This is a genomic window from Burkholderia sp. PR2, from assembly GCF_052372875.1.
GTDB classification, from domain to species: Bacteria; Pseudomonadota; Gammaproteobacteria; order Burkholderiales; family Burkholderiaceae; genus Burkholderia; species Burkholderia diffusa.
In genome coordinates this window covers 1,998,068-2,052,708 of the sequence record NZ_JBQRWH010000001.1, presented here as the reverse complement: position 1 = coordinate 2,052,708, position 54,641 = coordinate 1,998,068, and the positions used below count along the sequence as shown (strand labels likewise).

At 65.5% G+C, this 54,641-nt stretch carries 55 protein-coding genes and 4 pseudogenes (2 of these 59 running past the window's edge); 34 read left to right on the top strand and 25 right to left on the bottom strand.

Annotated elements, in window-relative coordinates; translation table 11 throughout:
• Positions 1-558: the end of an MFS transporter gene (locus ACT2FV_RS08990; protein WP_151048263.1), read on the top strand. The gene continues 735 nt to the left of window position 1, outside the view; the window shows 558 of its 1,293 coding nt (coding positions 736-1,293); its start codon lies off the left edge, out of view; its stop codon occupies positions 556-558.
• Positions 559-669: 111 nt separating this feature from the next.
• Here ACT2FV_RS08990 and ACT2FV_RS08985 read toward each other — a convergent pair whose 3' ends face one another.
• Complete coding sequence (locus tag ACT2FV_RS08985; protein WP_444503678.1) at positions 670-1,773, bottom strand: LacI family DNA-binding transcriptional regulator; 1,104 nt, start codon at positions 1,771-1,773, stop codon at positions 670-672.
• 102 nt (positions 1,774-1,875) lie between these two features.
• On the opposite strand from ACT2FV_RS08985, the gene ACT2FV_RS08980 reads away from it, so the two are divergent.
• A complete protein-coding gene (locus ACT2FV_RS08980; protein ID WP_059681075.1) occupies positions 1,876-2,712 on the top strand; it encodes an NAD-dependent epimerase/dehydratase family protein in 837 nt (278 codons plus the stop codon).
• Between the two features lie 28 nt (positions 2,713-2,740).
• On the opposite strand, the gene ACT2FV_RS08975 is transcribed toward ACT2FV_RS08980, so the two are convergent.
• Positions 2,741-3,061 (bottom strand): DUF1330 domain-containing protein, encoded by a 321-nt coding sequence (locus ACT2FV_RS08975; protein ID WP_444503677.1) that lies wholly within the window; start codon positions 3,059-3,061, stop codon positions 2,741-2,743.
• A gap of 262 nt (positions 3,062-3,323) precedes the next feature.
• The gene (locus tag ACT2FV_RS08970; RefSeq protein WP_151048259.1) at positions 3,324-3,785 is read right to left on the bottom strand and encodes a MerR family transcriptional regulator; all 462 of its coding nucleotides are present in this window, start codon (positions 3,783-3,785) and stop codon (positions 3,324-3,326) included.
• A gap of 82 nt (positions 3,786-3,867) precedes the next feature.
• On the opposite strand from ACT2FV_RS08970, the gene ACT2FV_RS08965 reads away from it, so the two are divergent.
• Positions 3,868-5,103: an NADH:flavin oxidoreductase/NADH oxidase family protein gene (locus tag ACT2FV_RS08965; protein WP_151048257.1), complete on the top strand. Its 1,236-nt coding sequence runs from the start codon at positions 3,868-3,870 to the stop codon at positions 5,101-5,103.
• Positions 5,104-5,139: 36 nt separating this feature from the next.
• Here the strand turns inward: ACT2FV_RS08965 and ACT2FV_RS08960 are convergent, their stop codons facing one another.
• On the bottom strand, positions 5,140-5,463 hold the full coding sequence (locus ACT2FV_RS08960; RefSeq protein ID WP_059601050.1) for a hypothetical protein: 324 nt from the start codon (positions 5,461-5,463) through the stop codon (positions 5,140-5,142).
• A 620-nt stretch (positions 5,464-6,083) separates the two neighbouring features.
• On the opposite strand from ACT2FV_RS08960, the gene ACT2FV_RS08955 reads away from it, so the two are divergent.
• Positions 6,084-6,716, top strand: coding sequence for a LysE family translocator (locus tag ACT2FV_RS08955; protein ID WP_151048255.1), 633 nt, complete (start codon positions 6,084-6,086; stop codon positions 6,714-6,716).
• Between the two features lie 79 nt (positions 6,717-6,795).
• Here ACT2FV_RS08955 and ACT2FV_RS08950 read toward each other — a convergent pair whose 3' ends face one another.
• Together ACT2FV_RS08950 and ACT2FV_RS08945 are read right to left on the bottom strand one after the other, a co-directional pair.
• Positions 6,796-8,424 carry an NADP-dependent glyceraldehyde-3-phosphate dehydrogenase gene (locus tag ACT2FV_RS08950; RefSeq protein ID WP_444503676.1) on the bottom strand — a complete coding sequence of 543 codons (1,629 nt, stop codon included), beginning with the start codon at positions 8,422-8,424 and terminating at the stop codon, positions 6,796-6,798.
• A gap of 489 nt (positions 8,425-8,913) precedes the next feature.
• The gene (locus ACT2FV_RS08945; RefSeq protein WP_151048253.1) at positions 8,914-9,864 is read right to left on the bottom strand and encodes a LysR family transcriptional regulator; all 951 of its coding nucleotides are present in this window, start codon (positions 9,862-9,864) and stop codon (positions 8,914-8,916) included.
• Positions 9,865-10,092: 228 nt separating this feature from the next.
• Between ACT2FV_RS08945 and ACT2FV_RS08940 the strand changes: the two genes are divergently transcribed.
• The gene (locus tag ACT2FV_RS08940) at positions 10,093-11,121 is read left to right on the top strand and encodes a DUF1338 domain-containing protein (RefSeq protein ID WP_444503675.1); all 1,029 of its coding nucleotides are present in this window, start codon (positions 10,093-10,095) and stop codon (positions 11,119-11,121) included.
• 78 nt (positions 11,122-11,199) lie between these two features.
• On the opposite strand, the gene ACT2FV_RS08935 is transcribed toward ACT2FV_RS08940, so the two are convergent.
• From ACT2FV_RS08935 to ACT2FV_RS08920, 4 genes are read right to left on the bottom strand one after another with little or no spacing between them, the layout of a single operon-like run.
• Positions 11,200-11,349, bottom strand: a complete 150-nt coding sequence (locus ACT2FV_RS08935; RefSeq protein ID WP_156429781.1) for a hypothetical protein — start codon at positions 11,347-11,349, stop codon at positions 11,200-11,202.
• On the bottom strand, positions 11,346-11,543 hold the full coding sequence (locus ACT2FV_RS08930) for a CsbD family protein (protein WP_059601059.1): 198 nt from the start codon (positions 11,541-11,543) through the stop codon (positions 11,346-11,348). The genes ACT2FV_RS08935 and ACT2FV_RS08930 overlap by 4 nt, the downstream gene beginning before the upstream one ends.
• A 53-nt stretch (positions 11,544-11,596) precedes the next feature.
• Positions 11,597-11,944 carry a BON domain-containing protein gene (locus tag ACT2FV_RS08925; protein WP_124620670.1) on the bottom strand — a complete coding sequence of 116 codons (348 nt, stop codon included), beginning with the start codon at positions 11,942-11,944 and terminating at the stop codon, positions 11,597-11,599.
• 56 nt (positions 11,945-12,000) lie between these two features.
• Complete coding sequence (locus ACT2FV_RS08920; RefSeq protein WP_162840554.1) at positions 12,001-12,165, bottom strand: hypothetical protein; 165 nt, start codon at positions 12,163-12,165, stop codon at positions 12,001-12,003.
• A gap of 386 nt (positions 12,166-12,551) precedes the next feature.
• Here ACT2FV_RS08920 and ACT2FV_RS08915 point away from each other — a divergent pair, with 386 nt between their 5' ends.
• From ACT2FV_RS08915 to ACT2FV_RS08900, 4 genes are all read left to right on the top strand, one after another.
• A complete protein-coding gene (locus tag ACT2FV_RS08915) occupies positions 12,552-14,096 on the top strand; it encodes a PAS domain S-box protein (protein ID WP_444503674.1) in 1,545 nt (514 codons plus the stop codon).
• 157 nt (positions 14,097-14,253) lie between these two features.
• Positions 14,254-14,445: a CsbD family protein gene (locus ACT2FV_RS08910; protein WP_059601065.1), complete on the top strand. Its 192-nt coding sequence runs from the start codon at positions 14,254-14,256 to the stop codon at positions 14,443-14,445.
• Between the two features lie 429 nt (positions 14,446-14,874).
• Entirely contained in the window at positions 14,875-16,026 is a 1,152-nt protein-coding gene (locus ACT2FV_RS08905) for a branched-chain amino acid ABC transporter substrate-binding protein (RefSeq protein ID WP_151048249.1), read from the top strand.
• A 193-nt stretch (positions 16,027-16,219) separates the two neighbouring features.
• Positions 16,220-17,392: an NAD(P)/FAD-dependent oxidoreductase gene (locus tag ACT2FV_RS08900; protein ID WP_151048247.1), complete on the top strand. Its 1,173-nt coding sequence runs from the start codon at positions 16,220-16,222 to the stop codon at positions 17,390-17,392.
• Positions 17,393-17,591: 199 nt separating this feature from the next.
• Here the strand turns inward: ACT2FV_RS08900 and ACT2FV_RS08895 are convergent.
• Positions 17,592-17,922: pseudogene (locus ACT2FV_RS08895) on the bottom strand (glutathione S-transferase); the annotation flags it as partial.
• A 363-nt stretch (positions 17,923-18,285) separates the two neighbouring features.
• On the opposite strand from ACT2FV_RS08895, the gene ACT2FV_RS08890 reads away from it, so the two are divergent.
• The 4 genes from ACT2FV_RS08890 to ACT2FV_RS08875 all read left to right on the top strand — a co-directional run bounded on the left by ACT2FV_RS08890 (position 18,286) and on the right by ACT2FV_RS08875 (position 22,359).
• The gene (locus ACT2FV_RS08890) at positions 18,286-19,545 is read left to right on the top strand and encodes an MFS transporter (protein ID WP_151048245.1); all 1,260 of its coding nucleotides are present in this window, start codon (positions 18,286-18,288) and stop codon (positions 19,543-19,545) included.
• A gap of 253 nt (positions 19,546-19,798) precedes the next feature.
• Positions 19,799-20,266 carry a RidA family protein gene (locus ACT2FV_RS08885; protein WP_151048243.1) on the top strand — a complete coding sequence of 156 codons (468 nt, stop codon included), beginning with the start codon at positions 19,799-19,801 and terminating at the stop codon, positions 20,264-20,266.
• 18 nt (positions 20,267-20,284) lie between these two features.
• A complete protein-coding gene (locus tag ACT2FV_RS08880) occupies positions 20,285-20,476 on the top strand; it encodes a hypothetical protein (RefSeq protein ID WP_151048241.1) in 192 nt (63 codons plus the stop codon).
• The gene (locus ACT2FV_RS08875) at positions 20,467-22,359 is read left to right on the top strand and encodes an SAM-dependent methyltransferase (RefSeq protein WP_444503673.1); all 1,893 of its coding nucleotides are present in this window, start codon (positions 20,467-20,469) and stop codon (positions 22,357-22,359) included. The genes ACT2FV_RS08880 and ACT2FV_RS08875 overlap by 10 nt, the downstream gene beginning before the upstream one ends.
• A gap of 156 nt (positions 22,360-22,515) precedes the next feature.
• On the opposite strand, the gene ACT2FV_RS08870 is transcribed toward ACT2FV_RS08875, so the two are convergent.
• The 6 genes and pseudogenes from ACT2FV_RS08870 to ACT2FV_RS08845 all read right to left on the bottom strand — a co-directional run bounded on the left by ACT2FV_RS08870 (position 22,516) and on the right by ACT2FV_RS08845 (position 26,810).
• On the bottom strand, positions 22,516-23,088 hold the full coding sequence (locus ACT2FV_RS08870) for a PAS and helix-turn-helix domain-containing protein (RefSeq protein ID WP_124620675.1): 573 nt from the start codon (positions 23,086-23,088) through the stop codon (positions 22,516-22,518).
• A gap of 35 nt (positions 23,089-23,123) precedes the next feature.
• The gene (locus tag ACT2FV_RS08865; protein WP_124620677.1) at positions 23,124-23,696 is read right to left on the bottom strand and encodes a DUF5943 domain-containing protein; all 573 of its coding nucleotides are present in this window, start codon (positions 23,694-23,696) and stop codon (positions 23,124-23,126) included.
• A gap of 25 nt (positions 23,697-23,721) precedes the next feature.
• Positions 23,722-24,693 (bottom strand): dipeptidase, encoded by a 972-nt coding sequence (locus tag ACT2FV_RS08860; protein ID WP_174909147.1) that lies wholly within the window; start codon positions 24,691-24,693, stop codon positions 23,722-23,724.
• Positions 24,694-24,749: 56 nt separating this feature from the next.
• The gene (locus ACT2FV_RS08855) at positions 24,750-26,096 is read right to left on the bottom strand and encodes an MFS transporter (RefSeq protein ID WP_444503672.1); all 1,347 of its coding nucleotides are present in this window, start codon (positions 26,094-26,096) and stop codon (positions 24,750-24,752) included.
• Positions 26,097-26,321: 225 nt separating this feature from the next.
• Positions 26,322-26,630: pseudogene (locus ACT2FV_RS08850) on the bottom strand (LuxR C-terminal-related transcriptional regulator); the annotation flags it as partial.
• Between the two features lie 15 nt (positions 26,631-26,645).
• A complete protein-coding gene (locus ACT2FV_RS08845) occupies positions 26,646-26,810 on the bottom strand; it encodes a hypothetical protein (RefSeq protein ID WP_444503671.1) in 165 nt (54 codons plus the stop codon).
• Between the two features lie 406 nt (positions 26,811-27,216).
• Between ACT2FV_RS08845 and ACT2FV_RS08840 the strand changes: the two genes are divergently transcribed.
• The 5 genes from ACT2FV_RS08840 (at position 27,217) to ACT2FV_RS08820 (ending at position 31,150) form a co-directional block, all read left to right on the top strand.
• On the top strand, positions 27,217-27,600 hold the full coding sequence (locus ACT2FV_RS08840; protein WP_444503670.1) for a DUF4902 domain-containing protein: 384 nt from the start codon (positions 27,217-27,219) through the stop codon (positions 27,598-27,600).
• Between the two features lie 395 nt (positions 27,601-27,995).
• On the top strand, positions 27,996-28,385 hold the full coding sequence (locus tag ACT2FV_RS08835; RefSeq protein WP_444503669.1) for an acyl-homoserine-lactone synthase: 390 nt from the start codon (positions 27,996-27,998) through the stop codon (positions 28,383-28,385).
• A gap of 141 nt (positions 28,386-28,526) precedes the next feature.
• On the top strand, positions 28,527-29,819 hold the full coding sequence (fabF, locus tag ACT2FV_RS08830; protein ID WP_082728914.1) for a beta-ketoacyl-ACP synthase II: 1,293 nt from the start codon (positions 28,527-28,529) through the stop codon (positions 29,817-29,819).
• A 172-nt stretch (positions 29,820-29,991) separates the two neighbouring features.
• Positions 29,992-30,900, top strand: coding sequence for a thiolase family protein (locus tag ACT2FV_RS08825; protein ID WP_444503668.1), 909 nt, complete (start codon positions 29,992-29,994; stop codon positions 30,898-30,900).
• 61 nt (positions 30,901-30,961) lie between these two features.
• Entirely contained in the window at positions 30,962-31,150 is a 189-nt protein-coding gene (locus ACT2FV_RS08820; protein ID WP_226115444.1) for a hypothetical protein, read from the top strand.
• A gap of 260 nt (positions 31,151-31,410) precedes the next feature.
• Here the strand turns inward: ACT2FV_RS08820 and ACT2FV_RS08815 are convergent, their stop codons facing one another.
• The 4 genes from ACT2FV_RS08815 to ACT2FV_RS08800 form a co-directional block, all read right to left on the bottom strand.
• On the bottom strand, positions 31,411-31,863 hold the full coding sequence (locus ACT2FV_RS08815; protein ID WP_444503667.1) for a GtrA family protein: 453 nt from the start codon (positions 31,861-31,863) through the stop codon (positions 31,411-31,413).
• On the bottom strand, positions 31,860-33,368 hold the full coding sequence (locus tag ACT2FV_RS08810) for an NAD(P)/FAD-dependent oxidoreductase (protein WP_444503666.1): 1,509 nt from the start codon (positions 33,366-33,368) through the stop codon (positions 31,860-31,862). The genes ACT2FV_RS08815 and ACT2FV_RS08810 overlap by 4 nt, the downstream gene beginning before the upstream one ends.
• A gap of 103 nt (positions 33,369-33,471) precedes the next feature.
• Positions 33,472-35,496: a hypothetical protein gene (locus ACT2FV_RS08805; protein ID WP_444503665.1), complete on the bottom strand. Its 2,025-nt coding sequence runs from the start codon at positions 35,494-35,496 to the stop codon at positions 33,472-33,474.
• Positions 35,497-36,344: 848 nt separating this feature from the next.
• Positions 36,345-36,563 carry a hypothetical protein gene (locus ACT2FV_RS08800; RefSeq protein ID WP_444503664.1) on the bottom strand — a complete coding sequence of 73 codons (219 nt, stop codon included), beginning with the start codon at positions 36,561-36,563 and terminating at the stop codon, positions 36,345-36,347.
• Between the two features lie 97 nt (positions 36,564-36,660).
• Between ACT2FV_RS08800 and ACT2FV_RS08795 the strand changes: the two genes are divergently transcribed.
• From ACT2FV_RS08795 to ACT2FV_RS08780, 4 genes are all read left to right on the top strand, one after another.
• Entirely contained in the window at positions 36,661-37,860 is a 1,200-nt protein-coding gene (locus ACT2FV_RS08795) for an aminotransferase-like domain-containing protein (RefSeq protein ID WP_444503663.1), read from the top strand.
• A gap of 13 nt (positions 37,861-37,873) precedes the next feature.
• On the top strand, positions 37,874-38,062 hold the full coding sequence (locus tag ACT2FV_RS08790; protein ID WP_444503662.1) for a hypothetical protein: 189 nt from the start codon (positions 37,874-37,876) through the stop codon (positions 38,060-38,062).
• Positions 38,063-38,148: 86 nt separating this feature from the next.
• Positions 38,149-38,757: a pyridoxamine 5'-phosphate oxidase family protein gene (locus ACT2FV_RS08785; RefSeq protein ID WP_444503661.1), complete on the top strand. Its 609-nt coding sequence runs from the start codon at positions 38,149-38,151 to the stop codon at positions 38,755-38,757.
• Between the two features lie 172 nt (positions 38,758-38,929).
• A complete protein-coding gene (locus tag ACT2FV_RS08780; protein ID WP_444503660.1) occupies positions 38,930-40,207 on the top strand; it encodes an epoxide hydrolase family protein in 1,278 nt (425 codons plus the stop codon).
• Between the two features lie 48 nt (positions 40,208-40,255).
• Here ACT2FV_RS08780 and ACT2FV_RS08775 read toward each other — a convergent pair whose 3' ends face one another.
• Positions 40,256-41,647: an aminotransferase-like domain-containing protein gene (locus ACT2FV_RS08775; protein ID WP_151048226.1), complete on the bottom strand. Its 1,392-nt coding sequence runs from the start codon at positions 41,645-41,647 to the stop codon at positions 40,256-40,258.
• A 161-nt stretch (positions 41,648-41,808) separates the two neighbouring features.
• Here ACT2FV_RS08775 and ACT2FV_RS08770 point away from each other — a divergent pair, with 161 nt between their 5' ends.
• The 8 genes from ACT2FV_RS08770 to ACT2FV_RS08735 all read left to right on the top strand — a co-directional run bounded on the left by ACT2FV_RS08770 (position 41,809) and on the right by ACT2FV_RS08735 (position 49,863).
• Positions 41,809-43,095 (top strand): hydroxymethylglutaryl-CoA reductase, degradative, encoded by a 1,287-nt coding sequence (locus ACT2FV_RS08770; RefSeq protein WP_444503659.1) that lies wholly within the window; start codon positions 41,809-41,811, stop codon positions 43,093-43,095.
• 73 nt (positions 43,096-43,168) lie between these two features.
• A complete protein-coding gene (locus tag ACT2FV_RS08765; RefSeq protein WP_444503658.1) occupies positions 43,169-43,666 on the top strand; it encodes a hypothetical protein in 498 nt (165 codons plus the stop codon).
• A complete protein-coding gene (locus ACT2FV_RS08760; RefSeq protein ID WP_124620720.1) occupies positions 43,666-45,045 on the top strand; it encodes a tripartite tricarboxylate transporter permease in 1,380 nt (459 codons plus the stop codon). The genes ACT2FV_RS08765 and ACT2FV_RS08760 overlap by 1 nt, the downstream gene beginning before the upstream one ends.
• Before the next feature lie 257 nt (positions 45,046-45,302).
• On the top strand, positions 45,303-46,346 hold the full coding sequence (locus tag ACT2FV_RS08755; protein WP_444503657.1) for an alpha/beta fold hydrolase: 1,044 nt from the start codon (positions 45,303-45,305) through the stop codon (positions 46,344-46,346).
• Positions 46,346-46,882, top strand: coding sequence for a cytochrome P460 family protein (locus ACT2FV_RS08750; protein ID WP_444503656.1), 537 nt, complete (start codon positions 46,346-46,348; stop codon positions 46,880-46,882). The genes ACT2FV_RS08755 and ACT2FV_RS08750 overlap by 1 nt, the downstream gene beginning before the upstream one ends.
• 273 nt (positions 46,883-47,155) lie before the next feature.
• Entirely contained in the window at positions 47,156-47,512 is a 357-nt protein-coding gene (locus ACT2FV_RS08745) for a DUF4148 domain-containing protein (protein WP_444503655.1), read from the top strand.
• 83 nt (positions 47,513-47,595) lie between these two features.
• Positions 47,596-48,387, top strand: a complete 792-nt coding sequence (locus ACT2FV_RS08740) for an alpha/beta fold hydrolase (protein WP_444503914.1) — start codon at positions 47,596-47,598, stop codon at positions 48,385-48,387.
• A 72-nt stretch (positions 48,388-48,459) separates the two neighbouring features.
• Positions 48,460-49,863 (top strand): amidase family protein, encoded by a 1,404-nt coding sequence (locus ACT2FV_RS08735; RefSeq protein ID WP_444503654.1) that lies wholly within the window; start codon positions 48,460-48,462, stop codon positions 49,861-49,863.
• A gap of 179 nt (positions 49,864-50,042) precedes the next feature.
• On the opposite strand, the gene ACT2FV_RS08730 is transcribed toward ACT2FV_RS08735, so the two are convergent.
• Positions 50,043-50,657, bottom strand: coding sequence for a LysE family translocator (locus ACT2FV_RS08730; RefSeq protein WP_444503653.1), 615 nt, complete (start codon positions 50,655-50,657; stop codon positions 50,043-50,045).
• Positions 50,658-50,883: 226 nt separating this feature from the next.
• On the opposite strand from ACT2FV_RS08730, the gene ACT2FV_RS08725 reads away from it, so the two are divergent.
• Positions 50,884-52,035, top strand: coding sequence for a porin (locus tag ACT2FV_RS08725; protein WP_124620732.1), 1,152 nt, complete (start codon positions 50,884-50,886; stop codon positions 52,033-52,035).
• 66 nt (positions 52,036-52,101) lie between these two features.
• Here ACT2FV_RS08725 and ACT2FV_RS08720 read toward each other — a convergent pair whose 3' ends face one another.
• Positions 52,102-53,121, bottom strand: coding sequence for a zinc-dependent alcohol dehydrogenase family protein (locus ACT2FV_RS08720; protein WP_059601157.1), 1,020 nt, complete (start codon positions 53,119-53,121; stop codon positions 52,102-52,104).
• A gap of 127 nt (positions 53,122-53,248) precedes the next feature.
• Between ACT2FV_RS08720 and ACT2FV_RS08715 the strand changes: the two genes are divergently transcribed.
• From ACT2FV_RS08715 to ACT2FV_RS08705, 3 genes and pseudogenes are all read left to right on the top strand, one after another.
• Positions 53,249-54,202, top strand: a complete 954-nt coding sequence (locus tag ACT2FV_RS08715; RefSeq protein WP_444503652.1) for a LysR family transcriptional regulator — start codon at positions 53,249-53,251, stop codon at positions 54,200-54,202.
• A gap of 11 nt (positions 54,203-54,213) precedes the next feature.
• Positions 54,214-54,309, top strand: a pseudogene (locus ACT2FV_RS08710) (SUMF1/EgtB/PvdO family nonheme iron enzyme); the annotation flags it as partial.
• Positions 54,299-54,460, top strand: a pseudogene (locus ACT2FV_RS08705) (antibiotic biosynthesis monooxygenase); the annotation flags it as partial. The pseudogenes ACT2FV_RS08710 and ACT2FV_RS08705, both read left to right, overlap by 11 nt.
• Positions 54,461-54,482: 22 nt before the next feature.
• Here ACT2FV_RS08705 and ACT2FV_RS08700 read toward each other — a convergent pair.
• On the bottom strand, positions 54,483-54,641 hold the end of the coding sequence (locus ACT2FV_RS08700) for a hypothetical protein (RefSeq protein WP_444503651.1). 708 nt of this gene lie beyond the right edge of the window; only the last 159 of its 867 coding nucleotides appear in the window; the start codon falls outside the window, past its right edge; it ends in the stop codon at positions 54,483-54,485.

The following is a 54,641-nucleotide window of genomic DNA, read 5'->3' as shown; positions in this document are numbered from 1 at the left end:
CTGACCGACCCCGTGTGGTGGTTCTACCTGTTCTGGCTGCCGAAGTGGCTCAACGAGTCGCGCGGGATGGACATGCAGCACATCGGCCTGCCGCTCGTGTGCATCTATGCGCTGACGACGGTCGGCAGCATCGGCGGTGGCTGGCTGTCGTCGATGCTGTTGCGCGCGGGCTGGAGCGTGAACGGCGCGCGCAAGACGGCGATGCTGATCTGCGCCTGCTGCGTGCTGCCGATCGCGTTCGTGTCGCAGGTGCAGAGCCTGTGGGGCGCGGTGCTGATCGTCGGCCTCGCGGCCGCCGCGCACCAGGGCTGGTCGGCGAACCTGTTCACGACGGCGTCCGACCTGTTCCCGCGCCGCGCGGTCGCGTCGGTTGTCGGCATCGGCGGGATGGCCGGTTCGATCGGCGGCGTGCTGTTCTCGGAAGTGATCGGCCAGGTGCTGCAACGCACGGGCCACTACTGGGTGCTGTTCGCGATCGGCGCGCTGGCCTACCTGCTCGCGCTGGCGGTCATGCACGTGCTCACGCCGAAGATGAAGCCAGCGAAGCTCGACGCTTGATCGCGTGCCGGCAAACGAACGCGCCGCCCGGAGGCGGCGCGTTTTTATTTGAGATGCACAGCGACGAAGTGACGACGAAGAGGCGGCAGGCGGCGGATGCGACTGCGCAATTCAACCGGCCGCGGCCGTCGACGCACGCATGATCAGTCGCGGCTCGAACGTCGAATAGCTGGCGTCGGTGCGCCCGGCGAGCGCGTCGATCAGTTTCTGCATCGCGAGCTCGCCCATGTTCTCGCTCTGGATGTCGATGGTGGTGAGCGCGGGTGCCGCGTATTCGCCGTACGGCACGTTGTCGACGCCGGCGACGGACACGTCCTGCGGCAGCCGGAACCCGAGCGACGCGGCTTCCTTCATGAAGCCGAGCGCGATCAGGTCGTTGTAGCAGATCACGGCTTGCGGACGGTTCGGGCCGAGCATCACGCGCGAGCATGCGCGCTCGCCGGCTTCGGCGGTCGGCGCATGCGCATCGTGCACGTCGAGCGTGAGCCCCGCTTCGGCGAGACAGTCGCGCGCGCCCTGGATCCGTTCGTCGTTGACGCGCGCGGGGCCGAAACCGAGGTACGCGATGCGCGTATGGCCGAGATTGAGCAGGTGGCGCGCGAGCATGTAGGTCGCGAGCCGGTTGTCGATGCCGACGCTCGGAATCGGCAGGCCGGGGCTGCGCCTGAGCAGCACGAGCGGCTTGTGCAGGTCGAGCATCCAGCCGGCCTGGTCGTCGGGCATCCGCGTGCTGACGATCAGCCCGTCGACGCGCTGCGCGAGCGCCTCGATCAGCGAGCGTTCGCGCGCCTGGTTCTCTTCGGTATCGACGAGCAGCAGCGTGTAGTCGTGCTGGAGCGCGACGCGGTTCGCGCCCTTGACGACGTTCGTGAAGTGCGGGTTGCTGATGTCGAGGATCACGAGGCCGATGGTGCGCGTGCGCCCGGTGATCATCGAGCGCGCGAGCGGGTTCGAACGGTAGCCGAGCCGCTCGATCGCTTCCTTCAGCCGCGCTTCGACGGTTGGCGAAAAGCGTTGCGTGCCGTTTACGTACTTGGATACCGTCGCGACCGACACACCGGCTTCCGCCGCCACGTCGCGGATCGTCGGGGAAACTTTTTTCATCGGAAGGGTAACGTTTTCGTTCGCTTGCACCGGATTGTGGCAGAAAAAGCCGGCGTCCGGCCACCGACCGATATCGGGAAAGTGCGGATAGCTGCGGGCAGATTCGACCATTGACGTTCGGCTTTTGTCCCGCGTATAGTTGGAAAACGTTTTCCGATTCCGTCGGATTCGGACGACGTCCAGGACACTTCAGAACAGATTCAAGGAGATTCGATGAACGCCACATCCACCGGCGCACGCAAGCCGTTCGGGCGCCTGCTGCTGACCGGCGCGGCCGGCAACCTTGGCCGTCAGGTGCGCGGCGCGCTGGCGAGCTGGGCCGACATCGTGCGCGTGAGCGACATTGCCGCGCTGGACGACGCGGCCCCGCACGAGGAAATCCGGGTCGTCGATCTGGCGGACCGGCCGGCGGTGATGGCGCTCGTCGACGGTGTCGACGCGATCGTCCACCTCGGCGGCATTTCGGTCGACGCGCCGTTCGACGATCTCGTCGATGCGAACATCACCGGCACGTACAACCTGTACGAAGCCGCGCGCAAGCATGGTGTGAAGCGCGTCGTGTTCGCGAGCTCGAACCATGCGATCGGTTTTCATCCGGTCACGGAAGTGCTCGACGCCGATTCGCCGCTGCGCCCCGACAGCCTGTATGGCGTGACGAAGTGCTTCGGCGAATCGCTGTCGCGCTACTACTTCGATCGCTTCGGGATCGAGACGGTGTGCCTGCGGATCGGTTCGTCGTTCGAAGTGCCGAAGAATCCGCGCATGCTCGTGACGTTCCTCAGCTATCGCGACTTCATCGAGCTGGTGCGCTGTTCGCTGCTGACGAACCGCGTCGGCCATGCGATCGTGTACGGCGCGTCGGACAACCCGGTGAAATGGTGGGACAACACGAAGGCCGGCTTCCTCGGCTTCCGCCCGCGCGACAGCTCCGAGCAGTTCGCCGGGTTGTTCCCGGTGACGGCGCCGACCGCCGACTACGACGATCCCGCGCAGCGGTTCCAGGGCGGCGGGTTCGTCGTGGGCGAGCCGATGGAGCGCAACGCGAAGTAAGGATCGCAGGCGCCGCCGGCGTCGCGGATCAGCGCAGGATGTCCGTCGCCTTGTGCCGTTCGTCCACGCCGTCGATCAGGATCAACGGGCCGCTCGCGTGCCGCGCGCGCAGCGGCTGGATCTGCCGGTAAGCATCCGATTCGTACCACGTGCGCGCTGTATCGAGATCGGGAAACGCGATCGCGATCAGGTCGCCGCGCCACACGCCTTCGCGCACGTCGGGCCGCGCGCCGTGAATCACGAAATGACCGTCGAACGGCGCGAGCGTGCCGTCGATGCGTTCGAGGTATTCGACGATGTCGTCGCACATTTCAACGTCGTGCAGGTGGGCGATGGCGTAGGCGGTCATGGCGGGCTCCGTGGCGTCGACGCGATGCGTCGATCGGTGAAGCCATGATCGGCGCGCGGGCGGCGCGCGTCGATTACCTGCGACGTAAGCACATTCATGTGGCCGTGCGCGATGCCGGCCGCGCGTGGGCCGCGCATACTGCATACCGCGTGTCGCGTGTCGCGTGTCGCGTGTCGCGTGTCGCGTGTCGCGTGTCGCGTGTCGCGTGTCGCGTGCCGCACACCGCGTGCGGCACGTCACGGACATCGGGCGCGCGACGCACTCACGCGTGCTTGCGGATCGGCCGCGGGTGCGGCACAGGTTCCGGCTCCGACTCGGCGGCTTCCTTGCACAGCTTGTCGAGCATGCGTTGCGCGGCGCCCGCGCAGTCCTCGCCGGCGGGCTTGTTCGCGATCTCGTCGATCAGCGCCTGCAGGTTGCGCCGGTTCTGCGCGAGCCGCTGTTCGAGCAGCGCGATTTCGTCGACCTTGTTCCGCAACGCCTGCAGCAGTTCGTCGCGCGGCCACGCGCCGAGATCGGGCGGCAGCACCGCGCGGATCTCGTCGAGCGCGAAGCCCGCGCGCTGCGCGCGGTCGATGATCGCGAGCCGCGTCAGCGCTTCCGGCCCGTATTCCCGATAGCCGTTCGCCTGCCGGCGCGCCGGCTCGAGCAAGCCGCTCGCTTCGTAGAACCGGATGCGCGATGCCGCGATGCCGCTGGTTCGCGCCAGTTCGCCGATCTTCATCTTTGTGCTCCAGGGGGGGGGGCTTGACCTTGAAGCTGACTTTAAAGTTATGGTTGGGCATCGTCAATCGAGGATGTTCACCATGAACCTGTTTGCGCCCCTCACACTGCCCAATGGCGCGGTGATCCCGAACCGGCTCGCCAAGGCCGCGATGGAAGAGAACATGGCCGATGCGGACCACGCGCCGTCCGACGCGTTGCTGCGCCTGTACCAGGCGTGGGCGGACGGCCGGGCGGGCCTGATCCTGACCGGCAACGTGATGGTGGACGGCCGCGCGATGACGGGGCCGAACGGCGTCGTGCTCGACAGCGACGCGCATCTCGACCGCTTTCGGCGGTGGGCGCAGGTCGCGCGCTCCGGCGGCGCGCACGTGTGGATGCAGATCAACCATCCGGGGCGCCAGATGCAGGCGGCGCTCGGCCAGACGACGCTCGCGCCGTCGGCCGTGCCGCTCGCGCTCGGCGCACTGTCGAAGCAGTTCCCGGTGCCGAAGGAGATGACGGAAGCCGACATCGTCGACGTGCGGCAGCGCTTCGTGCGCGCCGCGCAGCTCGCCGAGCAAAGCGGCTTCACCGGCGTGCAGATCCATGCGGCGCATGGTTATCTGCTGAGCCAGTTCCTGTCGCCGCTGACGAACCGCCGGCAGGACGCGTGGGGCGGCAGCATCGAGCACCGCGCGCGGCTGCTGCTCGACATCGTGCGCGACGTGCGCGCGACGGTGTCGCCGGCGTTCGTCGTGTCGGTCAAGCTGAATTCGGCCGACTTCCAGCGCGGCGGCTTCAGCGCGGACGATGCGAAGCGCGTCGTCGAACTGTTGAATCCGCTCGGCGTCGATCTCGTCGAGCTGTCGGGCGGCAGCTACGAAGTGCCGGCGATGCAGGGCGAGGCGCGCGACGGGCGCACGCTGGCCCGCGAAGCGTATTTCCTCGAATTCGCACGGGACATCACGGCCGTCGCGGCCATGCCGCTGATGGTCACGGGCGGAATCCGGCGCCGCGCGGTGGCCGAGCAGGTGGTCGCCAGCGGCGTGGCGATGGTCGGCATCGCGACCGCGCTGTCGATCGAGCCGAACCTGCCGCGCGACTGGCAGGCCGGCAAGGACAGCGCGCCGGCGCTGCAGCCGATCCGCTGGAAGAACAAGGCACTGGGTGCGCTGGCCAACATGGCCGTCGTGAAGTTCCAGCTCGCGAGGTTGAGTGTCGGGCGGCGCACGCACCCGGGCGTGTCGCCGCTGCGCGCGCTGGTGGCGCAGCAACTCGCCGCGCAGTGCCAGACGCGGCGTTACCGCAAGTGGATGGCCGGGCGGGCGGCGCGCTAGCCGCGAAGGCGCCGCGTTGGACTGCCCGATGCCCGCTCACACCGGATACGCATCGTCGACCTTCAGGTTCGCGAGCCGGAACAGCGTGCGCAGCGTCTGCGGATGAATGTCGCGGTGCGCGGCGAGCGACGTCAGCATGAAGTCGAGGACCTTCGCGTAGCGCAGCAGCACGAGGCAGCGCGCGAGATCCGCGTTGCCGCCGCGCATGCCTTCGGCGAAGTGGACCATCTGGGTCGACAGCGTGCGTGCCATCTCGAGTTCCATCTGCTGTTTTTCCGTCCACTCGGGCTGCGGCTGGTCGAGCAGTTTCGCGAGAAAGATCTGGAACGACGTATCGGATGAGTTGGGCAGCGCATCCATGAAGAGCCTCGTAACTTGCGTGGATCGTTCGGGCGTGTCCGATGGAGGGTCCCGATCCGGGTTCATGTCCGCGCCGATCGGTGGCGCGACTGTCATCCGACGGGAATGCACGTTCCGTACCAGCCCCGCGATCCAAGTGTTGAGCAATGTTGACGCCGGGCGCGGCAGCGGTCGTCGCGTCCCGCCGATACTGGCTTGCACGGAAAATCGAGAAGGGAATCCATACGCTGCGCGCGAGCGCGAGCGGCAGCGCGACAGGGGCCGGATGAATGAAATGCTTCAGCGATGTAACGTAACGCCGGGCTGAAACCGGCCGTGTGTTTCGGTCGACGAATCGGGGAATGTCGTGTCTCGCGCGTGCCGGTGCCGCTCCCGGCGTCGGCACGAGGTCGGGACGCTCTCGCGCGGCGAGCCGCGGCGTCACCCGCCTCACGATGAAAGCGCACGATGGATGCGCCGGATGTTTCATATCCGAGACGTCTCGTTCGCGGCCCGCCGGATGCATGCGCAACCTGTGGACGCGCGGCGCCCAACTGGCCCAGCGAATAACCGGACAACTGTCCATGGGCAGCCGCGTCGTGTTTGCGAACAATCATCGCATCATCTCCGCGAGGTTCGACATGAGCGCCCACGCCTTCTTCTCGGCGAATCTGCTGCTGGCCTACACGGCCTATTTCGTCGGTACGGTCAGCCCCGGCCCGAGCAATCTCGCGATCATGTCGGTCGCCGCGAACCACGGCCGCAAGGCGGCGCTCGCGTTCGCGCTCGGCGTCATCTCGGGCTCGATGTTCTGGGCGGCGGTGGCCGCGCTGGGCGTGTCGGCCGCGCTGCTCGCCTGGTCGCAGTTGCTGGTCGCGATCAAGCTGTTCGGCGGCGTGTACCTGCTGTGGCTCGCGTTCAAGTCGGGCCGCACCGCGTGGTCGGCCAAGGCGGCCGCCACGCCGAAGGCGACGGCCGATCGGAAGCTGTCGCGCTTCTACGCACGCGGCGCGATGCTGCATCTGACGAATCCGAAAGCGATCCTGGTGTGGGTGTCGATCGTCGCGCTGTCGTCGAACGGCGCGGGCGCGTCGCACGGCGCCGTCGTGCCGGGCTGCATCGCGATTGGATGCCTGGTGTTCGGCGGCTATGCGCTGGTGTTCTCGACGGACGGTGCACGCCGGCTGTACGTGCGCGGACGCCGCGCGATGGAAGCGTGTCTTGCCGTGGTGTTCGGCGTGGCGGGGATCCGGTTGCTGGCGTCGAACGTGTGAACGGACAACCCGCACGCGTCCAGCCAGACGAACGATCCGCCGCGCGAACACGCGGCGGATCGGCTTCGGCGCTTCAGATTCAGAAAATGAAGCCCGTGTTGATGAACTTCGAGTAGTGATCCGACACGATCGAATCGAGCAGCTGCTTGCTGCCGTCGGTCTGCTTCGCCGCGACCATCGAGCGGATCGAGAACGCACGCAGCGCGTCGGTCACCGACAGCGTGCCTTCCGCCGAATCCTTGCGCCCCGCGAACGGGAACACGTCCGGCCCGCGCTGGCACTGGCAGTTGATGTTCACGCGGCACACCTGGTTGACGAGCGGATCGACGAGCGCGCCGATCTGCGCCGGATCGGAACCGAAGATGCTGACCTGCTGGCCGTGCTCCGACGTCGTCACGTAGTCGAGCGCGGTTTCCACGTCGTCGAACGGCGCGACCGGAATGATCGGCCCGAACTGTTCCTCGCGATACAGCTTCATCCCTTCGGACACCGGATACACGACGGCCGGGTAGAACAGCGTCTTGCTGAATTCGCCGCCCGAATGGTTGACGACCTGCGCGCCCCTGGCCTTCGCGTCGTCGATCGCGTCGGTCATGTACGCGGTGCGATGCATGCCCGGCAGCGGCGTGATGCTGACGCCTTTTTCCCACGGCATGCCGATCTTCAGCTGCTCGAGCGCGGCGGTGAAGCGCTTCAGGAATTCGTCGACGATCGAACGATGCACGAGCAGCATCTTCAGCGCGGTACAGCGCTGGCCATTGAACGACAGCGCGCCGAGCAGGCACTCCTTCACGGTGAGATCGAGATCGGCGTCGGGCAGCACGATCGCCGCGTTCTTCGCATCGAGGCCGAGGATCGCGCGCAGGCGGTGCGACTTCGGATGCTGCTTCTTCAGGTGATCGGCGACCTTGCTCGAGCCGATCAGCGCGAGCACGTTGATCTTGCCCGACGCGAGCATGTGCGGCACGACCACCGCGCCCGGCGCGTAGATCGTATTGATCACGCCTTTCGGGAACGCGTCGCGGAACGCCTCGAGCAGCGGCTCGAACAGCAGCGTGCCGTACTGCGGCGGCTTGAACACCACGGTGTTGCCCATCAGCAGCGCGGGGATCAGCGTCGCGAAGGTCTCGTTCAGCGGATAGTTGTACGGCCCCATGCACAGCACGACGCCGAGCGGCGTGCGGCGGATCTGGCCGATCGTGCCTTCCGCGATCACGAAGCGCGAGTTCGCGTTGTCGAGCTCCTTCAGCGCGTCGATCGTCTGCGTCATGTACGTGACGGTGCGGTCGAACTCCTTCTGCGAATCGGCGAGGCTCTTGCCGATCTCCCACATGATCAGGTTCACGACCAGCTCGCGCTGCGCGACCATCCGCTTGATGAAGTCCTGCATGCACGCGATGCGCTGCTCGACCTTCATCGTCGGCCACTCGCCGCGGCCCGAGTCGTACGCGCGCACCGCGGCGTCGAGCGCCGCATCGCTTTCCGTCTCGCTCATCACCGGATAACTGCCGATCTCCGTCTGCGCGACGCTGCCGTCCGGCTGGCGCACGCACACGGGCGACAGCACGGTCTTGGTCGCGCCGTCCCACGGGCGCAACTCGCCGTCGACCAGCGACACGCGCTGGTGGATCGGCGCGGCGAGCCGGAACTCGGCGGGGATGTCTTGATAGGCGGGAAACAGCTGCTGCAGGGAGGCGGAATCGGGCATGACGGTCTCGTTTGACGGGGTGTCCGGGAAGGACGGGCGATGCGGAATCCTGAGCTGAACGATCCTCGAACCTGAATCGGCATCATGACGCGCGGACGAAGCGGCGTCACGCGGCGGCATGGCCGAAACGCGGACTGGAACCAGTTCCATTTAAAAGGAACGCCGAACCGATTGCAAGATTTGCCGAACGCGATCGCACGATACGTAAGCTATTTGAAGGAATGTGTCCGAATGGCGGGTATAAGTCGCCCGGCGCATGCGCAAACGTTTCACTTCGGCCGGATTGGGCGGATAATGGCCCGGCGCGGCGAAGCAAAAATTGCCCCGGAACCTGAGAGAAAACACACGCAGTGAAGAAATGAGAGAAGGTCCGCCGCGCTGCCGAAGCGAGGTCGGCTGCCCGGAGCGCCGGGTCGGGGTTGCCCGCCCGGCGCGCACCGGACTTTCGCAGCCGGCCACCCGCGTCGCCCGACCTCGCGATGCCTCGCGTTATTCGACGTCCTCGTCGTCTTCATCGTCCTCCATTTCGTTCTCGTCCCGCCCCGGCGCCGCATACGCGCTCGCCTGCTCCAGCAACCATGCACGAAACGACTCCAGCGGCTTGCTGTGACTGAGCTCCGTCGGATAAACGAGGTAGTACGCCGAATCGCCAACCGTGGCCGCGTCGCACGGCACGACGAGGCCGAGCTGCTGCAACTGCTCCTCGACGAAGAACTTCGGCACCAGCGCGATCCCGAGCCCGGCCGCGGCCGCGCTGATCAGCATCGTGTGCAACTCGTAGCGCACGCCCTGCATCGTGCGGATGTCCTCGATGCCGTGCGTCTCGAACCATTGCGCCCAGGCGCCGGGACGCGTGGTCGAGTGCAGCAGCGGATAGGCGAGCATATCCTCCACGCGTTCGACCGGCCCGTCGAGTAGCGCGGGCGAGCAGATCGGCACGACTTCCTCGCCGAACAGGTAATCGGACGACGTGCCGGGCCAGGTCGGCTTGCCGTAGTGGATCGCGGCTTCGAAGTGCGTGTCCTCGAACGAGAACAGGTCGGTGCGGCTGCCCATGTTCACGCGCACGTCCGGCGTGCGGTCATAGAAGCTCTTGATGCGCGGGATCAGCCAGTGCGACGCGAAGGTCGGCAGCACCGCGAGCTCCAGGTAGCCGCCGCCGCTGCCGTGCGCGATGATCGACAGCGTGTCGCGATCGAGCGCCTCCAGCGCGCGCCGCACCTGCGTGCCGTACAGTTTGCCGGCGCGCGTCAGCACGACGCGCTGTTTCACGCGCGCGAACAGCCGCACGCCGAGGCTTGCCTCGAGCGTCGCGATCTGCCGCGATACCGCGCTTTCGGTCAGGAACAGTTCCTTGGCCGCGTGCGTGAAGCTCTCGTGGCGCGCCGCGGCTTCGAAAGCCACGAGCGCACCCATGTTGGGGATCTTGAATTTGCGCATGATGCTCGTTTTGTCTGACGAACGGACCCGCCCGCGGCGGGCCGGAGGACGAGTGCGGAGACGGCCGATAATTCCAAAAACTCATCACGTCTCAATTTAATCTCGCTTTACGCCCCGCTGCAACCCTTTGAATAATGCATCCCACGCAAGGCCAGGCGCCCGCTGGGCGGCCGGCCAATCGAGTTGCCGGCACGCTTGCCGGCGGTCCCCCGAAACACGAGAATCCTGATGCGCAATCCGAATATCGAGAGCCTGCTGACGAAGCTGCTGGGACAGGCGAAGACCGACGCCCTGTTCGCGACCCTGAACATGCCGGCCATCCTCGACGAATGGGAAACCGACGTCGTCACGCGCGCGGAAATCGCGCAGGCGATGAACATGGCGCTGTTCGAAGGGCTGCTCGAACGTTCGGCGAACGGCCGCGCGTACACGGCCGATGCGATCGAAAACGGCGGCTCGGTCTACTTCGACCACGGCGCGCTGCGAACGGTGCGCTGGCCGCACACGGGCGCGCTGCCGCCGGGCGAAGCCGCGTTCACGCGCATCCTGCGTCCGCTCGGCTTCCGCCTGAACGGCCGTTATCCGCTCGACAAGCTCGGCATGACGGGCCGCGCGTATGCGCATGAAGACGCACCGGACGAGATTGCGCAGTTCTTCGTCAGCGAACTGCATCCGGAGCGCTTCTCCAGGGAATTTCAGCAGGCCGTGACGAACGTCGTGAGCTCGTCGCGCGATCCGCTGTCGCCGGCGTCCGTCGCGCTGCTGTGGGAGATCGAGCGCGAAGGCTGGCTCCCGCTCGACGCCGCGCATGCGCTGCTGCCGGAGATCGTCGGCGCATTCGCTCGCCAGCACGACCTGCCGAACGAACTCGACTACGAGACGCTGCTGCTCGAATCGGCCGAGATGGCGTGGATCGCGACCGAAGGCAATGCGTTCAACCATGCGACCGATCGCGTGGCCGACGTGTTCAAGCTATCCGACGACGAGAAGGCGAAGGGCCGGCCGATGAAGCCGGAAGTCGAGCGCTCGCGTTCGGGCCGCGTGTTCCAGACCGCCTATCGCGCGGACATCGTCGAGCGCGAATTCCGCACGCGCGACGGCGGGACCGTGAAACGCAACGTGCCGGGCTCGTTCTACGAGTTCATCACGCGCCGCCGCACGTTCGACCAGGCGGAGCGCCGCTGGGTGACGGACCTGCGTTTCGACGCGGGCAACGCGCAGGGCATCTTCAAGATGACGGCGAACGCGGCGAAGTAGACGCCACGCACGCAGACAAACGGGCCGACGGCTGTCAACAGCCGCCGGCCCGTTTGCATTGGATGGGCGGCGCGATCGTCAGAACAGGTGCGTGACCAGATAGAACAGCACCAGCACGCCGAGCGGTACGCCGAGCAGCCATGCGATCAGATATTTGCCCATGTCGTGGTCCTCCGCGTGGCCGCGATGCAGGACGCATCGCGGCGGGGTGAGGCGACGTCGCGTCAAAGGTCGCGATCGAACTCCTTCAACTGCTTCTCGGCTTCGTCGCGTGCGATCCCGTAACGCTCCTGGATCCTGCCGGCCAGATAGTCGCGGTTGCCTTCGGCGACCGCGAGATCGTCGTCGGTCAGCTTGCCCCACTTGGCCTTCAGCTTGCCGGTCAACTGCTTCCATTGACCCTTGATCTTGTCTTCGTTCATCGTGTGCTCCTGGAATAAGGGGAAAAAAGCGCGACGCTCGGCCGCGCGACGGTTCAGGCCTTCGCCTTCAGGCCGGATGCGTCGACGTGCTTCACGCCCTTGATCGAGCGCGTCACGGCGACGGCCTTCTTCACCGCGGTCTTCGACGGCAGCACGCCCGTCAGCGTGACGACGCCATCGACCGTCTTCACGTTGACGTGGACGCTTTTCACGCCATCCGTGGTCGCGAGTTCGCTCTTCACCTTGGTCGTGATCCACGTGTCGGTGACGGGCTGGTTCGATTCCGCCTTCATGCCGTCGTCGGTCGACGACGATGCCTGTGCGTTCGTGAGCGGGGCGGCGCAAAGCAGGAACGCCGCGCTGACGGCGAGCAGCGCCGACAGGTTCGAGGTCTTGTTCATGGATGTGCTCCTTCGATTGACGTGGTGGATGGGAATCGGCGCAGGCGCGCCGTGCGTTACCGTGCGATCGGCGTGTCGTAGCCGGGCTCGCGCGGCGGCATGTCGGGGCGCGGCACGTCGGGCGGCAACGGCACCGGCGGATCGGTGCCGGGCGACGGTTCGGGCGGATGGTCCGGGGCCGGCTCGGGTCGCGTCGGATCGGGTGTCTGATGCAGCTTCATCAGGGGATCCTCCTCTGCGGTATGAAAGGGCGGCGCATGGGCGCCGATGCACTACCAGCGTACCGGCGCGAATGCACGCGGACATCGCGCAAATTCACCGGATCGGCTAGTGCGTTTGCACGGGGACGGAACGAAGGAGCGGGAACGGGACGTGCGTCGTGATGCGCGCGATGCGGGATGATCGGCGCGCCAGTCGTGCCGCGCGCAGCTCGGCGGGATAGCGCACGCAGGCGGCGCGGCGTGCGAATGTACTATTGCGCATGGTGCATCCGCGCCTGTCGATTGCATCGGCCGCACGCGATCATCGCGTGCACGCGCCAGCCGGCGCAGGTTGGCGCGGAGGCGACCGGCCCGTCAACCATGTCGACCATGTGGACCACCGATCAATGGACGAACGCGTAAACGAACAGGCGCTGAAGTCGCATACCGACAGGCGCCAGCTGCACCAGATCATCGCGGGGCTCGCCGAGGGCGTGATCCTGATCGAGCCCGACCAGCGCATCGTGTGGGCGAACGAGGCCGCGCTCGCGATGCACGGCGTCACCGAGCTCGACGCGCTCGGCGCGGACGTCACCGAGTATCGCGAGCGCTTCCGGCTTCGCTACCGGAACAATCATCCGGTGCGCGACGGCCACTATCCGATGGATCGCGTGATCGCGGGCGAGGAATTCAGCGACGTGACCGTCGAAGTCGAATCGGCCGCCGACGAGAACGTGAGCTGGGTCCACCGCATCCGCAGCCTCGTGCTGACGAACGCGGCCGGCGAGCCCGACTGCCTCGCGCTCGTGCTGCACGATGCGACCGAATGGGCGAGCGCCGAGGACCGCTTCGAGCGCACGTTCAACGCGAACCCGGCGCCGGCCGTGATCTGCCGGCTCGACGACCTGCGCTACGTGAAGGTCAATCAAGGCTTCCTCGAGATGACGGGCCATGCGCGCGACGACGTGCTCGGCCGCTCCGTCTACGAAGTCGACGTGCTCGAACAGGCCGAGCGGCGCGAACTCGCGATCGAGCGGCTGGGTGACGGCGCGACGATCCCGCAGATGGAGGCCGTGCTCAAGTGCGCGGACGGCGGCACGAAGGCGGTGGTGGTTGCCGGGCAGCCGATCGACATGAACGGCGAGGCATGCATGCTGTTCACGTTCATGGATCTCGAGCCGCGCAAGCAGGCCGAGCTCGCGCTGCGGCAGAGCGAAGAGCGTTTCGCGAAGGCGTTCCGGATGGCGCCGGTCGCGACCGCGATCGTCACGGCCGGCCGCTTCGAGCTGCTCGACGTGAACGATGCCTTCGTCGGAATGGCCGGCCATGCGCGCGACGATCTGCTCGGCAAGTCGGCGGACGAGATCGGGCTGTGGGCCGACCGCGGGGCCCGGCAGCGCATCGACAGCCAGCTCGCGCGCGACGGCAACGTGCGCAACGCGGACGTGCAGATCCGCACGCGCGACGGCGATGTGCGCGATTGCGTCGTGTCGGCCGAACCGGTCGCGATTCACGGGCAGGATTGCGTGCTGATCGCGCTGCTCGACATCAGCGACCGCAAGCGGACCGAGATGGAACTCGTCTATGCGATCGAGACCGCGATGCAGGACGCGTCGTGGTTCAGCCGCACGCTGATCGAAAAACTGGCGAACGTGCGGCGCGCGAATGCGCCGGACGCGGGCGCGCAGTTGTCGGACCTCACCGCGCGCGAGCGCGACGTGTTCGACCTGCTGTGTCACGGCCTCGCCGACAAGGAGATCGCCGCTCGCCTCGGGCTCGCCCCGAACACGGTGCGCAATCACGTCGCGACGATCTACGCGAAGCTCGACGTGCATAGCCGCGGCGAGGCGATCGTGTGGGCGCGCGAGCGGGGGATCGTCGGCGCGTCCGACACGAACGGCGTGCGGGGCGAGAAGGGCGCCGAGAAGGGCGGCACGAGCGGCAAGGACTGACGCCAGGCGTCGGGCCATCGGTGCGAATGCACCATGCAGGCTGGTGCATCCGCATCTGCCGCGCGCGGCGCGCGGCTGCGATCCTGTCCACTCGGCGGTGCGGCGCAGGCTGCCGTGCCGTCGGCTCTCTCTCCCCAACTCATCGCAGGAGACGACCATGGACAGGAATCGCATCGAAGGCAAACTCAAACAAGTGAAGGGTTCGGTCAAGGAAGCGCTCGGCAAGGTGACGGGCGACCGCGAGACGGAAGCGGAAGGCGTGGCGGAACAGCAGGCCGGCGAGGTCCAGGAGAAGGCCGGCGAGGCGGCCGATGCCGTGCGCAAGCAGACGGGCACCGACAGGCATTGACCGGCCCCGCGTCATCGACCGAATCGCGCGATGTGCCGAGCGTTGCCGCTGCCTGATTCGGTGATGATTCTTCATCGGCATTACCCCCGCTCAGCCTCGGTGCAACGGGGCATGCGCGCACGCCGCTGATGTTTCTTCTCCCCGGCCCGCCGTCGCGCGGGCCGCGTGCCGTCGGTAGCGTCGGCACTTGATGACAATTCCTCACAACGTAGTTCCGATATTTCGTTTGCTGCACGCGTATTGGCTACCCACAATCGGTTCACCTCTTTCGCGCCGACAGGTTTCCCGGAGAAGGAACCGCGAAGATCGACCGGCAAGTGACGCGCCATCGGCGCCAGGCCGGCGACAGAACAATCACCGGCACGCGGGAGGTCGCCGGCGCGCGATGATCGCGCGTCGCATCCCGACCCACAGAAGAAGGATTGGCTGATGACGTTCCGCATTCGTTCGCTTTCCGGTATTGCACTGACCGCCGCGATCCTCGCGTTCCAGACGGGCGCGGCCCACGCGCAGGAGACGGTCGTCAAGGTCGGCGTGGCCGTGCCGCTGACCGGCGGCGGCGCCGCGTACGGCAAGGACATCGAGAACGGCGTGCGCATGGCCGTGGATGAAGCGAACGCCGCGCACACGACGATCGGCGGCAAGCCGGTGAAGTTCGTCGTCGCGTCGCAGGACGACCAGAGCGATCCGCGCATCGGCGTGCAGGCCGCGCAGCAGTTGACCGACGCGCAGGTGGCCGTCGTGATCGGCCACTTCAATTCCGGCACGACGCTGCCCGCGTCGAAGATCTACGCGAAGGCCGGCATTCCGATGATCACGCCGTCGGCGACCAATCCGGACATCACGCGCGCCGGGCTCGGCACCGTGTATCGCGTGATCGCGACCGACGCGCAGAACGCCGGCAACGCCGGTTCGTATGCGGCGAGTGTGACCAAGGCGAAGCGCATCGCGATCATCGACGACCGCACCGCGTTCGGCCAGGGCGAAGCGGACGAGTTCGAGAAGGCCGCGAAGGCGAACGGCGGCACGATCGTCGCGCGCGAATTCACGAACGACAAGGCCGTCGACTTCAGCGCGCAGCTCACGAAGATCAAGAGCACGAATGCCGACCTGGTGTTCTTCGGCGGCCTCGACGCGCAGTCCGCGATGCTGGTCAAGCGCATGCGCCAGCTCGGCATCCGCGCGCAGTTCCTGGCCGGTGGCGGCGTGATGAACGCGAATTTCATCAAGCTCGCCGGCAACGCGGCCGAAGGCGCGGCCGTGTGGGAATACGGGCAGCCGCTCGCGCGTCTCGCGAAGGGCAAGCAGTTCGAAACGAAGTTCCGGCAGAAGTACGGCGTCGACATGCTCGCTTATGCGCCGTTCGCGTACGACGCGACGTGGATCGCGATCAACGCGATGCAGAAGGCGAACTCGACGAAGCCGGCCGATTTCAACGGCGCGCTGAAGGGCACGCGCTACGACGGCATCACCGGCACGATCGCGTTCACGAACACGGGCGACCTGAAGAACCCGAGCTCGACGCTGTATGAAGTGAAGAACGCCGCGTGGCAGCCCGTCACCACGCAAACGGCGGACTGAATACCCGAACGCGCGCGGACTTTCGCGGCGATGCAGGACGTGCTGAAATAGCCGAAGCGATCGGATGCGGTCGCGGCGCACGTCGGGGCGATTCGCCGGGTGGTCCGCTCGCACGGCGCCGCGCGCGACGCGGCACGAACAACCTTCGGCGCGGCCGGCCGGCCGCGCCTTTCACGTGCAACTGGAGTCAGTCGTGAGTTCTCAAGTCGTCATCGTCGGCGGTGGTGTGATCGGCAGCTCGATCGCCTATTTTCTGCGTGCTACCGATCCGACGGTGTCCGTGACCGTCATCGAACGCGATCCCACCTATGCGAGGTCGTCGTCGGCGCTGTCGGCCGCGTCGATTCGCCAGCAGTTCTCGACGCCGCTGTCGATCGAGATGTCGCTGTTCGGGATCGACTTCCTGCGCACGATCGGCGAACGGCTCGAGGTCGACGGTACGCGGCCGTCGATCGATCTGCACGAAGGCGGTTATCTGTTTCTCGCGACGCCGGCGGGCGATGCGACGCTGCGCGAGAACCATGCGCTGCAGACGAAGCTCGGCGCGGATATCCTGCTGATGGATCGCGATGCGCTGCGCGCGAAGTTTCCCTGGCTGAACGTCGACGATCTCGTGTCGGGCTGCTATGGCGTGAGCGGCGAAGGGTGGTTCGACGGTTACGGGCTCGTGCAGGCGCTGCGCAAGAAGGCGCAAGCACTGGGCGCGCGGTATGTTCCGGCCGATGTGACCGGCGTCATTCGCGACGGTCGCAAGGTCACGCACGTGATGACGAACGACGGCGAGCGCTACGCATGCGACACGCTCGTCAACGCGGCCGGTGCGTGGACGCGCACGCTGTCGTCGATGATGGGCATCGACATCCCCGTGTATGCGCGGCGTCGCAGCATCTTCAACGTGTCGTCGCCGGCGAAGCTGACCGATTGCCCGCTGCTGATCGATCCGACGGGCGTGTATTTCCGGCCGGAAGGGCGCACGTACATCTGCGGAACATCGCCGAGCCCGGATCGCGATCCCGACGACCTGCCGCTCGACGAGGTCGATCACGACCTGTTCGACGAGGTGATCTGGCCGACGCTCGCCAATCGCGTGCCGGAGTTCGAAGCGCTGCGCGTGGAGAACTGCTGGTCCGGATACTACGAGTACAACGTGTTCGATCACAACGCGATCATCGGATATCACCCCGAACTCGACAACGTGGTGTTCGCGAACGGGTATAGCGGGCACGGGCTGCAGCAAGGGCCCGCGACGGGGCGTGGAGTGAGTGAACTGATCCTGGGCGGGCGGTATGAATCGCTCGACCTGTCGTCGCTCGGCTGGGAGCGTGTGCTCGAAAACCGGCCGATCGTCGAAAAGAACGTCGTGTAGCGCGGCGTGACCGCCCGGTGTGGGGTGGGCGGGATTCTCCTTGTGTCTCAATCTGATTGGCCCGGCTTCGCCGGGCTTTTTTTGCTCATCGCGGATTTCCGGGGAGATGCCCGATAAGGACGTCGGTGACCGGCCACCTGCAACCATTCTCACGAGTGCGTTCGAGATTCCTCATGTGACCGCCTGCAACCGGCTCGGGTCAACGGGTAGCGAATACGGGCGGATCCCGCACGCTCTCGCGCTCCGGCATTCTCGCGCACCAGGCTCGAGTCGCCTCGCATTCGTCATGCACCGGCAGCTTCACCAGCATCGCAAAGATTAAACCACCGATGACGGTGATGTCGGCCATCGAGAACTTGTCGCCCTCGACATCCTGTTGTCGTTGCGGCACGGCATCGACATAGCGCATGCCTCGTAGCGCCTTCGCGTCGACGAAACCCCCACTCCGGGTTTTGATACGTCTCGACGTCGCGGCCCAGCCCGGGCGTACCGTGGCGGAAATAAACGCTGATGGCGTCGAGCACCCCCAGCCGTCGATGCTGGCGCCTGGATTGACTGGTTCCTCGGATACGGCCCTTGATCCGCGTTCCCGATCTTCTTGTCGCGAGCACGTAGTCGATCCTGCCGGATTTGCCGGTCGCGCGGCAGCCTTTGTCAAGCGTTGCTCACGCACTCTTTCCGATTTCGCTTGCACCTGACGTTACGTCAGCTTTTATGTTCGATACCGACGAGGCGGTCCGGGCATGGCTTGGCGCTGGAGCAGGCTCGTGATCCGAACGACGCGTATGTGCATGGCCACCACGTGCTCCGCCCGTCGACCGCGCGCTGGCGCAGCGCGACCGGCGCGCGCGAATGCGTCCACTTTCCGGATTCATCAGTAGGGAGACGATTTCATGGCGTCAGCCGCCGAACTGAAACAGAACGCTTCGCTGTATTTCCTGGCGTTGGGCGCCTTTGCGATTGGAACCGAAGGATTCATGCTCGCGGGGCTGCTGCCGATCATCGCGACGGATCTGTCCATCACCGTCGCGGTGGCGGGGCAGCTCGTCACCGTCTTTTCCCTATCCTATGCGATCAGCTCGCCGATCCTGACGACGGTTAGTGCAGGCGTCAACCGGCGGCGCTTCCTGATCGTCGCGCTGCTGTGCTTCACCGCCGCCAATTTCGCGGCTTGTGCATCGCCCGGCTATCTGTCGCTGCTGGCCGCGCGCGTCCTGCTGGCCGTGTCGGCGGGCCTGTATATGCCCAGCGCGAATGCGCTCGCCGGCTCGCTCGTTACGCCGGAGCGTAGGGGGCGCGCGCTCGCGACCGTCCATGGCGGGGTTACAGTCGCCGTCGCACTCGGCGTGCCGCTCGGCGCGTGGATCGGCGGTCAATTCGGCTGGCGAGCGACGTTCGCCGGCATCGGTGTGCTGTCCGCGGTCGTGACGCTCGGGGTGATGGTCGGCTTGCCGCGCGGGATCGGCACGTACCTGTCGGTACCGTCGCTCGCGCAACGTGTGGCCGTCGGGCGGCAGCCTGCCGTGCTGGTCACGCTGCTCATTACGATCCTATGGGCCGCGGGCATCTGGTCCATCTATCCCTATCTGGCGCCGTTCCTGACGGGCCGCCCCGGCTTCAGCTGCGCGCAAGTGGGCGCCGTGCTGCTGTTGTACGGCGTGTTTGCCGGCGTCGGCGTGTTCATCAGCGGCCGTGCAACCGATCGCTTCGGCAGCGGGAGGGTGCTGATCGTCTGCCTGATCGTGATGATGCTGTCGTATGGGAGCCTGACCGCCAGTGCGCTGCACCTGGAACCCGCGCATGCGCGAATCGCGATCCTCATCGCGATCGCCGCGTGGGGCGCGGCGGGCTGGGCGTTCAACCCGGCCCAGCAAACCAATCTGATCGGCATCGCCGGCCTTGACGTCGCGCCAGTCTCGCTGTCGCTCAATTCATCGTTCACGTATCTGGGCTTCGCGCTCGGCGCGGCGCTCGGGTCGTTCATCGTTGCGTACCGCTCTGTGACGGACATCGGCGCGATCGGTGGACTGTGCGAGTTCGCCGCGCTGCTCATCACGCTGGCCGCGAACCGCCATGCCCGGCACGCGGCGAAGCGCGTTCACGTCGCGGTCCAAACTGCCGCCCCGCACGCCGAACGTTCGACGCAGCCATGACTCGGCGCGTACCACAAGACAACGCACGGGACACTCGTTCCGTTTGACATCGACGGCGTCAGACTGGCAGCGGTCTTGAACCGATTACCCAGATTCACGGACCGTTGTGAGCAAGTCGAACGTCGTCATACGAGGAAGATCGCCTCACTCACACGGAAGTGATTGTGAAGACGACGTCGACAGATGTGCCAAACTGATAACCGAAGCCGTTGCGCCTTTCCGGTTCAAACCGACCACTAAAACCAAGACTGCTATGACTACCGAAGAGCGACTCAAAAGTTTAGGGTTAGTGCTGCCTCCAATTCCTTCACCAATCGCCAACTTCATGAGTTGGCGACGATCCGGCCAGATTCTTTATTTGTCCGGTCAGGGGCCTCGCGATGCTTCTGGTGCGGTTATCAAGGGGAAATTAGGCCGGAACTACAGTGTCGATCGTGGCTATGCCGATGCCCGTCAAGTGGGTCTGCAGCTGTTGTCGACAATTCGGCAGGCGGCAGGGTCCCTTGATCACGTGGCGGGCGTTTTGAAAATCTTCGGCATGGTGAACGCCGAGCCGGATTTTTGCGATCATCCAAAGGTCATTAATGGCTGTTCAGACCTGTTTGTGGAGGTTCTGGGCGACCGCGGTCGACACGCCAGGTCGGCGGTTGGGATGGGTTCGCTACCCAATGGGATGTCGGTGGAAATCGAAGCGATCATCGAGATCATGAGTGGGTACTAACGCATCGACGGCGACACGATGACGAATGCAAACTCGCAGCACGGACCATTTGTCAGGGTGCATGCGCTTGTCGTAGAGCAACGATCGCAGATCATAGCGAAAACTATTTCCGTGTCGAGCGTTGCCCACGCAACCTTTGCGATTTCGCTTGCAACTGACGTGATGTCAGCTTTTATGGTCGATACCGACGACTGGGAAAAATGCGACTGAAAATCGGCGATCTGGCGAAGAAGGCGGGATTGAGCGTCCGTGCGTTGCATCACTACGATGCAATCGGACTGCTGTCGCCGTCGCAGCGCACCGACGGTGGCGCGCGCCTGTACGGGCGGGACGATCTCATCCGGCTGCATCGGATCGAGGCATTGAAGCAATTTGGGTATTCGCTTCCGGACATCAAGGCCAGCCTCGATGGTCAGTACGCAGATGCGCCGCTTCAGCTTCTGCAGCGCCAGATCGCGGAGCTCGACGCACGGGCGGCACGCGCGCATCGCCTCGGTCGTCACCTGCGATACATCGTGGACATGATCGCCACCGACGGCGAGACCACGACGACCGACTGGCTGAATGCTCTGGAGCTAATGAACATGGTTCAAAAACACCTCGATGACGACGAATTCGATGCGCTGCTGGCAGCCGGGCCGGCGTCGATGCCGTCGACCGATCCGGCATGGTCGGCGCTCATCGACGAAGTTCGCGAGGCCGTGCAGCGGCCGTTGTCGACCGACGGCGACGCGGCCATTGCGCTCGCGTGGCGCTGGATCCGGCTCGTGGTCCGGATGACCCGCAACGACCCGACGCTCGCCGCCAAGCTGATGACGATGCAGCTCGACGAGCCGCGTGCACCGCAACTCGTCGGCATCACGGCGCAGATGCTCGCGTGGATCGATGAAGCATTCGTGCACGCGCGCTGCGCGCTGTTCGCGAAGTATCTCGGCGCGTCGCAGATGGACGAGGTGCGGTGTCGCCAGTTCGCGATGATGAAAAGTCGCGCGTGGCCCACGCTGGTAGGCGATTTGCGCGCTCTGATGGAAGCCGGAGTCGATGCGGGTGCGGCACCGGTACAGTCGGTCGTCAAGCGCTGGCAGCAACTATTTCGCGACAGCTTCTGCGGAGAGGACACGGTGCTCGAGACGCGCGTACTCGATGTGATGATGCGTGAACCGGATCTGCAACTCGGCGTCGGCATCGACGATGCGTTGCTCGCCTATCTGCACAAGGCGAATTTCGCCGGCCATGACGTGATCTCGGCCAACGCCGCGCCCAAGCCGAGCGCGTTGATGGTGGCCACGCAGCGTGCTGCGCACCAGTTGCTCGATCGGCCGCTGGTGCTGGACGATCCGGTTGCCCTGGCTGTCCTCGGCGCGGCTGAAGCTCAGGCCGTGCGCGACGACATCGACCGGTTCCGGCATCCGGCTTCGGTCGGGCTGCGCAGCTCGGTGATCGTGCGTAGCCGGCTGGCCGACGACGTGTGGGCAGCGGCGCTTGAACGGGGTATTCGCCAGTATGTGGTGCTCGGCGCGGGGCTGGACACCAGCGCATACCGGCATCCCGACGCGCCAGGGCGTATCTTCGAAGTCGATCTGCCGGCGACGCAGGCGTGGAAGCAGGCGCGCTTGCGCGAGGCCGGCATCGCGGTGCCGCCGTCGCTGCATTTCGTGCCGGTCGATTTCGAGCGCGTCTGCTTGGCCGAAGGTCTTGCGCGTGCCGGTTTCGATGCGGATGCACCGACCTTATTCAGTTGGCTCGGGGTGACGATGTATCTCGACGAGGCGGCCGTCATCGATACGTTGCGCTTCATCGCCGACCGTGCCGAAGGCAGCGCGGTGCTGTTCGACTATGCGCGACCGCTGTCGAGCCTGCCTCCGATCCTGCGTATCGCGATGGAGCAGATGACGGTGCAATTCGCCGAGCGCGGGGAGCCATGGAAGAGCTTCTTCGAGTCCGAGGTGCTTGCCGGAACGTTGGTCTCGCTGGGTTTCGGCAACTGCACCACATGGGCGCCGAGCGATTTGAATCAGCTTTATTTCGCGAACCGCACCGATGCGCTGCTTCTCGGAGAGACACCCACACGTCTGGTGCTGGCGACGGTCTGAATCCCGTGCCGCTGTCGGCGCGGGTGTCGGGTAGTCGGTTGCCATCACCCGTGCGACAGCGGAGGCCGCAATCGCCCTCAAACGCTCCACGGTTTCCCGCGATGCCCCTTTTTTTCGGAGCGGGGATACAGGATGCGCCGCTCTCTCGCGCGCAACTCACGCCAGCAGGCACGCGATCAGTTCGTGGGTCGTGCGCACCTCGTATTTCCTCAACAAGCTCGCGCGATGAATATCGACCGTGCGCGGGCTGATGCTCAGTTCCTTGCCGATTTCCTTGCTGGTGAGCCCGTGAACCAGGAATGCCGCGACGTCGCGCTCGCGATCGGTCAAGGTGCTGGTGACGTCGGGATGCTTTGCGTTCTCCGACAGGTCGGTGAAGGTCCAGATGGCCAGCTCGAAGGGCCGCTTCGGGTTGTAGCCGAAGCCGCACACGGTGACCCAGAAATGACTGCCGTCGACGCGACGCATGATGCGGTCGTCGCTGAACCCCGCATGTTTCGCGAGCAGCGGCGCGAGGCGGCGGCCCGTCGTCGCGAAGTCCTTCTGCTGCGGATACAGCTTCGCGAACGACTGGTCGATGATGTCGTCGCGGGTCGCCCGGAACAGTTGCAGCGCCTTCTCGTTGCAGTCGACCATGATGCGTTCCCTGGCGACGATGGCCGCGACGGGCAGATGCCTGAAGAGATCTTCGTAGTCGAGGCTTGGCATCGTGTCGGTCATGGTCGGCATCTTGTCGACGGGTCCGAACCGTGTTCGGACCAAGGCTATCGGGCGGGTTCGCTCCCGTCGGATTGTAGCGCTTGCAACGGTTTGCGCCCGACATGAAAGACACAGCAGTCGTGTCCTTCTCCCGCGCACCGGACCTCCGAAGCATGCGCGCGCGGGCCCTTGCTCGCCGTGTCGAGCGCGGTGTCGTTGACCCAGTCCATCGCGCCGGCGAACCAGCCCGCGAACATGTAGCAGAGCTTGCCGTGCTTGTCGGGCTGCGCCAGCACGAACGACGAGTGGTGCAGATGGATGCGCGCATGCGACGTCGCCGGATCGGCTTCGGCGATGCTGAACACGCCCCAGCCGCGCTGCGACAGCCGTTTCAGATAATGTTCGAACACGGCCATGCCGCCGATGCCGTGCTGCTTCGCTTCCTTGTCGCACCAGTGATGGGCGGACTTGTAGCCGGCCGTGTAGAGAATCGACGCGTAGGCTGCGCGGCCGAGCGCTTCCTCGACGGCGACATGATTGTTCGTGAAGAAGTGACGCGGCACGTACAGCATCGGCAGCGCGTCGGTGGTCCAGACACCGGTGTCCGGATCGACGTCGATGGGCAATTGCGGTTGCATGGCGGGTGTGTATGCGTCGTGCGATTCAGCCGTTCCAGACTTCGCCGAACACCCGCAGCCAGTTCTCGCCCATCACTTTGCGGATGCGCGATTCGCTCCAGCCGGCGCGTTGCATCGCGGCCGTGAGGTTCGGGAATTCGCCGATCGTTCGGATGCCTTCCGGATTGACGACCTTGCCGAAATCCGTCAGGCGACGATAGCGGCCCTTGTCGTGCGTGATCCAGTCGAAGAACTCGGTGCTGTAGCCCTGCGTGAAGTCCGTGCCGATACCGACCTTGTCCTCGCCGATCAAGTCGATCACATATTCGATCGCTTCCAGATAATCGTCGATGGTCGCGTCGGCGCCGCGTCGCAGGAACGGCATGAACATCGTCACGCCCACGAAGCCGTTTGCTTCCGCGATCTCGCGCAGCTGATCGTCCGTCTTGTTGCGCGGATGCGCCTTCAGCGCGGACGGGCAGCAGTGCGAATAGGTGACGGGCTTCTTCGAACAGGCGATCGCGTCGGACGACGTCTTCGCGCCGACGTGCGAGAGATCCACCATGATGCCGACCCGGTTCATCTCCTGAATCACTTCGCGGCCGTATCCGGACAGCCCGCCGTCGGGTTCGTAGGAACCCGTGCCGACGAGGTTCTGCGTGTTGTAGCAGAGCTGCACCACATTCACGCCGAGTTCCTTGAATACCTCGATATAGCCGAGGTTGTCCTCGAACGCATACGAGTTCTGGAAGCCGAGAATGATGCCGGTCTTGTTCTCCCGCTTCGCGCGCACGATATCGTCCGTCGTGCGCACGAGCGTGAGGATTTCGCTGTATTCGCGGATCTGCTGCTTCATTTCCGCGATGTTGTCGATCGTCTTCTGGAAGTCTTCCCACACGGAGACCGTGCAGTTGACGGCCGTGACGCCGCCCGCGCGCATGTCTTCGAACACCGAACGCTCGAATCGGGAAATGTTCAGGCCGTCGATGATGATGCTGGAGTCGTGAAGGCTGGTCATGGTGTCTGTCGATGCGTTGGATGCTTGCGGACAGGCTGCGGAAGCGGCGCCCGTGCTCAAACGGCGCCTTCGACGCCGCGCTTGGCGGACCGGGCGGCGCCCGCGATCGCCGGACCGGCTTCCTCGAGTGCCGTCTTCGACGTTTCCGGCAGGGACAGGCCGCCGATCATCGCGAAGAGCGACACGGCGATCAGGTAGTACGCGGGCGACAGGTTCGTGCCGGTCGCTGAGATCAGCCACGTGGCGACGAGCGGCGCGGTACCGCCGAAGATCGTGTAGGCGAGGTTGTACGTGATCGCCGATGCCGTGTAGCGCGTTTTCGTCGCGAACACTTCCGACATCAGCGGTGCCGTCACCACGCCCGAGAACACCGCGCCGATCGCAAGCAGCGCGACGCCGATCAGCGATTGCGACAGCACGCCCGAGCCGCCGAGCGAGAACGCCGGATAAACCGACACGATGATGAAGATGCCGGTCGTGGCGATCGTCGCGCGGCGGCCGACGAGGTCGGAGAACAAGCCGGCGACCGGGCACAGGGTCGCGGCGAAGACGAGCGCGAGCACCGTCACGAGAAGCGACGTGCCGCGAGACAAGTGCCCGGCCACTTGAAGGTAGGTCGCGAAATACGTCGTGAACGTATAGAACGACAGCGCCGTCACGGACACGAACGCGCCGAGCTTCAGGATATTCAACGACTGCGAATGCAGCGTTTCCATCAGCGGGGCATGCGCGATGTCGTGCTTGCCTTCGAGCGCCTGGAACGCGGGCGTTTCATTCAGGTTCACACGCAGGTAGACGCCGATGAGGCCGACCGGTGCCGCGATCAGGAACGGCACGCGCCAGCCCCATTCGACCATGGCCTGCGACGACAGCGACGATTCGAGCAGATAGGCCACCACCGCCGCACAAGCGAACGACGAGAAGGTCGATACCGGCACGAAACTGCCGAAGAAGGCGCGGCGGCGGCGCGGTGCATGTTCCATCACGTACGCGCATGCGCCGGCGTATTCGCCGCCTGCGGAGAACCCCTGGATGCAGCGAATGATCGTGAGCAGCAACGGTGCCCAGTAGCCGATGCTCGCGTAGGTCGGGAGCAGGCCGATCAACGTCGTCGAGCCGGCCATCATCAGGATCGTCAGCGCGAGGGTGCGCTTGCGTCCGATCCGGTCGCCGATCACGCCGAAGACGAGGCCGCCCAGCGGGCGGAATGCGAAGGCCACCGCGAACACCGCGAAAGTCTTCAGGAGCCCGATCGTTGGGTCGCCGCTGGGGAAGAATTCGCGCGTCAGGATGGTGGCGAGAAAGCCGTATGCGGCGAAATCGAACCATTCGACGAAATTTCCGATCGAGGCTGCGGCGATCACGCGTCGTAGCGTGCTGGTATCGACGTCCTGGGTGGTCATGGTCGTGTCCTCTTTATGTGGGCGCTTGGATTCGCGTCGAAAACCATGGTAAGGAGGACAATTACCTAGGTCTATACGTGTCAATTACCTAGGTAATCAGGGCGGGCTGCGAGGCTGCCGACCATTGAACAGGGCAACCGGGGTTGCCGTTTTGACGGTGTTACCGTCCCGCGAGCATGGCGCTGCGTTGTAAAAGTCGGCGCGCGGCCGATGAAGAGAAGGGCGTCAGAACAGGAGTCCCAGAATGGCCGCCTTGACCGCGGCTTCGGTCTTGTTGGTCGCATTCAGCTTGCGCATCGCATTGACGAGGTGAAATTTCACGGTGCGCTCGTCGACATGCATGATCTTGCCGATCTCGACGTAGGTTTTCCCCGCAGCAGACCATTGCAGCGACTCGCGCTCGCGAGCTGTCAACTCGACGGCAAAGTAGTTTTGACTCACATAGCGCTTGACCCAGGGCTCCGGATAATTGGGCTGCAGCATGGACTGCGGATTGGTCACCGGGAACGGAATGCGCAGGCCGAACGAACAATACTCGAATCCAAGTGCTCACACATCCGCCGTCAATTCCAAAAACACGTCGGCCTCGGATTTTGCCGCGGCGTATCCATTCAGATACTTCTCTTCCCATGCATGCATATCGTTACCTTTGCGGTCAATCTTGCCCCAAGGGATCGTGTTCCCGGGGGCGTTGGCCGGTCCTTCAAAAGTCATTCAGGGCTGGTCTTGCGCTTCGACGTTTCAAGTGTCAAACATGACGTCGAATGCAATTTTCTATCGAATCGATTTCGGGATAGTGTCGGGACTTGCCGTCGATTGAATTGCGCGATTTTGCATGTGGGTATGTATATATTTTGACCGAACGGAGTTCAGATTCCGCAAATCGCAAGTTCGAAAATCCTGGAATTGCTTCGTGATCGTGCGTGATCTCGATGATGCAATGGCATTTCCCGGATGGTCTGTAATAATCGTAAATAACCTGCGCGTGATCGCAGTGGATATTCACAAGCCACAACGCGAGCGCTACGCGTGTCGAAAGGCCTCGCGGCCCGTTTCCACTGCTAATCTTGCCAGGCTATGCCGTGCCAATTTTAACAGGTGCCACGTTGAGAGAACGAACATGCCAAAAAAGCTGAATGATGGATACGTGCGATTGACCCTGCCGGCGTTCTACGCGCTGCGTTTCCGTCAGCATATGTGTCAGCAAGCCCCGGATTTGTTACACGACTTATGGGGTGAGTGGATCAGCGCCGTCAATGCCGGCTACTACGAACTGGTCTGCACCGAGACGCAACCGGCCGCGAGCGTCGGCTGCGTATGGTACGTGGAGGTGGGGCGGCCCGATGTGAACGTCGGGGCGGACGACATCAGCAGCAATGTCATGCTTCTCGATACGGACGGCGACGATTACGGCGCGCGATACAGCCAAGCGTTAATCCAGAACTGGCTGTGCTCGGGAGCGCGCCAACGCGAACTTGAATCGGCTATTTTTGCCGATCACTGATTTCGTGTTCAAGGCGCTTCATTATTTCTCGGCGAGTAAATAATGCTTTGGCATTAAAGTTTCGTGCCGCGCAACCGCCCGTTTCCGCCGATCGTCCTCATCGGCTTCAGCGATGATTCGATGGCGGGCACGATTATCCATACCGTGACGCGGCACCACGCGAGGCTCGCTTCGAGCCGTTCATGACAGGCGTGCTCGCGATGGTTCGTTCGACCGCCCCACTGGCCGTCGCCAGCTAAATCCAGAATCCGCTTTCCCGCCGGAGTGTTTCAGCGCACTCGGCGTGATGAGTCTCGTCCAAAGTGCCCACCCTGCCCATTCGGGCAGCTATGTTGTCGCGGCAATTTCGGGTTCAATCGCGCTAACGATTCTGAGATGAGAGAGAGGGCTTTCAGATGCTGACTTTGTTGTCGGGGCGAAGCGCTGATTTGAGTCGCGAGGTGATGTATCGACTTGCGAAGTTTCGGCATAAGGTCTTCATACAGGAACTCGGTTGGTCATTACCGACCGACAACGGCATCGAATTTGACGATTTTGATCACGCGGACACCCTTTACGTTGTCGCTTTCGATCGCAACAGTGAAATTGTCGGTTGCGGTCGATTGCTGCCGACCGACGAGCCCTATCTGCTCGGTGAGGTTTTCTCGGATTTGATGGGCGACGCTTCTCTCCCCCGTGCGCGTGATGTTTGGGAGTTGTCCCGCTTCGCGATGAGCATGCCGCGCGCTCCGCGTGCGTCGCATGCGTTCGGGGCAAGCGGTGTGAGTGCGCGACGCGCATTGTGAACGTCTGCGCTCCGCCATGCATCCGGCGGGCCCGGGCGCTTCCGGAGTGGCGCGTGCATGCAGTGTTTCAAAGGTGCGCATGAAGATGAACAGCTTTAATGATGTGGCTCGGCAAGTCCCGGTCCGCGAGAGGAATGTGAAATGACGCTTCGAGTGGTAGTAACCGGTATGGGCATTGTGTCTCCGCTGGGTTGCGGCAAGGAATTGGTGTGGCAGCGCCTGATCGGCGGATCCTCGGGGCTTCGCCGGCTCGGTGACGATATCGTCGGCGACCTGCCCGCCAAGGTCGGCGGGACCGTACCGGCGAAGGCCGACGATCCTGACGGTGGTTTCGATCCGGAGTGCTCGGTGCCGAACAAGGAGCTGAGGAAGATGGACCGTTTCATCCAGATGGCGATGGTTGCCGCGGATGAGGCGCTCGCGGAAGCGGGGTGGGCGCCGCAAGCGGAACATCAACGCGAGCGGACGGCCACCGTCGTGGCGTCGGGCATCGGCGGATTCCCGGGTCTGGCCGAGGCGGTGAGAATCGGCGAGACGCGCGGCGTGCGGCGGTTGTCGCCATTCACCATTCCGTACTTTCTGTCGAACCTGGCCGCCGGCCAGATTTCGATCAAGCATCAGTTTCGCGGGCCGCTGGGCTGTCCCGTGACTGCCTGTGCGGCGAGCGTGCAGGCAATCGGCGATGCGCTGCGCCTGATCCGGAACGGCGAGGCCGATGTCGTGCTGGCCGGCGGCGCAGAAGCGGCATTCGACAAGGTGAGTCTGGGCGGATTCGCCGCGGCGCGAGCGCTGTCGACCGGCTTCGGCGATCAGCCGGTTCGCGCCTCGCGGCCATTCGACCGCGATCGGGACGGATTCGTCATGGGTGAGGGGGCTGCAATGCTGGTCGTCGAGTCTCTCGACCATGCCATCGCGCGTGGCGCCCGCCCCATCGCGGAGATCATCGGGTACGGAACCACGGCGGACGCCTACCACATGACCGCCGGGCCCGACGACGGATCCGGCGCAATGCGCGCGATGAAACTGGCCCTCGCGATGGGCGACATCGCCCCGGAGCAGGTCGACTACGTCAACGCGCATGCGACATCGACGCCAGTCGGCGATTCCGGAGAAATCGAGGCGCTGAAGACTGTCTTCGGCGTGGGTGCCGGCCCGGCGATTTCGTCGACCAAGTCGGCGACGGGGCATTTGCTCGGGGCGGCCGGCGCGATCGAAGCGGCATTCTCCATTCTCGCGCTGCGGGATGGCGTGATGCCCGGCACGCTGAATCTCGAGCACCCCGACGAGGCTGCCGCCGGACTCGATCTGATCGGACCCTCGGCCCGGCACGTTCCCGTCGAAATTGCGCTGTCCAACGGTTTCGGATTTGGTGGCGTGAATGCGTCGGTGCTGTTCAAGCGATACCCGCCGGATCGGGCTGCAGAAACGCATTGAGCGACGCGCACCGGCTGCGCGCACGCGTCCGATTTCGCAAATACGTCGCATCGTCAGTATCCGCTGATTCTTCATCGACTCGCTGGTGACGGCGATGGCGAGGTCGCGTCACGTCCAATTCCGGTTCTTGTCGTCATCCTAAGGAAATTCTCCGTGTTAGACACCCTCATCGTTGGCGCCCGCTGCGCGGGCGCCACGCTCGCGATTCATCTGGCGCGCGCCGGCAAGCGCGTTCTGGATGCTGAATGCCTTCGCGCCGCGCATTGACGGGAGGCGGGCGGCAGACGCGCTCGGCTTCACGCGCGGCTACGGGCTCCCTGTCAGCGATCTGGTGCCACTCGGCCCCATGGAGACGCCGATCGATGGCAATGCAGATATCGACCGGGCTTATTGCTGGGAGGGCGGCGCGTCGCGCGTGCTGCTCGTGCACGGCTGGGGCATCGACAGTAGCAGCATGCTGAGCTTCGTGAAGCCGATGCAGAACCTAGGCTTCTCGGTGGCTTCATTCGACGCGCCTGCTCACGTTCGTTCGCCGGGCAAGCACCCGACGATGACGCAGTCCACCCGCACGACGGTCGAGTCGCTCGCCGGATTGAAGCCCGCGTTTCGCTCCGACGGCACCATCACCGCGGGCAATGCGCCCGGATTGAACAGCGGTGCGGCGGCGATGATCGTGGCGGAGCGGGAGTATGCCGAGGCGCGCGGTATCGAGCCGATCGCGACGCTCGTGTCGTATGGCGTGGGTGCGGTCGAGCCAGGCATGTTCGGACTGGGGCCCGTGCCGGCAGTCAGGATGGCGCTCGCGCGTGCCGGATGGTCGTTGAACGACGTGGAGCGTTTCGAGATCAATGAGGCGTTTGCCGCCGTGCCGATCGCGGTCGTCCGGGAGCTCGGCATCGACGAGGAACGGGTGAATGTCGAAGGCGGGGCGATTGCGCACGGTCATGCAATCGGCGCAACCGGTGCCGTCTTGACGACCCGCCTTGCGCATTCGATGCGCCGCGATGGTGTGAAACGCGGCATGGTGACGTTGTGCATCGGCGGCGGTCAAGGCATCGCCCTCGCCCTGGAGGCCGTCTGACGGCGTCTCGATCGCGACAGGAGCCGGCAACGTCCCGACCATCAGCAATCACGGAGAAGACATGGACCAGCGTTCAGCACTCGAAGACCTGTGTGCCCCTGCCGCGACCGGGCACACGACGACGCAGACGGAGCTCGCGCGCAAGTGGTTGACGCACTTCGGTGCCGACCGCGTGCAGGACCTCGACGTCGGTATGCTCGAGGCGATTGCCTGCTACGTCAGGAAGGGAGTCTCTCCTCCGGGCGAATAGCTCGCGATTCACGTGCGCCCATTGCGTGTCCGGCGCGCGTGACCGGCCGGGCCAAGGGCGCAAGCGCGGCGCAGCTTGCCCCTGGCCTGGCTCGATCCGATCGCACGCAGGCGTGTCGCCCGGCGTCATGGCGTTGATGGTGTCGCGGCGTGTGCGGGCCGGACGGACGTGGACGAAACGCGGCTCTGCCTCAAGCGCGGACGCCGCGGGCGTGCTGGGAATTCTGCGCAGACCCTGGCCACCCGCCTCGCACACAGCCCTCAACGAACCGTCGCCTCGACGCGCGCATCTCCGCCGACTTCCCGGCGCTCAGTCGCCAATACGGTGGCCGGTACATGCGGTCCCGGCACCCGGAATACGGCGACCCTGCGAATCAGATACAGCGTGATAAAGCTGACCGTCACCGCGATGCACTTCGCGACGTTATTGCCGAGCAGTGCCGAAGCAACGTGCACGATGCCCCCAGTTAGCAGCGAACCGAACCCGCAGCTCGCCGCGAACAGCAGCGCTTCGCCGAGCTGCCGGCGGCCTGTCGTCTCCGAGCGGAATACGAAGCGGCGCGAAAGCATGTAATTCACGACGCCGCCGATCAGGTACGCCATCCACGCCGACATTCCGGCATCGATCTGCATGGTCGAGGTCAGCGCGAGGAACAGAGACCAGTCGGCGACGAGCGACAGTGCGCTCACGACGAAATAGCTGGAAAACATCATGTCCGCCCCCACTGAACAGTGCGGGCCGGGACCGCGCGCAATCCCGATGCGCCGGCTTGCGGTTCGCTGCCACTCTCGTGATATTCCGCGTCCTCATTGACGGCCCAGACGTCGCGAAGCTTGTGCCCGGCGACGATGTTCTCGACGGTCAACATCGCGGTCATCATCGCGTGATCCTGATTGTTGTACTTGTGCATTCCGTTACGGCCGACGAGATGCAGGTTCGGATAGTGCTCGGCCAGATCCGTGCGGACCTGATCCACGATGTCGCGATATTCGTCGTCGTACACGGGATATGCTTTCGGCTGACGAACGACGCGCGATCCGCGAATCTGGTCGCGCGTTGCAAGACCGATTTTCTCGAGTTCAACGATCGCGAGTTCGGTGATATCGGCGTCGCTGCTTTCCCACATCGAATCGCCGTCGAAGCAAAAGTATTCGAGTCCGAGGCAACCGCCCGTCGCCGCGTCCGGCACCATCTCGGGCGACCACGACGCGAAATTCTGGATGCGCCCGACCTTGACGGACGGGTCGTGGATGTAGATCCAGTTGTCCGTGAATGTGGCGGGTCGATCGAGTATCAGTGCGACCGTGATGAAGTCTCGATACTGCAGCTTCGACGCCGCAGCCGCGGATGACGGAGCGGGGGAAATTGCGTTAAGCGTTTCACGCAGCGGCGCGGTGCACACCACGTCACGCGCGCTGATGCGATTTATCTGGCCGTCCTGGCCGAGGGTTTCGACGAGCCAGCGCCGCGCGCGGCAGTCGTATTGCATCGCGCCGGCAGCCTGTCCCATCATCAGTCGTCCGCCCTGATCCTGGAATTTCCGGGCGGCGGCTTCCCACAACATGCCGGGGCCGCGGCGCGGGTAATGGAAGGATTCGATCAGGGTCTTGACCTGGGTCTTGCGCGACCGGATGCCGAGTGAGCGCTTCACTGCACTGACGATGGCGGTAGACAGGCTCAGGCCCTTGATGCGTTGCGCGGCCCAGTCGGCCGAAATCTCGTCGCACGACATGCCCCAGACCTTTTCGGTATACGTCTTGAAGAAGATCGAGAAAAGTCGTTCTCCGAATTGATTGGCGACCCATTGATGAAAAGACTTCGGGTTAGGGCAAGGCTTGACGCGGGCTGCAAGGTACGAAAGCACGCAGCGAGTACTTTCGATGATGCCGAGGTTTAGCAGGGCCTCGATTCCGTCGAGTGGGTAGCGGTAGAACTTGTTTCGGTAAAAGATGCGCGAGCTGCGCGGGCGCTCGATGAAGTCGTCCGGCAGCAGTTCATGCCACAGCGCGACCACGTCCGCGGATTTGGAGAAGAAGCGGTGTCCCCCGATGTCGAAGCAGTGGCCGTTGAACCGTTCGGTACGACTGATGCCGCCGACATAGTGAGGATCCTTCTCGACGAGTGCGACCGACAGCTCGGTCTGCTTGGTCAGCAGATAGCCGGCGGTGAGGCCGCCCGGCCCCGCGCCGATGATGAGTACGTCAACCGATTGATCCATGTTGTCACCCCGAGTCTTAGGTCGCTGGTCCATTGACTTTCGTATCGGCCGCGCCAGCTGGACGGCAAACTGCCATGTCGAATCGATGATTGGGATTTCGCGTTCAAACGTCGTGTGCTGGCGCGGAGCGAGATCGGGATGCATCGCCTCGAGCGGCAGTTGGTGGTCGCGCGGGCACCGCGTTGATCTTGTTGGCTTGTTGCGTGCTCACGAATGACGCGTTCCGAGATGCGGCAGTCGTCCTGATGCTGCGGCAGTCGTACAGCCAGACAGTGTTGTTGGGTTCGGGTGACCAGGCGTAGCGGGTCACCAGCTCCGGGTAGCGCTGATGCGACACGATGAAATCCAGCACCGGGTCTGCACAGATGTGCTGGATGCCCGCTCGGGTCAGCGGAACGTATTCATACTTGGACACGAAAACGGTCGACTTTTTTTCCGTGCCGTTGTCGCCGCGTGGTCGCGCGGCATACGGGTCTTGTTTGATCAGTTCGACCCGCCGTACGGCCTCGAAGGTAGTCCGGCGGTGGAAGATCAGACCCGCAGCCTGTGTCGACGAGTAATAGCTCGACGTCTTCATCATTAGCCACGGATAGACGACTTCGTCCTCCGGGCCGTCCCAATAGACGATGTCGCCGCGTGCGACCGTACCTTCGAATGGCGCGAGGTCCGCGCGGTCGGCGCCGGCTTCCATGATCTTGGCCGGTTCCGAGCGCTGGTCGATATTGACAAGTCCGTAGCCCGCGAATGCGGCCAGCATGACGGGCAGGCCGATGACCGCGATGCGTTTTCGCGACAGATTGAGCATGACGAACAACGCGACCAGTGTGACGGCCAGGTGCGTGTGAATGAGCGTTTCGAGCCACGGGATGTCCAGCATCACGCTGCCGGTCGGGTATGCGGCGCGACCGACCTGATACGCGCACTGGAAGACGATCCAGACCGTCGCGGCAACGAGCGTCGTGCCGATCCACGTATAGCGAAGTGCCGGGGCGAGGTCGCTGAGAAGTGCCCTCGGAGCGCCGGGTGCCGGCCGTCCGGCCGTCGCGTTGTGCGCCACGGAGATTGCCAGCGCGATGATTCCACCGCCGACGTCGAGCAGTAGCCAGCAAATCGCGAACAACCAGATCAGCGTCGGTTGCGTGTGACACTCGCGTCGCACGAGCAATATCGCCGCAGGCCATTGCATCAACGTCAGCAGCCACAGCGCGCGCCAAGGTTGCAGCTGTATCCAGACCGCGTCCTGTCCGGTCAAGTCCGCGATCGTGGTTAGCGCGACACCGGCAACACTGATCAGCGTGAGGTTCGACCACAGCGTCCGGTAATCCTGAACTTGGGTCGCACATAGCGTCGCAGGAAGTGCGATAGCCCAACACACCTTGCTCCACTCAGTGAGCGACCATAAGGTCGGAAACAGGAATGGCGCGTTGTAGCGCGCGATTGACCGCCATTCCGGATCGAACGGATACAGGTGCAGCGCCTTGAACGGCGGCATCTGGACGACGGCGAAAGCGATCAGCGCGAGCGGCAATAGCCGCCACCACTTCGCCCGTGGCATCCGGCCGAGTACGACGAAGACAAACGAAGCGCCGCCGATCAGCGGATGAACGGCAGTTGCGACGATTGTCAGCGCAATGGCAATGCGATACCGACGCTCGAGCATCGACGCAAGCGCCCACAGGCCAAGCGCTTCGGCGGGAAGCCGGGCGGTGAGAAAGCCTTCGTCGTACGAGAAGATCAACCCTGCGCCGTAATCGGACGGCATGCAGGCAACGAAGAACAATGCGAGCCAATGCCATGGTTCGGGCAGCAGTTTCTTTGTCAGCCGCCACATGCCGCTCCACCAGAGTGCCTGCGCTGCGATCAGGCACGCGAGATTGCTCGCGCGGAGCCCGAACGCTGAGACGAGCTTCGCGAAGATTCGGCCATAAATCGTCCAGCGATCCTGGGAGCCATATTCAAAGAACAGGTCGTGCGAAAAATTCTCGGGATGAGCGTTATATAGCGCCTGCGCGGTATACAGGATCGCGTCGTGTCGAATGCCTGTATAAGGGTGAGTTATCAGGAACAGAACGACCAGCGAAAGCGCAAGTGCGATGACCGAATAAGGTCGTTTCTGAGTCCGATTCATGATTGAATGGAAGACTTTTATCGACGATATTTCATGAGCCCGGCAATCCGTACGCGGCGGAGCGAACCGTGGGGTTCAGGCTTCGCTGACGGCGGCGGGTACATCCTGACGGTCCGGGCCTTTCGGTGAAAGGCCGGGCGGCGCTCAGGGCGTGCGTTGCGGCTTGCAGTCCATAGCCCGCGATACGCGGGTGCTCATGCCGACGAAGTGAGAGGTGGCATGGTGCGGTCGTGCGCGCACAGACTTCCGCGGTTTCTGATTCCGCGCGGATGCCTGTCGGAATGTCCGGCAACTGCCGGAGACCGCTCCCGGTGCGATCGTTGCTGCGCCGCTGCTCATCCCCGACGACGCCGCGATCGAAATGATGATGCTTGTTCTCATCGTGTCCCCCGATGCGTCCTGCACCGAAAAAGCGCTTTTACTGGTGCGTCGGACGCGGACTCTGTAGAAATTTTTGGTTAAGCGCCGGGACGGCTGGCCCAGCGCGTTTGACGCGAACGCACGGAGCGTGCCACGGCGTTCGGAGCGTGCGTTCCAGGCTGATGAGGCGGCATCGATGCGAGCCGAAGTCCCGGTTGTCGTGCGAAATGTGTCAGTCTTGAAACCACCGGATCGGCTCGGCAGTCCATCGCGGCGCGGTTGAACGTGGACGGCGGGCACATCACGATCGGTTTTAATCTTGAAGCAGAGGCCGGCGAGCGATGGCGAGACCCTCCCCCGGCGAGCGAGTCCTCGGTGTCGGGCAGGCAACCAGGCACTCGCCGACCGCGAGCATGGCGGGAATCAGCGGTCGTGTCGGCGCATCTGCGCATGGGGTGCGCCCGGACAACCGGAACGTGCGCAATGTTTCAGATTTGAAACGTTGCTTTGGAAAATGCCCTTGCGATCACGCTGGGCCGAAAGTCGGCAACGGGTCGAGAACCGCCGGTCATCTCGACCACACGGTCCACCCGGTCGCGTGCTTTCGCACCGCCGGCAAGCACCGGCCTGCTGCCGCCAATTGATGACCAAACCGCAAGACCTAGTGCATAGATATCGTTTGCCGCGGCGTTAATGACTATCGACAATCGTGGCTCGAATTCCCGCCGTTGCGCCAGAAGCGCGCGTTGGCGGGCGGCCCCTGTCGGCTATCCCGGCCGTCGCCGCCACCCAGATCACGACGACATGTACGCGTTCACGCCCTCATTCCAGAATCCCGCCGGTTCGCCGATCCGCGAGCTGTTCAAGTACCTCTCCGAGCCGGGGATGATTTCGTTCGCCGGCGGCTACCCGGCCAGCGACCTGTTCGACGTCGACGGCCTGAACACGGCTGCCGAACACGCGTACGCGCAGCCGGTCCGCTGCCTGCAATACGGCCCGACCGACGGCCTCGCTGAACTGAAGCAGCAACTGATCGCGTTGATGGCGCGCCGCAACGTGACGTGCACGCCGGCCGAACTGCTCGTCACGACCGGTTCGCAACAGGGCCTCGATCTGCTGCTGCGCGTGATGGTCGCCCCGGGCGACGTCGTGTTGACCGAACAGCCGGCGTATCCTGCGACGCTGTCGGCGATGCGCCTGCAGCAGGCGCGCATCGTGACGATCCCTGTCGATGGCGATGGCCTCGACGTCGACCGCCTCGCGTCGCAACTTGCCTCCGGCGCGATCGTGCAGCCGAAGCTGCTCTACACGGTGCCGACCTTCGCGAATCCGACCGGCGCGACGCTTGCGCGCGAACGCCGCCTGAAGCTGCTGCGTCTCGCGGTGCAATACCGTTTCCTGATCGTCGAGGACGATCCCTACGGCGACCTGCGTTTCGCGGGAGAACCGGTGCCGTCGATGCTGGCGCTCGCGAACGAAGTCGAAGGCGCACGTGACTGGATCGTGCACTTCGCAAGCCTGTCGAAAATCGTCGCGCCGGGGCTGCGCGTGGGCTGGACGATCGCGCCGGCCGAAATCGCGCGGCGCTGCGTGATCGCGAAGCAGACGGTCGACCTGTGCAGCGCGCCGTGGACGCAAGCCACCGCCGCCGAATATCTCGCCGCCGGCGCGCTCGAGCGTCATCTGCCGCGCATCACGGCGGCCTACAAGCGCAAGTGCGATGCGATGTGCGACGCGCTGCGCGACGGCTTCGGCAATGCGATCACGTTCCATCGTCCCGAAGGCGGGATGTTCGTGTGGGCGCGGATCGGCGCGGTGTCGTCGGACGTGCTGCTGCAACAGGCGATCGCGAACAAGGTCGTGTTCGTGCCGGGCAAGGCGTTCTTCGCGGACAACGTCGACGCCGCTTCGCTTCGGCTGTCGTTCGCCGCGCCCGACGTCGACGCGATCCGGGAAGGCGTGGCGCGCCTCGTGCGCGCGTATGGTGCGGCGCTGGCCGCGTGAGGAGGAGAGACACATGAGCATCGTCGTCAACGACACCGCACGGATGGACGAAGCGCCGCGCATGGCCGGTATCCGTCCCGTCGAACACAAGTCGTCGCAGATCGGCGCGGGGCCGCAGTACGTCGCCGACGTGCTCGGCCGCTTCGGCGCGGATTCGACCGACACGCGCGACGCCTCAGCGGTCGTCCTCGGCTACAACTGAACCGCATGGCGGGGGCCTGCAACGCAACCCCGCCGCCGAAACGATTAAGCTGGCGTGATCGAACCACGCAGGATCGCCAGATCATCATGTCCGACATCGATATCGAATCGCTCACGGAAACGTACGACCGCCTCTGGTCGTGCCTCGAGTCGGGCGTCGGCGCACAGCGCTCGCCGTTCACCATGGTGCAGGCCGCGACGCTCGGCCTCGACGGCGCGCCGAAGGTGCGCACGATCGTGCTGCGGCAGGTGAGCCGCGCCGATCATCGGCTGTCGTTCCATACCGATGCGCGCTCGGAGAAGGTCGTGGAGCTGCGCCGCGATCCGCGTATCGCGATCGTCGCGTACGATCTCGATTCACTCGTGCAGATTCGCGCGGAAGGCGTTGCGACGATGTGCGACGACGAAGCGCAACGTCGCGCGGTCTGGCAATCGAGCCGTCCGCATACGCTGCTGCTGTATCGTGCACCGCTGCGCCCGGGCACGCGGATCGAGTCGCCGGAAGAAGCGCACGTCACCGCAAACCCGGGCACGGGCACGGGCACGGCGACCACCGACGACGGCTACCGGAACTTCTGCCTGCTCCACGTCACGGTGACGCGCATCGACTGGCTCGACCTCGCCCGCGACGGCCATCGTCGCGCGGTGTTCGACGTGAGCGACGACGGCTACGAAGGCCGCTGGATCGCGCCCTGACGGCGCGGGTCGCGTCCCGGCTACAAACGCGTACAAACCAGACACATCCCCGATACGTCAGACCTTTCAAATGGGCAACGCCGCGCAACCGGCGCCCGCCCGAATGAAAGCGAAGGCGCGCCCCGCCGCGCGGCATGTTCACTTTCCACTTCACGAAAGGAGATGCCGAACGATGTCTTCCACACAGTTTTCCCCGATGCGTCGCCACCTGCTGGCCACTTCCGTGGCCGCCGGCGTATCCGCGATGCTGCCCACCGCGCTGCAGGCGGCAACCGGCGGCGACGGCATACGTCCGTTTACCGCCCATATCCCCGATGAAGCGCTGGCCGACCTGCGCCGCCGCATTGCAGCGACGCGCTGGCCGGGCCGCGAGACCGTCGCCGACGAGTCGCAGGGCGTGCGGCTCGCGCGCATGCAGGCGCTGCTCCGTTACTGGGGCACCGACTACGACTGGCGCAAGGGCGAGGCGCGCCTGAACGGTTTCCCGATGTTCATCACCGAAATCGACGGGCTCGACATTCACTTCATCCACGTGCGTTCGCCGCACGCGAACGCGATGCCGATGATCATGACGCACGGCTGGCCGGGTTCGATCTTCGAGCTGCTGAAGGCGATCGGCCCGCTGACGGATCCGACCGCACACGGCGCGAGTGCCGACGATGCGTTCCACGTCGTCGTGCCGTCGCTGCCGGGTTTCGGTTTTTCGGGCCGCCCGACGAAGACGGGCTGGGGCTCCGATCACATCGCGCGTGCATGGGGCGAGCTGATGGCGCGCCTCGGCTATACGCGCTTCGTGTCGCAGGGCGGCGACTGCGGCTCGGTGATCTCGCACCGGATGGCGATGCAGCGCGTGCAGGGCCTGGCCGGGATTCACGTGAACATGCCGGCGACGGTGCCGCCGGATATCGCGACGCTGCTCCAGACCGACGCGCCGGCACCGGCATCGTTGTCGCCGAAGGAGAAGGCCGCGTACGAGAAGCTCGCGACGTTCTACCGCGACAACTGCGGCTACTCGGCGATGATGGTCACGCGCCCGCAGACGGTCGGCTATGCGCTCGCCGATTCGCCGTCGGGTCAGGCCGCGTGGATGTACGACAAGATCTCGCAGTGGACCTACAGCGGCGGCGTGCCCGAACGCTCGATCCCGCGCGACGAGATTCTCGACGACATTTCGTTGTACTGGCTGACCGACACGGCGACGTCCGCCGCGCAGATCTACTGGGAGGATCACTCGAACAACTTCAACGCGGTGGACATCTCGCTGCCGGCGGCGATCACGGTGTTTCCCGGCGAGATCTACCAGGCGCCGCGCAGCTGGGCCGAGCGCAGCTATCACAACCTGATCTACTTCAACGAAGTCGACAAGGGCGGGCATTTCGCGGCCTGGGAGGAGCCGGAGCTGTTCGCCCGGGAAGTGCGTGCCGGGTTCCGGCCGTTGCGTCGCGCGTAAGCGGGGTTTGACGGGAAAACGCGGGCCGGTTGCGATGCCGGCCCGCGTTCATTGCGACGTGAGCGTCTTCAACGCGTGCGCAAACCGCTTGTCCGCCAGATACGCGACGTTGAACCGGCAATACGCGGACGGCTGATCGGCCTGCGGCGAGAACACCGCGCCCGGCGCGAGGATCACGCCGCGCTCCAGCATCGCCTGCGCCAGTGCCATCGAATCCGGCCAGCCGGGCATCGCGGCCCACAGATACAGGTTCTGCTCGCACGGCCGATAGACCTGTGCGCCGAGCCGGTCGAGCGCGTCGAGGGCGGTGCCGGTCGCACGTCGCAGCTTCTCCTGAAGATGATTCGTATGCCGGAGAAAATGCCCGTCGCTGACGATTGCGTCGAGCGTGCGCTCGCAATACTCGGAGCTGCTCACATGGGTCAGCATCTTCACGTCGGCGAGGTCGCTCGCGAGTGCCGCATTGCACGCGAGGAAACCCACGCGCAGCGCTGCCGATACCGACTTCGAGAAACTGCCGATATAGATCGTGCGGCGCAACTGATCGAGTGTCGAGATGCGCGTGAGCGAGCGTGGCCGAAGGTCGGCCAGCGCGTCGTCCTCGACGATGATCAGGTCGTGCGCCTCAGCGAGCTGCAGGATGCGGTGCGCCTTGGCCGCACTGGTATCGGTCGCGGTCGGGTTGTGCCCGACCGATTGCGTGAAGAACAGCTTCGGCCGGTAGGCGGCGATATGCTCGGCCAGCTTCGCGACATCGGGGCCGTCGATCTCGCGCGGCACGCCCACGACGTTCGCGCCGCTCAGCTTGAGCTTGCCGAACAGCGGGTAGTAGCCCGGGTCGTCGACGAGCACGGTGTCGCCGGGGCGCACGAAGTAGCGCAGCACGAGATCCATCGCCTGGTTCGCGCCGTGCGTGAGTACGATCTGCGCGGGCGATGCCTCGATTTCGTAGCCGGCGAGCTTCTGCTGCAGCGACTGGCGCAGCGGCAGATACCCGAAGCGGCTGCCGTAGCGGAACAGCGACGTGGAGCCGGTACGCATGATGCGCTGCTGGTACTGGTTCAGCCGCGTCTCCTCGAGCCATTCGATCGGCGGGAAGCCTTCGCCCAGATTGAGCACGTCGGGCTTCTCGTGAAGCTGCTCGCGCATCAGCCACACGATGTCCATCGCGCGGTCGAGCGAGCTCGGCTCGTCGATGGTGGGCGCGGCCGCCGCGCGCCGCGTGACGAAGAAGCCGGAGCCGCGGCGCGGCTCGATCAGGCCATCGGCGGCGAGCAGCTCGAACGCGCTGATCACGGTGTTCTTCGAACACCCGGACGCCTCGGCGTATTCCCTGATGGAAGGCAGTTTCGCGCCGGCCGGCAACACGCCTTCCTCGATCTGTCTGGCGAGATTGTCCGCCATGGCGCCAGACAGGCTGGCTCTTGCACGCTGTTTCATCGCGATGTTCCGTCGGGCGGATTCACTGTCATGGGTACGGATGTCCGGCTGTCTGGTCGGTCTGTACCTTTTCAATGGGTACAGCGTGACTATTATTCGGCTATCCGCTGCCCGCCGCAACCGTGGCAGGCCACACCGCCACCCCGAGACAGAACGACATCATGTCCATCGATTCCGCGTTGCCGAATTTCCGTGCGCTGACGCCCGCACAACGTTTGTCCCACCTCGCCCGCGTCGTCGGGCTCGGCGAAGCCGAGCACGCGCTGTTCGCTTCGCCGGGCGCGCTGCCGCTCGATACCGCGAACGGGATGATCGAGAACGTGATCGGCACGTTCGAGCTGCCGATGGCCGTGGCCGGGTACTTCCGGATCAACGATCGCGACGTGATCGTGCCGATGGCCGTCGAGGAGCCGTCGATCGTGGCGGCCGCATCGTATATGGCGAAGCTGTCCCGCGCGGCCGGCGGCTTTCGCACGTCGAGCAGCGGCCCGCTGATGCGCGCGCAGGTGCAGGTGATCGGCGTCGGCGACCCGTACGGCGCGCGGCTCGCGATCCTGCGGCACGCGGCCGAACTGATCGAACTGGCGAACGGTCGCGACAAGGTGCTCGTCGGCCTCGGCGGCGGTTGTCGCGACATCGAGGTACACGTGTTTCCCGACACGCCGCGCGGTGCGATGGTGGTCGCGCACCTGATCGTCGACGTGCGCGACGCGATGGGCGCGAATACGGTCAACACGATGGCCGAAGCCGTCGCGACCCGCATCGAAGCGATCACCGGCGGGCAGGTACGGTTGCGGATACTGTCCAACCTCGCCGATCTTCGCCTGGCGCGCGCAGAGGTACGGTACTCGGCGCAGACGCTCGCGACCGGCGACTATTCGGGCGAAGCGGTGATCGATCGGGTGATCGATGCATACGTATTCGCGGCGACCGACCCATACCGCGCCGCGACACACAACAAAGGAATCATGAACGGCATCGATCCGGTGGTGGTCGCGACCGGCAACGACTGGCGCGCGGTGGAAGCCGGCGCGCACGCGTATGCGAGCCGCAACGGCCGCTACACGTCGCTGACGACGTGGGAGAAGGCCGACAACGGCGACCTCGTGGGCACGATCGAGATGCCGATGCCGGTCGGGCTCGTCGGCGGCGCGACGAAGACGCACCCGCTCGCGCGTCTCGCGCTGAAGATCATGAACGTGACGTCGGCGCAGGAACTCGGCGAGATTGCGGTCGCGGTCGGGCTTGCGCAGAATCTCGGGGCGCTGCGCGCGCTCGCGACCGAAGGGATCCAGCGCGGCCACATGGCGCTGCATGCGCGCAACATCGCGGTGGCGGCCGGCGCAACCGGCGCGGACATCGACCGGATCGCGCAACGGATGGTCGCGGCGAACGACGTGCGCACGGATTTCGCGGTCGCGTTGCTGGCAGGGCGCAGCGACGGCTGATCCGCGGCCCTCGTGCGGCATGCCGCATGACGCGCCGGTACGGCCGGCGACATATCAATCAAGGAGGAGACACATGGAACAGACCGGTTCAAGCGCCGTATCGGCGGTGCCGCATCGCGGACGGCCGTCCGCGCATGTCGATGCGTCGGCCGACACGCTCGTCGAGGTGTGGGGCGACACGGTCGCCACGAAACACCTGGCATGGTCGGTCCTGCTCGGCGTCGCGATCAGCCTCGGCGCCTTCGAGGCCGGCCGGTTCGCACTCGCGTCGTTCGTGCAGGATGCGGCCATCGCGCGGGCTTATGCAATGCTGATCGGCCTCGGCGGCTGCCTGCTGGGCGGCGTGCTGTGCGCGTTGCTGTTCAAGCCGAAGCGCACGGTGATCGAGCACGCGGCCGGCGGCCCCGAGCGCGACGAAGCGCTCCGGCAACTTGCCGAAGCATCGGGCGGCCTCGGCTCGGCAAGCGACTTGTCACCGAGTGCGCGTGCCGAAATGGAAGAACTCGGGCTGCTCGACCTGTTCGCTTCCTACGAAGCGTCGTCCGCGCGGGCGCGCACGGGAGGCCGCTGATGGACGCATTCGTGCATGCGTTGCCGTCCGCGCTGGCGATGGGGCTGCTCGGCGCGATCGTGTTCTCGGGCATCGGCCTGATCTCCGGCACGGACGAAACGACGACGATCGCACCGCTTACGCTGCTCGTCGCGCTGCTCGGCGTGCCGCCCGCCGGTGTGTTCACGTTCTTTCTCGCGGGCGCGGTGGCCAAGCACATCACGCATTCGATCCCGACGGCCCTGCTCGGCATTCCCGGCGATACGATGGCCGCGCCGCTGTTGCAGCAGGCGACGCTGCTGCGCGCGCTCGGCGTACCGCACATCGCGCTGCGCAAGATGATTTCCGGCGCGATCGTCGCCGCGTTCGTCGCGCTGCCGCTCGCGGTGCTGTTCGCGTCGCTGCTCGCGCCGTTCGGCACGGCGATCGCGAAGGCCGCACCGTGGGTGTTCCTCGCGGCAGCGGTCGGCATCGCATATTTTTCGGCGGGGCGCTGGGCGTCGGTGCTGCTGCTCGTGCCGTTCGTGATGCTGGTGGTCGGGCTGCAGGCGCTGACCGGTCGTTACGGCGTGAAGCTGAGCGTCAGCTACTTCCTCGGGATCGCGATCGGTCCGTTGGTCGCCGACCTGTTCTCGATCCTGTCCCCGGCCGAGCGGCGGCGCATGCGCCGCGACGGGCCGTCGACGTTCGTGCTCGCGCCGGACGTGAAGGGCTGGCGCGGTTACTTCCCGAATCCGCTGAAGGTGCTCGACCGCGAACAGGTCGGATGGACGGTCGGGACGGCCGTCGTGTCGAGCGCGACCTTCGTGTTCAGCCCGGTCGCGATGACGGTGCTGATGGGCGAGATCGTCGGCGCGCGCGTGCGGCATGCGTATCAGCGCCTGACGACCGTGATCGCCGCGCGCAACGGCGTGACCGAGGCGACCTACATCGCGGAGGCGCTGATTCCGCTGATCGCGTTCGGGTTGCCGCTGAGCCCGGTGGCGGCAGGGCCGGCCGCGCCGCTGTTCAATGCGCCGCCGCGCTTCACGGTCGACGCGGCGAGCGGGCAAATTCACAACCTGCATACGCTGATGAGCTGGCCGGAGTTCCTCGGCTACGGCCTGCTGTCGATCCTGCTGGCCGCGCTGATCGCGTATCCGCTCGCGATGCACCACGCGCACCGCGCGGCGGCGTTCGTCGCGCGCAAGCTGAGCCACGAGGCGATCATCGCGACATTCGCGGGGCTGATCGTCGTGATCGGCGTGTGGGAAGGGCAGTTGCCGGGGCTCGCGGTGATCGTCACGGTCGGCCTGTTCGGCGGGATGCTGTCGCGCCTGTTCGCATTCAACACGGGCGTGCAGTTCATGGGGTATTACGTCGCGGTGCTCAGCGTGCCGGCGATCGTCAAGCTGTTCTGAAGCGCCGGCGCACGGGGTCGCGTGTGCCGCGCGGCCCCGGGACGCGCCGTTTCGCAGGCGATTTTTGAATCGCTGTATGTCGTACCGGAACACAGATACGTTGGGATACAAAGCCTCCGGATGGTTCGGATATAAAACCGGTGAAGCGATTCACAAGGGCGGCGCGGTGCCACGTGCCGCCGCCGTGAACGGCGATACCTGAACGCCCGCACGTGCCGCGGGCCACTTCCTTAGCGATCGACAATGGAGAACGCGTCATGCCTGATACCGTGAATACCCGCCGCCGCCTGATTCTGGGCACGACACTCGCCAGCCTGAGCCTCGCCGACCTCGGGTTCGGCTCGCTGGCACGCGCGCAGTCGGCGCCCGATGCGTCGACGCCGAAGCGCGCGGCCGGCGCGGCCTCGCTCGGCAAGATCCACCAGATCGACGCGGGCGTGCTGAACGTCGGGTATGCGGATCTCGGACCGAAGAACGGCCCCGTCGTGTTCCTGCTGCACGGCTGGCCGTATGACATCTACAGCTACGCGGAAGTCGCGCCGCTGCTCACGGCGGCCGGCTATCGCGTGATCGTGCCGTACCTGCGCGGCTACGGGTCGACGACGTTCCGCTCGGCCGACACCGTGCGCAACGGCCAGCAGGCTGTGACGGCCGTCGACATCGTCGCGCTGATGGATGCGCTGAAGATCGATCGCGCGGTGTTCGGCGGCTACGACTGGGGCGCGCGCACGGCCGACATCATCGCGGCACTCTGGCCGCAGCGCGTGAAGGCGCTGGTGTCGGTGAGCGGCTACCTGATCGGCAGCCAGGAGGCGAACCGCAAGCCGCTGCCGCCGCAGGCGGAATTCCAGTGGTGGTATCAGTTCTACTTCACGACCGAGCGCGGCGCGCTCGGCTACGCGGCGAATCGCGACGCATTCAACAAGCTGATCTGGCAGCTCGCGTCGCCGAAGTGGCAGTTCTCCGACGAAACCTACGCGCGCAGCGCCGCATCGTTCCAGAACCCCGACCACGTGGCCGTCGTGATCCACAACTATCGCTGGCGCCTCGGGCTTGCGAAGGGCGAAGCCCAATACGACGACATCGAGCGGCGGCTCGCCACCGGCCCGGCCATCACCGTGCCGACGATCACGATGGAGGGCGACGCGAACGGCGCGCCGCATCCGGAGCCTGCCGCTTATGCGAAGAAGTTCACGGGCAAGTATCAGCACCGGACCATCACCGGCGGCATCGGCCACAACCTGCCGCAGGAAGCGCCGCAGGCATTCGCGGATGCGATCCTGCAAGTGGAACACCTGTGATGCGGGCAGATACGGGTGCGTTGCGCCGCGGCGCGCGCCGTGCGCTCGTCGCGGGCGCGCTGCTGGCGGGCGCGTGGTCGGCGAGCGGTCCGGCCGTGTTCGCGGAGCCGCCGAAGCCGGCGGCATCGCCGATCTACGGCGTGACGATCCCGCCCGGCTACCGGAAGTGGGAAATGGTCGCGCCGGCCGAGGAAGCGGCGCCGCTCGACGAATTGCGCGTGGTCCTCGGCAATCCCGTCGCGATCCGCGCGCTCGAACGGTCGACGCTGCCGTTTCCGGACGGCACGATCCTCGTGAAGCTCGCGTACAAGCGCAAGCAGTCCGAAGAGTTCGCGCCGGCGACGGTGCCCGGCCAGGCGACGACCGTGCAGGTGATGGTGAAGGATTCGCGCCGTTACGCGTCGACGGGCGGCTGGGGCTTCGGGCGCTTCATCAACGGCGTGCCGGCTGATATCGGTCAGCACCAGACCTGCTTCGCGTGTCATCAGGCGCGCGTGAAGAATCACGATTTTGTGTTCACGCGGCTTGCGCCCTGATGTGACCTGACCGGATCGGTCTGACGGAAAGGCGTGCCGCGCGTGGCACGCCTTTTTTCATGGTGGGGGCGGGCGATGTGTTGGTTACCGGGTTTGTATCGCACTGTATCGGGAACCGCTGCGGAAACATCGGATTGCACAACGCCCCTGTTTCGGAAACATGCCGGATACGTGAGCGGGTTCTACTGTCGACATGCAGCAAACGTTCGGTGCGAGACGTTCGCACCGGATGCCGAGTGATCGATACCCCAACTTCCTCCAAGGAGAAATCTCATGAAAGCCGCTCGAATCCTCGCAGTTGCCGTGCTCGTTTCGATCCCCGCATTGTCGTTCGCCGATACCGGCCACGGCCTCACGCGTGCCGACGTGCGCGCCGACCTCATCCGGCTCGAGAAGGCCGGCTACAACCCCGCCGGCAGTGAAGCGCATTACCCGGACGATATCGCCGCCGCAGAGAGCGCCGTCGCCGCGGCGCAGCAGGTGGCACGCTCGGACCAGAACGGCCCGTCGAAGTCGCAGGACGACAACGTGGCTGCCGTGTCGGCGCCTGCCACCGGCTACGCCGCGGCCGACAAGCGCGCCGCACGGAACGCGCGGACGGACACCGACGATCTGTACGCGCATTCGTGATGCAATCGCCGCGCCTGCCGCGCGCGGGCGCGGCCGCATCGGAAACACTTCAGATGAACGACACGACGGAAAGGAGCATGAAGATGATCGGTTTGACGAAACGGGTTCTGGTGTCCGCGGCGGTGCTCGGCGGGCTGTTCGGTGCGGTCGCGGCGCAGGCCGCGCCGAAGGAAGACCTGAAGGGCACGAACGTCGTGCTCGTGCACGGCGCATTCGCCGACGGGTCGAGCTGGAACCGCGTGATTCCGCTGCTCGAAGCGCGCGGCCTGCACGTCGTGTCGGTGCAGAACCCGCTGAGCTCGCTGGCCGACGACGCAGCCGCGACGAAGCGCGCAATCGACGAACAGAAGGGTCCCGTCGTGCTGGTCGGCCATTCGTGGGCCGGCGTCGTGATCAGCGACGCCGGCAACGACGACAAGGTGAAGTCGCTCGTCTACGTCGCGGCATTCGCGCCGGACAACGGCCAGTCGATCGCCGACGTCACGCAGGGGTTGCCGGCCCCGTCGTGGGCCGGCGAACTGCGCAAGGACGGAGGCGGTTTCGCGACGCTGTCGGACAAGGCGATCGCGCAGGATTTCGCACCGGACCTTCCGCCCGCGCAGCAACGCGTCGTCGCGGCGACGCAAGGGCCGTGGTACGGTGGCTGCATCTCGGAGAAGGTCGCGCAGGCCGCGTGGCATGCCAAGCCGTCGTCGTTCGTCGTCACGACGCAGGACCGGATGATCGATCCGAAGCTGCAAGAGGCGATGGCGAAGCGGATCGGCGCGACGGTCACGCGCGTGAACGGCAGCCACGTCGCGATGCTGAGCCAGCCCAAGGCCGTGGCCGACGCGATCATCGCGGCCGCGGAACGTGCGAAGCAGGATGCGCAGTGAGTGAATGCGGCGCCGCGTGGCGGATGACGTGGCGCCGTCGGTGATTGTGATGTCCTTTCACGAGGAGAAGTCATGACGCAGCAACTCTGGCAACTGTCGGCGACTGAAATTGCGAAACGCGTGCGGCAACGTGAAGTGTCCGCGCGGGAAGTGGCGGATGCCGCACTGGCCCGCCTCGACGCGGTGAACCCGGCGATCAACGCGGTGGTCGAGCATCGCCCCGACGACGTGCGGCGGCAGGCCGACGACGTCGATCGCGCGATCGCCCGCGGCGACGATCCGGGCCCGCTTGCCGGGGTGCCCGTGACCGTGAAGATCAACGTCGACGTCGCGGCGTTCGCGACGACCAACGGCACGCGGTTGCAGGAAAACCTGATCGCGAGCGCCGACAGCCCGTCGGTGTCGAACCTGAGAAAGGCCGGCGCCGTGCTGCTCGGCCGCACCAATTCGCCGACGTTCGCGCTGCGCTGGTTCACGTCGAACCTCGTGCACGGCCATACGTACAATCCACGCAACCGTTCGCTGACGCCGGGTGGTTCGAGCGGCGGCGCGGCGGCTGCCGTGGCCGCCGGGATCGGCCCGATCGCGCTCGGCACCGACATCGGCGGCTCGGTGCGTTATCCGGCCTATGCGTGTGGCGTGCATGGCATCCGGCCGTCGCTCGGGCGTGTGCCGGCATTCAATGCGTCATCGCCGGAGCGTGCGATCGGCGCGCAACTGATGTCGACGACGGGGCCGATCGCACGCTCGATCGACGATCTCGCGCTGGCGCTGCGTGCGCTCGCCGCACCGGACCCGCGCGACCCGTGGCACGTGCCGGTGCCGATCGACGGTCGCCCCGTGCCGAAGCGCGCGGCGCTGTGCGTGCGTCCGCGCGGTCTGGAAGTCGTGCCCGGGGTCGAGGCCGCGCTGCGCGATGCCGCGCGACGGCTCGTCGACGCGGGATGGGCGGTCGAAGAAATCGACGATACGCCGCCGATGCGCGAGGCCGCGCTGTTGCAGGAGCAACTCTGGCTCGGCGACGGATTCGATGCGCTGGCAAACGCGGTGGCAAGCGACGGCGATCCGGGCGCGGCCGCGGTGATCGCCGCCGTGCGCGGCAAGGTGCGCGATCTGCCGGCCGACGTGATCAGCCGTGCGCTCGTGCGGCGTACGACGCTGACGCGGCAGTGGCGCCTGTTTCTCGACGAATATGCGGTGTTGTTGTTGCCGGTGTCGTCCGAGCTTCCGTTTCCCGACGATCTCGATCGGAAAGGGCCGGAAGCGTTCGAGCGCGTATGGGAAGCGCAGCTCACGCTGCGGGCGCTGCCGGCGATGGGGCTGCCGGGGCTCGCGGTGACGACCGGGATCGTGAACAACGTGCCGGTGGGGGTGCAGGTGGTTGCCGCGCATCATCGCGAGGATCTGTGCTTGCTCGCGGGGCGTGACATCGAGGGGCGCGGCGCGCCGATCGTAGCCGTCGATCCGGTACGCTGATGCGGTGACGGGCGTGGTGCGTCGACGATGCGTCACGCCCGTCGGCCATCGATCCATCGAAGCGCGCCATTCGACCCGGCGCGCGATTTCATTTCGGATTCCGTTTCAACGTGTGGCGCATCGCGTGCAAGGTGTCGCAAGTTGCCATTTTCCGTGGCGATGCGGGGCCGCAATGGCGCTCAGCGCCCTGCCAGCATCCGCCCGCCGAGCCCCATCAGCAGCAGCCCGGCCGTCGTGTCGAGCACGGCCTTGCGCCGGATCAGCAGCCGGCGCACCGACGGGTGCGACGCGAGTAGCGCCATCGTGCAGTACCACGCGCCCGAAATTCCGATCGACAGCGCGACGACCGCGAGATCGAACCACGCCGGCGCATGGGCCGGCACCATCAACGCGAAGATGCTGCCGTAGAACGCGACGGATTTCGGGTTCGTCATGCTGACCACGTAACCCTTCTTCGCGGCATGCCAATCGGAGGACGCGGCCGGAGCGGAAACGGCGAGCGGCTGGCGCGCGGTCAGCACCATTTTCAGGCCGAGCCAGATCAGGTACGTGGCGCCCGCGAGCCGCAGCGCGCTGTGCACCCAGGCGACGTGGGTGACGAGCAGGCCGAGGCCGGCAACCGCGATCGCGGCCCAGGTGCCCGATGCGGCTGCGAGGCCGAGCCCGGTCATCACGCCGGCGCGGCGCTGCGCGACCGCGGTCGACGTGACGATCACGAAGTTCGGGCCAGGGCTGGCCACGCTCAGGAACAGGACGCCGGCGAGCGGCAGCAGGAGGGCGATGGTGGTCGACATGGCTTGGGCGGCGAAGCGACGGAAGGAGCGTTCATCTTACCCGAGCGCGACGCTCCGGCCGTCGCACGGCTGTTACCGCGATTGTTGACGGCGTTGGAAAGGTCCAATCCAGAAAGAGCAATAGGTGCCGCGAATATGACCGATTATTCTCCCGAGCGCTATACCGGCAGGCGGACACGAATGCTGTCGGACTGCTTACAAAATCAATCGCTCAGGGAGGCCTTTCATGAAACGCATCGTCGTATCCGGTGGTGTCGGCGCGGTATTCGTCTTGACCGCGGCATCGTCCGCATTTGCGCAGAGTTCCGTCACGTTGTATGGCCTCGTCGATACGGCGATCCGTTATCAGACGAATGCCGGCCCCGACGGGAAGGACCTGATCGGAATGACGGTCGGTCCCGAAACGCACAGCCGCTGGGGCTTGCGCGGCAGCGAGGATCTCGGCGGCGGCCTGTCGGCGATCTTTCGTCTGGAGAACGGTTTCGAGCTCGGCGACGGCAAGCTGCACGTCGCGAACACGCTGTTCAGCCGGCAGGCATACGTCGGCCTGTCGAGCGACCGGTACGGCTCGCTGACCTTCGGCAACCAGTACGCCCCGCTTTACGACACGATGGGCGACGTGTTCGATCCGATGACCGTCGGCGACTACTGGCAGGACAGCTGGGCGTACAACGGCATCGGCAATTACCTGACGGTGCCGAACTCGGTGAAGTACAAGTTCTCGTACAGCGGCTTCAGCGTCGATGCGATCTACGGGTTCGGCAATCATGCCGGCGCGATGGGCCTCGACAGCACGTACGGCGTCGAGCTGACCTACGCGCAAGGGCCCGCGTCGATCAACGCCGGCTACCAGCAGACCTCGGTGTCGTCGGTGAACGGCAGTTCGGTCAACGGCGCGAAGGTGAGCTTCGTGCACGTGAGCGGCGCGTATCAGGTCACGCCGTCCGTGCGCCTGCTGGCCGGCTGGCTGCACGGTCAGGACAAGACGGGCACGACGGACTTCAACATGCAGCAGGCCGGCGCGCCCACGCTCGGCGGCGGCAGCCCGAATCGCATCGACGATACGTTCTACGTCGGCGCGAACTGGCAGGCCACCGCACCGCTGCTGATCACGGTGGCCGGCTATTACGGCCATGCGCGCAATGCGGAGCGGCTCGACGGCACGCTCGGCTCCGGGATCAACTACTCGGCGACCGTGCTGGCCGAATATGCGCTGTCGAAGCACACCGAGGTGTACGGCACGGTCGATTTCGCACGCGGCAACGGCGCGTTCGCGGCCGACTATCCGGGTGCCACCAACCGGCTCACCGGCAAGGTCGACCAGATCGGCAGAACCAACAACGTCGGGGCCGCGATCGGCCTGCGCCAGATGTTCTGACGACGGCGCGCGCGGCTGGCGCGAAGCGTGCGGCGAGGAGAAGGCGGCGTGCGCCGCCTTCATCCGTCACGACGCGACGCGAATCACGACCTTGCCGAAATGCTGTCCCGACTGCAGGCAGGCATAGGCCTGCGGCGCTTCGTCGAAACCGAACACGCGATCGACCACCGGCTTGATCCGTTTCGCGTCGACGAGCCGCACGACGTCGTCGAGCATCGCGCGGCTGCCGACCATGAAGCCGTGCAGCTTCCGGAAGCCGCCGATCAGCGAAAGCAGCCCGAGTTCCGGGCCGCCGAAGCTGCTGAGGCCGCCGATGACCGATACGATGCCGCCCATTTTCGTCGCGGCGACCGAGCGCGCGAGCGTATCGCGTCCGCCGACTTCGATGACGAGATCCGCGCCCGCACCGTCGGTGAGCCGCAGCACTTCATGCTGCCATTCGGGTGTCGTGCGGTAGTTGATCGTTGCGTCCGCACCGAGTGCGCGAGCGCGTTCGAGCTTTGCATCGCTCGACGAGGTCACGATCGTGCGCAGTCCGGCCGCATGCGCAAGCTGCAGCGCGATGATCGATACACCGCCCGTGCCGAGCAGCACGACCGTCGCACCCGGTCCCAGCCCGCCGTCGACGAACAGCGCATTCCACGCGGTGATGCCCGCGCACGACAGCGTTGCCGCCTCGTCGTAGTCGAGATGCGCGGGAATCGCGACGAGCGCGGTTTCGTCGGAGACGAAGCGTTCCGCGAGCACGCCGTCGAAATGCGAGCCGGGTGACCCCGAGACCTTCCGCGGCGTGGGCGGCCCGTCGATCCAGCGTGGGAAATACGTGTTGATCACGCGATCGCCCGGCTTGAACCGCGTGACGTCACGACCGGTTTCGACGACTTCGCCGGCGCCGTCGGCGACGGGTATCAGCGCTTCGGTGCCGATGCCGAGATAGTCGCCGCGCGCGAACATCAGGTCTCGATAGTTCAGTGCGGCCGAGTGGATCTTCACGACGACGTCGGTCGGCCCGACCGGGCGAAGCGTCGCGTCGACGCGGCGGAGCCCGGCAATGCCGTCCCCCGGTTTGATTTGCCATGCATGCATGTCGACTCCTTTTTCGAGATGGACCGGACTATCATAGTGTTGCACAGCGGGACGCATTGGCGAGAATTCGGCCAACGATTGTCGCCATAGCGGACACAAACTTGTCATCTCACTGGAGCGGAATTGCATGGACGAGCGGCTGAGAGGCATCGCCGAATTTGTCGACGTCGTGGAGTCGGGCAGCTTCGCGGCGGCGGCGCTGCGCCTCGGCATGACGCGCTCGGCTGTTGCGAAGATCGTCGCGCGGCTCGAACAGCGGCTCGGCGCGCGGCTCTTGCAGCGCACGACGCGCCAGATCGGCTTGACCGACGAAGGGCTCGTCTATTACGAACAGTGTCGGCGGTTGCTGGCCGAACTCGGCGAGACGGAAGCCGCGCTCGACGCGGGCCGGCGCGAGCCGACGGGGCGCGTGCGGGTCAGCGTGCCCGTGCTGTTCGGCCGGCAATGCGTGGCGCCCGTCGTGCGCCGCCTCATCGAGCGCCATCCGCGGCTTGAAATCGACGTGTCGTTCAGTGATCGCGTCGCCGATCTCGTCAACGACGGCTTCGACATCGCGGTGCGTATCGGCCCGCTGGCCGACACGAGCGCGCTGGTCGGCCGCAAGCTTGGGGTGCAGCGCATGGGCATCTGCGCGTCGCCGACCTATCTCGATCGTCATGGCCGGCCGTCGGGGCTCGACGAACTCGCACTGCACGACGGCATCGCCTATTCGCGCGGCGGGCAGCCGACGCCGCGGCGCATCATCGGCGCGGACGGCGCGGTGCACGACCATCGCCCGGCAGGCCGCCTGCGATTCGACGACCTGCAGGCGATCGCAGACGCGGCGGCATCCGGCGCGGGCCTCGCGTGGCTGCCGTGCTGGCTGATGGCGCCCTACGTGCGCGACGGCCGTCTCGCGCTCGTGATGGACAGCGACAGCGTGTCGGGCGCCGAAGTGTTCGCGGTGCGGCCGGCGTCGCGCAACGTGCCGATGAAGGTGCGCGTCGTCATCGATGCGCTCGTTGACGAGATTCCGCGCATGCTGGCGTCGGACGACGCGGACGGCGAGCGCGTGCCGCAGCGCATCGTCCACGCTTCGTAGCCACGACGCACGCGCGCGCGTTTGCGCACAGGTTCGGCCGCGACCTGCCGACCGAAGCCGAATGGGCATGCGCGGGCAAGGCCGGTCGCGACGACGCATCGCTCGACACCCGGCTACCTCGGCGAGGAGGCATGGGAGAACACCGAGGCGGGGCCGATCCGGAACGTTTGCTACCGGGAATCGGAAGCCGCGCTGCAACGGTTGATTCGGCATCCCGCGCATCTGGAAGCGAAGGCGAAGCAGGCACACTTCCCGGACGTTCGCGTGAACGACGCACCGTTCAGTTTTCGCGTTGCTGGGCGACGTCGCGCGGCGCGTCCGTCTGCGTCGCGCGCTCCCAGATCGGGAACATCGCGTTCTGTACCGACGTCTGCGCGTCGATCACCTTGCGATGATCGATGCCGGGCAGGTCGAGCAGCCGGTCGACCGCCGCCTTCGC

Coding starts and splice junctions, on each gene's coding strand:
- ACT2FV_RS08985 (WP_444503678.1), bottom strand. CDS start 1,773: ATGGTCGAATCTGCCCGCAGCTATCCGCACTTTCCCGATATCGGTCGG.
- ACT2FV_RS08980 (WP_059681075.1), top strand. CDS start 1,876: ATGAACGCCACATCCACCGGCGCACGCAAGCCGTTCGGGCGCCTGCTG.
- ACT2FV_RS08975 (WP_444503677.1), bottom strand. CDS start 3,061: ATGACCGCCTACGCCATCGCCCACCTGCACGACGTTGAAATGTGCGAC.
- ACT2FV_RS08970 (WP_151048259.1), bottom strand. CDS start 3,785: ATGAAGATCGGCGAACTGGCGCGAACCAGCGGCATCGCGGCATCGCGC.
- ACT2FV_RS08965 (WP_151048257.1), top strand. CDS start 3,868: ATGAACCTGTTTGCGCCCCTCACACTGCCCAATGGCGCGGTGATCCCG.
- ACT2FV_RS08960 (WP_059601050.1), bottom strand. CDS start 5,463: ATGGATGCGCTGCCCAACTCATCCGATACGTCGTTCCAGATCTTTCTC.
- ACT2FV_RS08955 (WP_151048255.1), top strand. CDS start 6,084: ATGAGCGCCCACGCCTTCTTCTCGGCGAATCTGCTGCTGGCCTACACG.
- ACT2FV_RS08950 (WP_444503676.1), bottom strand. CDS start 8,424: ATGCCCGATTCCGCCTCCCTGCAGCAGCTGTTTCCCGCCTATCAAGAC.
- ACT2FV_RS08945 (WP_151048253.1), bottom strand. CDS start 9,864: ATGCGCAAATTCAAGATCCCCAACATGGGTGCGCTCGTGGCTTTCGAA.
- ACT2FV_RS08940 (WP_444503675.1), top strand. CDS start 10,093: ATGCGCAATCCGAATATCGAGAGCCTGCTGACGAAGCTGCTGGGACAG.
- ACT2FV_RS08930 (WP_059601059.1), bottom strand. CDS start 11,543: ATGAACGAAGACAAGATCAAGGGTCAATGGAAGCAGTTGACCGGCAAG.
- ACT2FV_RS08925 (WP_124620670.1), bottom strand. CDS start 11,944: ATGAACAAGACCTCGAACCTGTCGGCGCTGCTCGCCGTCAGCGCGGCG.
- ACT2FV_RS08920 (WP_162840554.1), bottom strand. CDS start 12,165: ATGAAGCTGCATCAGACACCCGATCCGACGCGACCCGAGCCGGCCCCG.
- ACT2FV_RS08915 (WP_444503674.1), top strand. CDS start 12,552: ATGGACGAACGCGTAAACGAACAGGCGCTGAAGTCGCATACCGACAGG.
- ACT2FV_RS08910 (WP_059601065.1), top strand. CDS start 14,254: ATGGACAGGAATCGCATCGAAGGCAAACTCAAACAAGTGAAGGGTTCG.
- ACT2FV_RS08905 (WP_151048249.1), top strand. CDS start 14,875: ATGACGTTCCGCATTCGTTCGCTTTCCGGTATTGCACTGACCGCCGCG.
- ACT2FV_RS08890 (WP_151048245.1), top strand. CDS start 18,286: ATGGCGTCAGCCGCCGAACTGAAACAGAACGCTTCGCTGTATTTCCTG.
- ACT2FV_RS08885 (WP_151048243.1), top strand. CDS start 19,799: ATGACTACCGAAGAGCGACTCAAAAGTTTAGGGTTAGTGCTGCCTCCA.
- ACT2FV_RS08880 (WP_151048241.1), top strand. CDS start 20,285: ATGACGAATGCAAACTCGCAGCACGGACCATTTGTCAGGGTGCATGCG.
- ACT2FV_RS08875 (WP_444503673.1), top strand. CDS start 20,467: ATGCGACTGAAAATCGGCGATCTGGCGAAGAAGGCGGGATTGAGCGTC.
- ACT2FV_RS08870 (WP_124620675.1), bottom strand. CDS start 23,088: ATGCCGACCATGACCGACACGATGCCAAGCCTCGACTACGAAGATCTC.
- ACT2FV_RS08865 (WP_124620677.1), bottom strand. CDS start 23,696: ATGCAACCGCAATTGCCCATCGACGTCGATCCGGACACCGGTGTCTGG.
- ACT2FV_RS08860 (WP_174909147.1), bottom strand. CDS start 24,693: ATGACCAGCCTTCACGACTCCAGCATCATCATCGACGGCCTGAACATT.
- ACT2FV_RS08855 (WP_444503672.1), bottom strand. CDS start 26,096: ATGACCACCCAGGACGTCGATACCAGCACGCTACGACGCGTGATCGCC.
- ACT2FV_RS08845 (WP_444503671.1), bottom strand. CDS start 26,810: ATGACTTTTGAAGGACCGGCCAACGCCCCCGGGAACACGATCCCTTGG.
- ACT2FV_RS08840 (WP_444503670.1), top strand. CDS start 27,217: ATGCCAAAAAAGCTGAATGATGGATACGTGCGATTGACCCTGCCGGCG.
- ACT2FV_RS08835 (WP_444503669.1), top strand. CDS start 27,996: ATGCTGACTTTGTTGTCGGGGCGAAGCGCTGATTTGAGTCGCGAGGTG.
- fabF (WP_082728914.1), top strand. CDS start 28,527: ATGACGCTTCGAGTGGTAGTAACCGGTATGGGCATTGTGTCTCCGCTG.
- ACT2FV_RS08820 (WP_226115444.1), top strand. CDS start 30,962: ATGGACCAGCGTTCAGCACTCGAAGACCTGTGTGCCCCTGCCGCGACC.
- ACT2FV_RS08815 (WP_444503667.1), bottom strand. CDS start 31,863: ATGATGTTTTCCAGCTATTTCGTCGTGAGCGCACTGTCGCTCGTCGCC.
- ACT2FV_RS08810 (WP_444503666.1), bottom strand. CDS start 33,368: ATGGATCAATCGGTTGACGTACTCATCATCGGCGCGGGGCCGGGCGGC.
- ACT2FV_RS08805 (WP_444503665.1), bottom strand. CDS start 35,496: ATGAATCGGACTCAGAAACGACCTTATTCGGTCATCGCACTTGCGCTT.
- ACT2FV_RS08795 (WP_444503663.1), top strand. CDS start 36,661: ATGTACGCGTTCACGCCCTCATTCCAGAATCCCGCCGGTTCGCCGATC.
- ACT2FV_RS08790 (WP_444503662.1), top strand. CDS start 37,874: ATGAGCATCGTCGTCAACGACACCGCACGGATGGACGAAGCGCCGCGC.
- ACT2FV_RS08785 (WP_444503661.1), top strand. CDS start 38,149: ATGTCCGACATCGATATCGAATCGCTCACGGAAACGTACGACCGCCTC.
- ACT2FV_RS08780 (WP_444503660.1), top strand. CDS start 38,930: ATGTCTTCCACACAGTTTTCCCCGATGCGTCGCCACCTGCTGGCCACT.
- ACT2FV_RS08775 (WP_151048226.1), bottom strand. CDS start 41,647: ATGAAACAGCGTGCAAGAGCCAGCCTGTCTGGCGCCATGGCGGACAAT.
- ACT2FV_RS08770 (WP_444503659.1), top strand. CDS start 41,809: ATGTCCATCGATTCCGCGTTGCCGAATTTCCGTGCGCTGACGCCCGCA.
- ACT2FV_RS08765 (WP_444503658.1), top strand. CDS start 43,169: ATGGAACAGACCGGTTCAAGCGCCGTATCGGCGGTGCCGCATCGCGGA.
- ACT2FV_RS08760 (WP_124620720.1), top strand. CDS start 43,666: ATGGACGCATTCGTGCATGCGTTGCCGTCCGCGCTGGCGATGGGGCTG.
- ACT2FV_RS08755 (WP_444503657.1), top strand. CDS start 45,303: ATGCCTGATACCGTGAATACCCGCCGCCGCCTGATTCTGGGCACGACA.
- ACT2FV_RS08750 (WP_444503656.1), top strand. CDS start 46,346: ATGCGGGCAGATACGGGTGCGTTGCGCCGCGGCGCGCGCCGTGCGCTC.
- ACT2FV_RS08745 (WP_444503655.1), top strand. CDS start 47,156: ATGAAAGCCGCTCGAATCCTCGCAGTTGCCGTGCTCGTTTCGATCCCC.
- ACT2FV_RS08740 (WP_444503914.1), top strand. CDS start 47,596: ATGATCGGTTTGACGAAACGGGTTCTGGTGTCCGCGGCGGTGCTCGGC.
- ACT2FV_RS08735 (WP_444503654.1), top strand. CDS start 48,460: ATGACGCAGCAACTCTGGCAACTGTCGGCGACTGAAATTGCGAAACGC.
- ACT2FV_RS08730 (WP_444503653.1), bottom strand. CDS start 50,657: ATGTCGACCACCATCGCCCTCCTGCTGCCGCTCGCCGGCGTCCTGTTC.
- ACT2FV_RS08725 (WP_124620732.1), top strand. CDS start 50,884: ATGAAACGCATCGTCGTATCCGGTGGTGTCGGCGCGGTATTCGTCTTG.
- ACT2FV_RS08720 (WP_059601157.1), bottom strand. CDS start 53,121: ATGCATGCATGGCAAATCAAACCGGGGGACGGCATTGCCGGGCTCCGC.
- ACT2FV_RS08715 (WP_444503652.1), top strand. CDS start 53,249: ATGGACGAGCGGCTGAGAGGCATCGCCGAATTTGTCGACGTCGTGGAG.